Consider the following 57671-nt stretch of genomic DNA (forward strand, 5'->3'; position numbering starts at 1 on the left):
AAAAATGTCCATGTTAAAAAGTGGAATAACTTAAAAAAAAGTGGAATAACTTAGTCAAAAAGTGGAATAACTTAGTCAAAAAGTGGAATAACTTGGCAAAAAAGTGGAATAACTTGGTAAAAAAGTGGAATAACTTTTTGTGTAATTACGCAAAAAAGGTTAAAAACATAAAAAAACGCTAATTTTTGGTCGGTTTACTAATAACAATAACAATATAACTATATAACTAATATATAAAGAAGAAAAAAAATTTTTTTTTATTTTTTTGAAAAACGAAAAAAGAAAATGTTGAAGAAAAAATTCCTTCGTAGATAAAGCAAATCAAGTCTTCTCACATAGTAAAAAACTTAAGTGAGGGATTTCTATGAACTCACTTCATTTAAGTCATTATGAAGCTTTTCAAATTAAGAAAATAGGTAGCGGCCAAAAATTGTTTTCACGACTCACCAAAAGTGGAATAAGTAGTGAATTCAAAAAGTTATTCCACAAAAAATAAAAAAGTGGAATAACTTTCAAAAAAGTGGAATAACTTTGGAACAAAGTTTATAAATGAAGTTCTTTGGTTCTTATTTGAAGAAATTTTTTTATTCAAAAAAGTGGAATAACATGTGAATAACTTCTGTTTTTAGGAAGTTGTTCCACTTTTTTTTACTAAAAAAAAGAAAATTTTGTCTCTTTTTCTAAAAAAGCTAAAAAAAAAGAAAATTTTTACTCTTTTTTAACTAAATTTTAAAAAATGTCCATTTTAAAAAGTGGAATAACTTAAAAAAAAGTGGAATAACTTAGTCAAAAAGTGGAATAACTTAGTCAAAAAGTGGAATAACTTGGCAAAAAAGTGGAATAACTTGGTAAAAAAGTGGAATAACTTTTTGTGTAATTACGCAAAAAAGGTTAAAAACATAAAAAAACGCTAATTTTTGGTCGGTTTACTAATAACAATAACAATATAACTATATAACTAATATATAAAGAAGAAAAAAAAATTTTTTTTTATTTTTTTGAAAAACGAAAAAAGAAAATGTTGAAGAAAAAATTCCTTCGTAGATAAAGCAAATCAAGTCTTCTCACATAGTAAAAAACTTAAGTGAGGGATTTCTATGAACTCACTTCATTTAAGTCATTATGAAGCTTTTCAAATTAAGAAAATAGGTGGCGGCCAAAAATTGTTTTCACGACTCACCAAAAGTGGAATAAGTAGTGAATTCAAAAAGTTATTCCACAAAAAATAAAAAAGTGGAATAACTTTCAAAAAAGTGGAATAACTTTTTGTGTAATTACGTAAAAAAGGTTAAAAACACAAAAAAACGCTAATTTTTGGTCGGTTTACTAATAACAATAACAATATAACTATATAACTAATATATAAAGAAGAAAAAAAATTTTTTTTTTATTTTTTTGAAAAAAATTAAAAAATGTTTTTGTAAAGAATTAAATATCGTTAAAGATTATGATATATAAAATATATTAACAATAATTATATTTCTTATTATTGTCTTATAAATTTTTTTTAATAATAATTTATGTAAAAAATAAATAACCAATTTAGATTCTTTTTAAAAGAATTGAAAAATTTTTTAAAAACATTAATATTTTAGTTTTTTTAATAAATAAAAAAGTTGTAGACATTTGGATTAATAAGGTGTTTATGACTTTTTTATTTGATGGTGTATAATGTATATATAAAGTCATAGGCATTTTTCTGGAAGTGGGTGTCTGTGACTTTATATTTTTTTTACAAAAAAATAAATAAATAATATAAAAAAAATCTATATAACTTTTGCCGAAGTTATATAGACAATAATGATAAGAAAGTGAGAATAAATAAATGATTTTTATAGAATCATTTTTAAAAATTTTTAATATTGTTTTTTCTTTTTTAAAAGAACAATATTATATTTTATTACAGTTTAGAAATATTAATTTTTCTAATACTGAAAAAATTCTTCCTAATTTAGGAAATTTATTAAATTTTCTTTTTTCGTTTTTAAAAATATCTTTCATTATGATAATAATTTATTTTATCCAAGATATTTTTCAATTATTTTTTAATTTTATTTATTTGATTTTATTTTTAATTAAAAATATTTTTAAAATTTTTTGTTTTCCATTTCGATGGATAACAAATTTTTTGAAAATAAAATTTTGTAAAAATATTAAGGATATAAAAACATGAGAAATAAAAAATATTTTCTATTTATTATTTATGTTTTAATTTTCATAATTTTAATCATTTTATCTTTATTCAATTTTTTCTTTTCGCCTTTTTTTAAAATTCCTTTGAAAGAAGTTAATTTCAAGGAAAAAAAAATTTCTGAAAAAATTAAAGAAATAATTCCTGAAGTAACAAAAGAAATTACTTCTAAAAAAATTATACCTGAAAATAATTTCACTGAAAATATTAATAAAAATATTAATAAAGAAGAAAAAATTATAGAATCACAAATTATTGAAAATAAAATAATTTCTGAAGATAAAAATGAAGAAAATAATTTAAATACAAATTCAAAATCTGAAGAAGAACTTTTGGAAGAGTATTATTCTTTTGTTTCTAAACCTGTTATAGATGAAGAAGAAGAAGTTTTTTCAAATCAAAAAAAAAATTATTTAAGTAATATTGATGATATTGGAAAAACAATATTTCAAGAAATATTTCCTGAATTAACTCATTTTAGAGATATAGATATTAGAGGTAAAACTTTTGATGAAGTAGATGAAATAACAGAAAAATATATCCTTATGCAAAATAATATTTCTTCTGAAGAAAAAAATAAAATTGTAAATAATTATCATTATAAACCTTGGTTTGTTAAATTTTCAAAAAATAACGAAAAAAATTTATTAGAAAATATTGTTGGAGTTGATTCTTTGCTTTTGGCTACAACTAGAATTCCTGTTTTATTTTAATTTAAAGTTTTTACTTTTATTTAAAGTATAGGCGAAGTAAGTTCGCCTACAAATTTTTTAATAAAAGAAATCAAACAACTTAAAGTAATAAAGAAAAAAATTAATGAAAAAAATAAATATGAAAAACAAAAATTTGATATTAATAATATAAATTCAGCTATTCAAAAAATTAAAGAAAATCTTCAAATACCAGCATTATTAAAATCATTAATTTACCTTTTCAATATAACTTGTAATTTTAAATTTTTTTTCATGAGGATAATAAATCTTCTATGGTTTTTAATCTTTCTTTTACAAAAATAAATTACATTGTTATTATTGTTTAGAAATTTTTTATTTTTGTTTTTTGAAAAATTCAAAATTAACTTTTATTTAAATACTTATTTAATTTATATCAAAAATATAAAATTCCAATTTAATTACAATAAATGTAATTTTTTAAAAAAGTTATTACTTTGTTTAATATTTTTCCATATTATTATCATTTTCTTTTTAAGAAAAAAAGAAAAATACTAAAAATACTTATTTTATTAAATTTTTACTTTAACTTTATCTTAAAAGCATAAAAGAATAAATAAATCTTTTAAAAAAATTATAAATTTTTAGAAGGAAAATTATTGATATAAAAAATACATTATAATGAAAAATTTTTAAATTAATTTAAATTGTTCATAACAAAAATATTATTTTTTAATATAATTTTATTGACAATGTTTTTATTTTTTTAAAAAATTTTTAAATAAAACAAATAAAAAATAAAATTAATAATTACTAAATTTGTTTATAAGTAAGTAAATAAAATAAAGCGTTTTTAACTATTTACTAATAAAGTTTTTGTTTTATTTTTATAAGGTTTCTTAGGAAAAATGTTATTTAATCTTTAGAATTCTAGAATTCTAAAAAAGAAATATTTTTTAAAGTATTACTAAAAAATATAATAACTTTTTATTTCTAATTTCTATTTAAAAGAAATAAAAGATTTTTTTAAATCAAACAATTTCAGTATACATAAAAAATGTTATAGACATTTTAACTTAAATTAGGTGTCTTATATGGCTTTTTTATATTTATATAATTTTTATATAATTTTATATAATATTTTATTTACAAATTAAAGTAATAAAAATTAATATAAAAAATCATGTAAAAGTAAAATGTCTTGACTTTTATGTTTTTGTTTATAAAATTAAATTAAATAAAAAAAATATATACAATCAATTTTGCTATAATTATACAGATACACATTAAATGAAAGCAGGTTTAATCAATGACTATAATTGAACTATTTATTAACATTTTAAATCTTATTTTTTCTTTTTTAAAAGAGCAATGCCAAAGTCTTTTACAATTTAAAAATGTTTACTTTTCAAATAAAACAAACTTTCTTCCTAGTTTAGGCAGACTTGGAGTTTATATAATTGCTTTAACAAAGATAATATTTTTTATTATATTAATTTACTTTATTAAAGATATTTTGCATATTGCGTATTATTTTTACTTTTGCAAATTACTTTTTTTATATTATACAAAAATTAGTAAAAGTAAAATATTTTCTTCTTCGTTTTATAACACAATTTTTAAAAAAGCTAAAAAAAGAAAATTTTTACTCTTTTTTGACCAAATTTTAAAAAATATCAATTTCAAAAAGTGGAATAACTTTTTGTGTAATTACTTAAAAAAGGTTAAAAACACAAAAAAACGCTAATTTTTGGTCGGTTTACTAATAACAATAACAATATAACTATATAACTAATATATAAAGAAGAAAAAAAAATTTTTTTTATTTTTTTTGAAAAACGAAAAAAGAAAATGTTGAAGAAAAAATTCCTTCGTAGATAAAGCAAATCCAGTTTTCTAACGTGGGAAAAAATTTCTGTGAAGGTTTTTTCCTCCCCTCTATAAACTCTTTACTTTATACTTTATCTAAAGCATATTTAGGTTTTGGCATTATTGGACAAATGCGGCCAAAATATTTTTAGTACGATTTACTAAAAGTGGAATCTTATAAGAAAAAGATAAAAAAGAAATTTTTTTAAATTTAAAAAAATAAATATTAATAAAACTTAATATAAAGTATAAAAAATTTTTTCAAAAAATATAAAATAAAAAAGCGTAATAATCATTTTTTTAAAAAAGTTATTTAATAAAAAATAAAAAAGTTATTTTTTATTTAAAAAATAAAGTTAAAATATAATTATAAAAGAAATTATTTATTTTATTTATTATCAAAAAAAATTATTGTATTTATATTTTTTTATTAAAAAAAATTTATTTTTGTTTTATTTATGTTTATGTTATTGATAATTTATTTTTTTAATTATTTTTGAAAATTTTTTTATTTTAATTAAAATATTTTATGAAAAAAAGTTATTTTTGTTTTATTTATTTTAGAAATAATTTATTTTTGAATTTTGGGAAAAGGTGATTTATTTAATATGAAAATAGTTTACGATAGTTATCCTAATGGTAATGTATTTGAATTTGCAATGAGATTAGATTATAAATCCGAGAGAATTGAAGAATTCCAAAATTTAGATGATGAAGAAATTTTTTTAATAACTAAAACAGTTAAATTTGGAGAAATATCTAATGTTACTGAAGAATTCTTAAAAAAATATTCTTATTTAGTTGTAGGATTGGCTGTTTCAGGAAATAAAAATTATGGTATTAATTTTGGCAAAGCAGGAGAATTGATAGAAAAAAAATACAAAATTCCTTTGATACTAAAATTTGAAGGAAAGGGTTTTGATGAGGATTTACAATATATTAAAAAATGGTTAAAAGAGTATAAAAATATGGATATAGAATCGAAAAAAAATAAAAATAATAAAATAAAACCTTGGATTTATTTAAATAATCAAATAATTAATGATAAAGGAGAAATAAAAGATTTAAAAAAAGATAAAGAAGCATTAAAATCTTTTTTTTTGGAGGAAGTTATTCCAAAATTAAAAAAATTTAATTCTTTAAAAGAAAAAATATCTTTCTTGATAAAAGAAGAATATTATGAAGAAGAATTTTTTAAGAAATATTCTTATGAAGAAATAAAAGAAATTTATAAAATAGCTTATGATGCAAAATTTCGTTTTCCTTCTTTTATTGGAGCTTTTAAGTTTTATAAAGATTATTCATTAAAAACTTCAAATAAGGAACAATATTTAGAAACTTATGAAGATAGATTATCTGTTAATGCTTTATATCATGCTTCTGGAAATTTCGAATTAGCTAAAACTCTTATAAAGAATCTTATTAAACAAAATTTTACTCCTGCTACACCTATATTGTTAAATACAGGATTAAAAAATAGGGGAGAATTTGTTTCTTGTTTTTTGTTAGAAGCTGGAGATTCTTTGAATGATATTTCTAGAATTTTAGAATTTTCTATGCAACTTTCTAAAATAGGAGGAGGAGTTTCTATTAATTTATCTAATTTAAGAGCTAAAGGTGAATCAATTAAAAAAATTAAAAATGTTTGCAAAGGAGTTATAGGAGTTGCTAAATTATTAGATTATGCATTTCGTTATGCAGATCAAATGGGTCAAAGATTAGGAGCTGGAGCTGCTTATTTAAATGTTTTTCACGCAGATATTGAAGATTTTTTAAATTCTAAAAAACTTAATGCTGATGAAGATGTAAGATTAAAAACATTATCATTAGGTGTTGTAATCCCTAATAAAATGATAGAATTAGCGAAAAATAATCAAAAAATGGCTCTTTTTTTTCCTCATAATGTTTTTCAAGAATATAAATTAAATTTTTCTGATATTAGTGTTGAAATGGATAAATGGTATGATGTTTTAATAAAAAATCCTAAAATAAAGAAAAAATTTATTAATCCAAGAAATTTATTAGAAATAATAGCCCAAATCCAAGGAGAGTCTGGATATCCTTATATAATGTTTTGTGACAATGCTAATGAAAAAAATACTTCATTTCAAAAAATAAAATTTTCTAATTTGTGTACGGAAATTTTACAACCTTCTATAACTTCTCATTACGGTGATTATGATAATAGAGAAAAAGATAAAATAGGTATGGATATATCCTGTAATCTTTCTTCCGGACATATGGAAAATATGATAAAAAATAATTCTATAAAAGAAACTGTTTTTTCTGCTATGGAAATTATGAATTCTGTTTCTTTAAAAACTAAAATAAGTTATGTTCCTGCAGTTTTTAAAGCTAATAAATTAAATAGAAGTGTTGGTTTTGGTATTATGGGACATCATGGTTTTATAGCCAAAGAGATGATAGATTTTGGAAGTCCCGAAGATATAGAATTGATAGATGTATTTTTTAATATTGTTAATTTTTATTCTCTTTTGCATTCTAATAATAAAGCTAAAGAAACTGGCGAAAAGTTTTTTAAATTTGAAGAATCTACTTATGCTAATGGAAAATATTTTGAAGATAAAAAAGCTATTTTTCCTAGTTCAGAGAAAATAAAAAAAATTTTTCAAGGAATTGAAATTCCAACAGATGAAGATTGGAATAAATTGAAAAAAAATGTTATAAAATATGGGTTATATAATTCACATAGGTTAGCAATAGCTCCTAATGGTTCTATAGGGTATATTATGTCTGCAACTCCTTCGCTAACACCTATTAAACAATTAGTAGAAGAAAGAACTTATGGAAATTCAAAAACTTATTTTCCTGCTCCGCATTTAGAAGAATTTGCTTTTATGTATCAAACCGCTTATAAAATGGATAAATATAAAATAATAGATGTTGTTAGTACTGCACAAAAACATATAGATCAAGGAATTTCTTTTGAACTTTGTATTACTTCAGATATAAATACTAGAGAGTTGCAAAGATATTATTTGTATGCAAATTACAAAAAAATTAAAACTCTTTATTATACAAGAACTCAAAAATTAAAAATATTTGAATGTGAAAGTTGTGGAATTTAATTTTAAAAAAAAATTATTTTTTCATTTTTTATTATTATGATAAATATTTAATTTTCTAAATCTCAAGAAATAATAAAAATAATATTTTTTGATTTTCTATTTTTATTATTTTTTGTTTAAAATTTTTTTAATTAAATCTAAATTTTAAAATAATATAAATATAAAAAATATTTTTTTACTTAATAAATAATTTAATTATACTTTTATATGAAATTTTATTGTTGGAAAATAAAACTTAAAAGGTAAATAAAATGAAAGAAAAAGAGTTGTCTAATCAAAATCAAGTTATTTGGAATAATATTTTAAATGATTTATCTCTTATTTATAGTGATGAGGTTTTTCAAGAAAATTTCGCTTATATGAAAAAACCTTACAAAATAGAAAATGGAATTTTTTTTCTTTTGGTTGAGAATGATTTTATAAAAAGAAAAATTTCTAATTTTTATATAGATAAAATAGAAGAAATTTCAAAAAAATATTCTGAAGAAAAAATTTTTTTTGAGTTTATTTCTAAAAAAGAAATAAAAAATGATTTAGTACAGGAAAATAATGATTTTTTAGAAAATAAAAAAATTAATTTTAATAGTTTTCATCAAGGTAATTTAGATCCAGAATATACTTTTGAGAATTTTGTTTCTGGAGAAAGTAATAATTTTGCTTTTCAAATGGCTAAAAAAGTTGCTGAATCAAATAAATTTTTTGTAAACCCATTATATATTTTTGGTTCTGTTGGGTTAGGAAAAACTCATCTTATGCAGGCTATTGGAAATTATTTTTTAAAAAAAAATCCTAAAAAGAAAGTTTTGTATATAAAAGCTGATTCCTTTATTGAAGATTTTACTCATCAATTAAAAAAAGAGAAAATGGAAGATTTTAATAATAAATATAGAAATATAGATGTTTTATTAATAGATGATATTCAAATGATGTCAGAAGCAAAAAGAACTCAAATGGAATTTTTTAAACTTTTTGATTATCTTAATCTTAATAAAAAACAAATAGTTATAACAAGTGATAAACCTATTTCTGAATTAAATGATATTATGGAAAGGTTAACAAATAGATTTAAAGCAGGATTAGTAGTAGATGTTAAAAAACCAGATTCCAAGCATCGTTTAAATATTTTAAGAAAAAAATTTTTTGAAATACAAGGAAATAGTTTAATAAAAAAAGAAATTTTAGAATTTATTTCTTCTAATTTTTATGATAATATTAGAGAAATGGAAGGTGCTTTATTGAGGTTAATGAATTATACAAATTTTCATAATATGGAAATTAATTTAAAAAATACTATTAATTCTCTTGAACCTCTATTAAAAACTAAAAAAAAGCCTCTTAAGGAGGAATTGGATTTTGAAAAAATAAAAAGTGTTTTGAGTGAAGTTTATAATATTGAAATTCGAGATTTCGTCAGTAAAAAAAGATATTCTAATTTAACTTTGCCTAGATGTGTTGCTATTTATTTTATGAAAAATATTCAGAATATTTCTTATAAAAATATTAGTTTTCTTTTTAAGAGAAAATATTCTACAATTGTTAAATCTTTTAAAAAAATAGAAAAACAAATTGCTGTTGATAAACAACTAAGAAATATATTGCAATTAGTTTCTGACAAAATAAATTAATTTAAAAAAATTTTTAAGGAAAAAATAAAGAAATAATAAATATGAATTTTGAAATTAAAAAAGAAGTTTTTTTACATTATCTTAACCAGATGCAAAAAATACTTCCACAAAAAACTCTTTTTCCACCAAATTTATATATTAAAATTACAATGAAAGAAGATTATTTCTTTTTGGAAGTTAATAATGCTAATGTTTCTGTTAGAAAAAAAGTTAAAGATGATAGTTTAAAAGTTATTCAACAAGGTTCTATAACAGTTTTAGGAAAACATTTTACAGATATTATTAAAAAAATTGATCATGATTTTTTAAAAATGGCTACTATGGAGAAAAGATTTTTAATTATTCAAACTGAGACTTCTGAATATAAATTAAAAACTATGAATCCTGATTTATTTCCATTTTTAAGTGATTTTTCTTTTGATTTTGAAAATTGTTTTGAAATTGAAAGTGAATGTTTAATTAAATTGATTAAAGAAACTATTGTTGCTGCTTCTAAAGAAAAAACAAAAGTTATTTTAACTGGTTTAAATTTAATTTATAAAAAACCTTTTTTAACTGCTATTGCAACTGATTATTTTAGAGTTAGTCAAAAAAAAATTCCACTAAATATTGATTATTCTGATTTTAATGTAGTTGTTCCAGTGAAAAGTTTGGAAGAATTAAATAAGTTATTGGAACAACAAGAAGAAAAAGTTTTAAAAATTTCTATAAATGAACAAAAATTTTGTTTAAATACTGATTCTTTATCTTTTCAAACTATTCTTTTAGAAGGTGAATATCCTAAAATTCCTAAAATTAAAGAAGATAAATTTTGTCATTTTTTTACGTTAAATAGAGTTAATTTAATTAAAATTTTAGAAAGATTGTCTTTATTTCTTCCTAAAGAAGGAGATATTTCTGAAAATATAGTTGAATTTAAAATTAACGAAAAAAGCAAAGTAGAAATTTCTTCTTGTAGTGAAATTATAGGAAAAGCTATTGAAGAGATTGAAATTTTAGAAGAATTTTTGCAGAATAATTATAAAACTGCTTTTAATCTAAAGTCTTTAGAAGAAATTTTAAAAGTTTTTCCTACAAAGTATATTGATTTTCGGTTTGAAATTCCAACAAAACCTTTTATAATTTCTAATTCGGAAAATCCTAGTCTTTTGTATTTGATTTTCCCTTTTTTTAATAAATAAAATAATTATAAAAATTTTTTATTATTTTCTAATTAATAAAAATTAATAAAAATTAAACAAAGGTATATTGAGTAAAATGAATATTGTAAAAAATAAAAATGATTCTTTATTTTCTTTATTAAGTTTTTCTGGAAAAATTTTTTTTTGTTTTGTTTTATTTATAACTATTTTTACATTTGTAATTGATATACAATCTTCTTATTATGTGAAAAAATTAAATTTTTTACAAATTATTAGATCTTTAATGTTTTTTTTTACAAAACAAACTATTTTTTTTATTTTAATTGTTTTATTACTTTTTTTGTTTAATATTAAAAATAAAAAATTATATTATTATATCTTTTTTATGTCTATTGTAGATGCGTTAATAATTGGTGTTGTTTATAATACTATTCTTTCTGCTCTTTGGACTACTAAAAGTGATATTTATAAATTTTCAATATTTTTTCAAAAAAATAATTTTGATTTTAGTCAAAATTTTTTATATCAAATTTATGAATCACATGTTATTAGTATATTTCAACATTTATTAGTTCCTTTTTTTTATTTTTTGTTTTTTTTGTTTTTTGTTCCTTTAGAATTTAAAATTAATAAAAAAATTTTTTATACTTTTTTTCATTGTTTAGGTTATTTATTTTTTTGGTTTTTGTGTCTTTTTATTGTAGAAGGATGTCATAATATTTCTTCTAGCGATGATTGTTGGTTACCTTATTTTACTATTCAATGTCCAATTCATGGAGAGTTATTTGGAAAACAAATATTTGGTTTTAGTCATGAATTAGCAGTTTTGATTAGGATTTTTTTCTTAACTATTTTATTTACCTTTATTTTTGCTATGGTTTTTTCTTTAAAAAATAATTTAAATAAAAAATTTTTATTTAGAAAAAAAAATGTAATTTAAATATTTTTAAAAATTTTTCAAATATTAATATTTAAATTTATTTTTCAATAAAAAATCGTTCCTAACATAAAAATAAATAAATAAATAAATTAAATGGAATTGAAATTGAGAATATAATTTTATGTCAATGTTTATTAAAAAAAAAAAGAGATTAGTTACTGGAATTAAACCTACGGGTGATTTAACATTAGGAAATTATTTAGGAATAATTAAACCTTTGCTGTTTTTTCAAAAAAAATTTTGTCATGAATATGAAATTTATTTTTTTATTGCTGATTTGCATGCTTTGACTACTGTTCAAGATGCTAATTTATTAAAAAAAAATATTTATAATATAATTTTTATTTGTTTAGCTTCTGGTTTAGATTTGGAAAAAATTAATTTATTTGTTCAATCTGATGTTCCTCAACATTCTTATTTGCATTATATTATGGAAAGTGTATCTTATTATGGCGAAATGAATCGTATGATTCAATTTAAAAAAAATAAAAATATTGAAAATAAAAATTTAAGAATTTCTTTATTTACTTATCCTATTTTAATGGCTTCTGATATTTTAATTTATGAACCTGATATTGTACCTGTAGGAGAAGATCAAAAACAACACTTAGAACTTACTCGTACTTTGGCTAGACGTTTTAATTCTTTGTATGGAAAAATATTTAAAGTTCCTAATTTTTTTAAGTCAGGAGAAATTATAAAATCTTTAAAAAATCCAATTAATAAGATGAGTAAAAGTTCACAAAACAATAATTTTGATGATAAAGGATGTATTTTTATTTTAGATGAATTGGAAATAATTAGGGAAAAAATTCTTAAATCAGTAACTGATTCTGATAATAAAATAAAATATAATGTTTCACAAAAACCTGGTATTTCTAATCTTTTGAATATTTATTCTTCTTTTAAAGGTTGTAGTATATCTCAGTCTGAAGATTTTTTTAAAAATTATTCTTATATGCAGTTTAAAAAAATAGTTTCTGATTTAGTTGTGGAAAAAATCGGAATTATTCAGAAAAAATTTTATTTTTTAAGAAATCAACCTTTTTCTTTTGAAAATATTTTAAAAAAAAATACTATTAAAATGCAAACAATGGCTGATAAAAAGATCAAATTGTTAAAAGAAAAATTAGGAATAGGAATTTTAAAATAAAATTTTTAAAATTTTATTTATTTTTTAAAATATTGACATTAATTTTTTTATTTGATAGAATTACGCTAGATATGAAAAAAAATAAGTGATTTTGAAAGAAATTTTTTTAAAAATTATTGAATTTATTTTTTTATAAAATTATTGAAAATTAAATTATAAATGAAATAAAAATAAGTATAAATTAATGTTTTTTAAAAACTCCTTATCTTATTTATATTAATAAATTAAGATCAAAAGACCATAAGGAAAGGTTATTAATAATTTAGATGAAAAAATATGAGATAATGTATATTTTAAATCCTACATTAGACGATAAAAGTATAAAAAATATTACTAATAATATTAATAATATTTTTAAAGAAGGAAAAATTTTAGATTTTAAAGGTCCAGAATTAAAGACTTTAGCTTATTCTATCAAAAAATTTTCTCAAGGATTTTATGTTAATTTTTTTGTTTATGCTAATAATGAAATGATTAAAGAATTTCATCGTATATCTAATATCCAAGAAGATATAATTCGTTTTGTTGTTGTTAAAATTAGTGAAGAAAAGGAAGAAAATATTAATGATTAATTTTGTTTGTTTAACTGGTAGAATCACAAAAGATCCTGAATTGGTTCTTGTTAATGGGAATATTCCTTTAGTAAATTTTACTTTAGCTGTTAATAGAAATTTTAAAAATTCTTCAGGAATATATGAAACTGATTTTATTCGTTGTGTTGCTTGGCGTCAACAAGCTGAAACTTTATGTAAATATATCACAAAAGGTTCTTTAATAGGTATCGAAGGCAATATTAGAGTTAGTAATTATGATAATATTGAAAATAATCAAAAACAATTTGTTACGAAAATTAATTGTAATTCAATCCATTTTTTAGAGTTTAAAAAAGATAATTTTAAAATGAATGGTAAAAATGAAGATCATTTAATGAAACATAATTTAAATAATGATGAGTTGGAAATTAATGAAAAAGAAAAAGACCAAAATTATGAAGAAATCAAAATAGAAGAAGATGATGGATTAGCTTTTTAATTTTTCAAAATAAAAAATTTTAAATAAATCAGGTGTTAAAATAAAATGCAAAAACCAAAAAAATATTTAAAAAGACGTCGTAAAGTTTGTTTTTTTACTCAAAATAAGTTTACTTATATTGATTTTAAAAATGTGGAATTATTGAGTAAATTTATTACTAGTAAAGGAAAAATTTTACCTAGTAGAACTACTGGAACTTCGGCCAAATGGCAAAGAAGATTAGCTAAAGCTATTAAATTAGCTCGTATTATGGCTTTGATACCTTTTGTGGCATAGTTAAAATTAAATAAACAAGCAAATAGCTCGTTTATTTTTTTTATATACTTATTATTTTTTTTTATGTTCTAAAAAGAAAAATAAATAATAAAATATAAAAAAATAATATTTAATATTTATGATAAAATGTTTTTTTATAAATTTAATATAATTTAAATAGAAAATGTAAAATTTATAAAAAAAAAGAAAAGAGATTTTTTTGAAAATTATGTTTAGAAAATTTCGTGAAAAAATTGTTAATTATAATAAATTTATATTTTTTTTAATTTTTATTGTTTTTTCTTTGCATACTATATTTTATGATTTTAATAATGTGAAAATTATTTTTCAACAACCTGAAAAAGCTTTAAAAGATTTGAAAGAAATTAAAACTATTATTTTAACATTGTTTTTTAGTCTTTTTGGTAAAATTATTATTTTTTGCCTTCTTTTTTGCATTTATTTTAATTTAAAAAATCATTTTCGAATTAAAAGATTAAAAAATAGATTATCTTTGTGGTCTAAATTATCATATTATGTTCATCAAATAGGAGAAGATGTATTTAATGAATTACCTATAGGAATTATTGTTATTGATTCTGTTTCTAAGGAAATACAATGGGTTAATAATTATGCTAATATTATTTTTAATAATCCTGAAATTAATACTCTTTTATATGATTTAAATGTTAAAATGTTAGAATTATTGAATTGTGTTGAAAAACAAATTGTTCTAAATATAGGTAAAGAAAGTTTTGATTGTATATATAATGAAGAATTCAATGTTTTTTACTTATTTAATGTTACTGAAAGAGAAAGGATTAAAAAACTTTATTATCAAAAAACTCCTGCTTTAATTTTTTTATCTTTTGATAATTTAGATAATTCTTTGAGGAATTGTGATTTATCTGAACAATCTCAAATAAAAGTAGAGTATCTTAGTGCGTTATCAGATTTTTTTGAAATATATGAAAGTTATTTAAAGCAATTATCAGAAGATAAATTTTTGCTTTTATCTAATCGTCAACAATTAGAAAAAATGATGGAAAATAAATTTTTTATTTTAAAAAATATTAGAGATATTTCTAATAAATATAAATTAAAAATAACTCTTTCTATGGGAATTGCTTGTTATAATTTGCCTTATAATAAACTTGCTTTTCATTCTCAAAATGCTATTGAATTAGCTCAAAAAAGAGGCGGAGATCAAGTTGTAGTAAATATCGAAAATCAAAAAATTCAATATTTTGGTGCTACCATTTCTTCTTTAAGTACTAATTCAAAAGTTTCTACTAGGGTAAATTCTGAAATTATTAAAGATCTTTTAGAGAAGCATGATAATTGTTTTATTATGGGTCATATCTTAGCAGATTTAGATTCTTTAGGTTCAATGATTGCTTTTTATAAAATAGCTTCAAATATAAAAAATAATTCTAATCATTATTTAATCATTGATGAAGAAAAAATAGATCAAAATTTTAAATCTATTTATAAAAATTTAATTCAAGAAGAAAAAAAATTATCTAAAAAAATTATTAATACTAAAAAAGCTTTAAAATTAGTTAATAATAATTCTTTATTAGTTATTTTAGATACTTATAACAAAGATATAGTTAATAGTCCAGAATTATTAAATTTAACTTCAAATATTTTAATAATAGATCATCACAGAACAACTGAAGAAGTTATACCTAATACTTTTGCTTATTTAGATTCTTCAGCTTCTTCTACTGTAGAAATATTGATTGAATTAATAGTTTTTTTTAATTCTAAAATCGAAATTACTCCTTTTGAAGCTAGTATTATGTATGGAGGAATGATAATTGATACTAATTATTTTACTTATCGTACTAGCCCTAGAACTTTAGAAGCAGCTGCCCAATTGATTTCTATGGGAGCTGAAAGTTTTAAAGTAAAATTTTGGTTAAGACCAGAATTTTCTAAAATTATAAAAATGAATGAATTAATTTCTAATATGGAAATTTATTTAGATAGATATGCTATTGCAAAAAGTAATGTTATTTGTAATAATAGGTCTTTTTTAGCTCAAGTTTCTGAAAATATTCTGAATATTCAAAATATAGAAGCTGCTTTTACTATTTGTAAATTGCAAAAAAATAAAATTGGAATTAGCGCAAGATCTTATAATCAAATTAATGTTCAATTAATTATGGAGCAAATGGGCGGAGGAGGACATATAAATAGCGCAGCTGCTCAAATTGACAGCAATAACATTGAAGAAATTATTGAAAAATTAAAGAATATATTATTTTTGTATTATAAAGAAGGTTTGAAAAATATGAAAGTTATTTTATTAGAAGATTTAAAAAATAAAAGTAAAAAAAATGAAATCATTGAAGTTAATTCGGGTTATGGTAATTTTTTGATTAAAGAAAAAAAAGCTATTTTGGCTAATGAAAAAAATATACAAAAATTAGAAAAAGAAAAAAAAATACAAGAAGAACAAAAAATTAAACATAATATTTTAATGAAACAAATTAAAAATGATATAGACAACAAACAAATTGATATTTTTGTAAACGTAGGGCCTCAGGGTAAAATTTATGGAAAAATAACTTTAAAAAATATTTTAGATGAATTTTATAAGCAACATAATATTGCAATAGCAATACATAAAAAAAAGATTTCATTAGAAAATGAAATTAATTGTTTAGGACAATTTAAAGTTAATGTTAATTTGACTGCAGATATTTGTGCTTCTTTTTTTATTAATGTTAAATCTTTGAAAAATAATTGAAAAAGATAGGTTTAAAAATGAATGAAAAAAACGAAAAAAATATAAAATTACCTTATTTTTTAGAAGCTGAACAATCTATTTTAGGAATTATTTTTTTAGATCCTAAACAAATAATGAATATAGAAGGTAAATTAGAAACAGAAGATTTTTTTAGTTTAGAACACCAGTTTATTTACAATTCTATGAAAGAATTATTTAAAAACAATAAAGAAATTGATTATTATTCTGTTTCGGTTTTTTTAAAAAAAAAGAAACAAAAAATTGAAGGTGGAATACAATATTTAATTGATTTATGTAATATAGTTCCTTCTTTTTATCATTTAGATACTTATATTTCTTTTGTTCGTGAAGCTTCTCTTAAGAGAGAAGTTATTAAAGTGGCTTCTGATATAGTTTATGACGGTATTAATAATCAAGATTTAGATTCGCAAAATTTTTTAAATAATGCTGAAGAAAAAATTTTTCAAATTGCTCAAAAGAAAAAAACTAGTAAATTTATTTCTATTCCTAATTTATTAAAAAGCGTTAGAGAAAAAACTATTTCTAATATAAGGGATCATAAATTAATTGGTTTAAGTACTGGTTATCAAAATCTAGATGATATTACTTTAGGTTTTAAACCAGAAGAATTGATTATCTTAGCAGCTAGACCTTCAATGGGTAAAAGTAGTTTTATGATGAATTTAGCTGTAAATATTGCTAGAAGAAATAAAAATAATCAAGCTTATGTGGCTATTTTTAGTTTAGAAATGTCAAATGAACAATTAGGAACTAGGATTTTAAGTTCTCATAGTCTTATACCTCATAAAAATATTCAATTAGGTTTTTTAAATGAAAATCAAATATCTTTGTTAAACGCTTCTTCAAAAGAATTAGAAAATTTAAATATTTATTTTGATGATTCTTCTAGTGTTAATATAATAGATATTAGAACTCAATGTAGATTACTTAAGAATCAAAATAAATTAGATATTGTAATTATTGATTATTTACAATTGATTCGTAAATCTAATAAAATGAGTAATCAAAGTTTCTACAATCGTCAAGAAGAAGTTTCTGATATTTCTAAAAGTTTAAAACAAATGGCTAGAGAATTAAAAGTTCCTGTTTTAGCTTTGTCTCAATTATCTAGGGAAGTTGAAAAAAGAGAAGAAAAAAGGCCTATTTTATCTGATTTAAGAGAATCAGGAAGTATTGAACAAGATGCGGATATTGTTATGTTTTTATATCGTAAAGAATATTATAATAATAATAAAAATATCAATACAACGACAAACACTGATTTAAGTGGAAATACTGAATTGATTATTTCAAAAAATCGTCAAGGTGTTACTGGAATTAAAAAATTTAATTTCGATTCAAATTGTCTTATTTTTCGTGAAATAGATAATTTTTTAGAATAATAAAAAACTTTTAATTTTTAAAAAAAGGATAATATTTTTATAATGATTGAAAAATTAGAATTAATAAAAAAAAGATATTTTCTTTTAGAAAAAAAAATATTAGAAAATTATGATAATTTAAAAAATATTTCTTTTTTAAAAGAATTTAATGAAATAAAAAAAAATGTTTTAGTTTATGATGAATATTTAGCATTGAATAAAGAATATCAAAAATTAGAACAAATTATAAATGAAAACAATTCTATTTCTAAAGAAGAAGAATTGGTTTTTTTAGCTCAAAAAGAAAAAAAAATATTAGAAAAAAAAATAATTTTAATTAAAGATAAATTAAAAAAATTATTATCTTCTGAACCAAAAGAAGATAATAGAAAAGTTATTATGGAAATTAAAGGAGCTGCCGGAGGAGATGAATCTAATCTTTTTGTTGCAGATCTTTTTAGAGCTTATATGAAATTTGCAGAAAATAAAAAATGGAAAACTGAAATAATTAATTTAATTACTAGTTCAAAAAATGGAATTTTTTCTGTTACAGTAATTTTTAGTGGTGATAATGTTTATTCATTATTAAAATATGAATCAGGTGTGCATAGAGTCCAAAGAGTACCTATTACAGAAAAACAAGGTAGAATTCATACTTCTACTGTAAAAGTATTGGTTATTCCTTATTCGAGTGAAGAAAAATTTGATTTAAAATGGAAAGATATTAGGGTAGATACTTTTAATGCAAGTGGTCCAGGAGGACAATCTGTTAATACTACTAAATCAGCTGTAAGGTTAACTCATTTACCTACTGGATTGAGCGTTGCTAGCCAAACAGCCAAAAGTCAACATCAAAATAAAGAAAAAGCATTTATTTTGTTAAAAAATAGAATTTTTTATAAAAAATTATCTTTAAAACATCAAGAACAAAACGATATTAAAAAAAGAATAATAGGTAGAGGCGAAAGAAGTGAAAAAATAAGAACTTATAATTATTCTCAAAATAGAATAACTGATCACAGGGTTAATTTAACTTTAAAAAAATTAGATTTTTTTATGGAAGGAAAAATAAATTTATTAATAGAACCTTTAATCGAACAATTTAATAATAATAAAAATTAATAGTAAAATAATTTTTATTAAATATTAAAATTAAGAGTTTTAAATTAAAAAAATTATGTTAAAAAAAAAAATTATTATATTTCCTACTGATACAGTTTATGGCATAGGAACTAAAATTGATGATTCTGAAAGTTTAAAAAAAATTTATCAAATTAAAAAAAGAGATTATAATAAACCTATTGGTATTTTATTTTATTCTTTAGAACAACTTAAAGATATAGTTTTGATAAATGAAAATATTATTAAAATTTCTAAATTTTTTTGGCCAGGAGCTTTAACTTTGGTCGTGAATACTTGTCCTTCTTATTATAAGAAAACAAATTTAAAAAAAATAGGAATTAGAATTCCTAATAATAAAATAGCTTTAAAATTGATTAAAAAAGAAGGACCTTTGTTTGCTACTTCTGTTAATCAAAGTGGTTATCCTCCTTTAAATGAATTTGAAAAAATTAAATTCAAATATCAAAATAAAGTAGATCATATTTATAAAAATGATCAAAATTTATCTTCAATACCTTCTACTGTTATAGATATTACTAAAAAGAATTTTAGATTAATAAGGGAGGGCAGTATTTCTTTAAAAATGATAAAAAAAATTATCACTTAGAGTAATTATAATAATTTTTTTTTAATTTATAGTATATTTCTGAAAAATTTAAAAACAAAGATACCATTTTATCATAATTTAAAATTTGTGCTTCTTTAATTAACAAATAAGTTTTATTTAATTTACAATTTAAAATAAAAGATATATCTCCTTCAGAAGTTTTTTCGTTTAATAAAATTTTGATAATTATCAATTCTTTTAACTTATTTATTATTTTATAAAAAAAAACAAAATCTTTTTTTTTATTTTTTATAAATTTGTTGAAAAATAGAATAAAATTTATTTTTTCTTGATTTTGAATAATTTCTTTTATATAAGAAAAAGTTTTTTCTTCTTCATTATAAATTATTTGATTTATTATTTCTTCGTCATAAATTTTTTTATTTGATAAATGAAATAATTTAATTTTTTTAATTTCTGAATTTAATAAGAAAAAGTTACCATAAGTTTTTTCTATTATTTGATTTATTATTTTATCTTTTATAATAAAATTATCTTTTTTAAAAATATTTGATATATATTGGAAAAGATTATTTGAATATATTTTTGGTTGTATTTTTATATTAAATTTTTGGTTTATTATTTTTTGAAAGTATGATGGTATATTATTTTTTTCTTCTGTTAAAAAAATAATTATATCTCCTCTATTATTTTCAAAATAATTTAATAAAAAAGATAATTTTATTTTTTTGATTGAATAAATAAATAATAAATTTTCTATAAAAAGTATTTTTTTTTCATAAAAAAAAGAACTTGTAAATAATTCTTTTTTAATTTCTTGAATAATTTTTGTAAAATTGTCTTTGTTAATTTTATAATTTAAAAAATGATAATTTTTTTTTTTACAAAAATTTTTTAAAATATTTTTTTTTTGTTCTAAAAAAAAAATTTGATTACAAAAAAATAAATTTAGTGGATATATTTTCAAATCAAATCTCCTATTTTTTAATTTTTTAGAAATTTTAATTGTAGTTTTTTATATTTTTATTTATTTAATTTAGCTCTAGGATGGCATTTTTGGTATATTTTTTTTATATGTTTTTGGCTTATATGAGTATAAATTTGTGTATTAGAAATATCTTCGTGTCCTAAAATTTTTTGTAAAATTCTTAAATCTAATCCATTTTCTAATAAGTGAGTCGCGAAAGAATGTCTTAAAGTATGAGGAAAACAATTTATTTTTAAATTTGCCAATTTAGTAATCTTTTTAAAAATTTTATAACATCCTTGTCTTGATAAACGATTTCCTTTAGAATTTATAAATAAAAAATTAATTATTTTTTCTTTATGAAAAATTTTTTTTCTTATTTCTAAATATTTATTAATTATTTTTTCAGAATTTTTCGTCAAAGGTACTATTCTTTCTTTGCTGCCTTTTCCTAGAATTTTTATATAATTTTGATTAAAGTCTAAATTTGATAATTTTAAATTTAAAAGTTCAGAAATTCTTAATCCCGAATCGTACATTAATTCAAAAATACATCTATTTCTTAAATTAATCCAATTATTATTTTTAGGAATTTTTTTAAAAAATAATAAAACTTCTTCTAAAGATAATACAGAAGGTAAATTTTTATTATATTTTGGTGTTTTAAAAAATAAAGCTATGTTTGATTTTACTTCTTTTTCTAAAAATAAAAAGGAATGAAATTTTTTTATTGCAATAATTTTTCTAGCTAAACTTCTGCTACTGATTAAATTTTTTTGAGAAATATTTTTTAGAAATTCAGAAATATTTTTTTTTGTAATTTTTTGAATTTCTTTTATATTTAATGAATTTGATAAAAAATTTAAATATTGTTTTATATCTATTAAATATGAATTAACTGTATTTTTTGATAAAGATAATTCTTTTGAAATATAAAATTCAAATTTTTTTAATATTAGATTCATTTTATTTTAAAACTTTCTTGTTTATTTTTTTCATATTTATTTTAATTTTTTATTTTTTTAGGTTTTAGATTTAATACTAAAAATATAAATAAAGAAGTCAAAGGAATTTTAATGATAGTGAAAAAAAGAGAAATCCAATTAATTTGTCTTGACCAAAAGCTTACAAAAGTAACCGAAAATATACCTATACAAAAATTTAATATAGTTAATAATAAAGAAATATCTTTTTTTTTATAAATTGATAAATATTTCGCTATAATATCTACTCCTCCTGTAGAACTTCCTATTTTTATACAATAACCACATATTAAACCATTTAATATTGCGCCTATTAGAACTCTCATTAAAGAAGGAAAAAAACTTGCATCATTTGATTTAAATAATCCAAAAAAATTATGCATATTGTATAAATAACCATTTGGATTATTTATTGTAAACGTTAATCCACTTAAAAAGAATATTAATAAAATACTATTTATTAAAGAATTTATACTAAATTTAAAATCTAATTTTGGAAAAGAAATAAAAATAAATAATAATAAATTTACAAATCCAAAAAATGAAGCCGCAAAAATACCATTAAATGATTTATTTTTAGTAAAATCAAATAAATCAATATAAATCAAAATTTTAGCTATAGCATCTCCCATTCCATGAATTCCTGTGCTGTATAACTGAATTTTATAATCTCCACTCATAAACATTACATCTGTTAATGTGTATAAAAAACATAAGAATGCTGATAAAAAAATTGTTTTAATGTTTTTTTTATCAAAAAGAGTAATTTTTAAAAGTTTTAAGTATGATTTTTTTTTGTCTTTTTTTGTTTTCATATTTTTTTTACCTTTTTTGCATTTTTTTATTTATTCATTTTTAAAATTGAATAACAATTAAAACATAAATCTTTTTCTTTTGATTTATTTTCTATCAAAAACCAACACCTAGGGCAAGCAGTTCCTGAGGCAGAATTTATTTCTATATTTAGTTTATCATTAAATAATATTTCTATTTGTGATACATTTATTAATTTGTTAAAAATATTTTGGATTTCTAGTTCTTCTAGCATATTTATATATTTTTGTGGTAGATTTAAAATTATTTTAGTCTTTAAAGTTTGAGTAATTATTTTTTCTTTACAAGCTTTTTCTAGTTTTTTTAGAATAATTTCTCTTAATTCAAATAGTAAATCATAATATTCTTTTTTTTGAATTAATTTATTTTCTTTTTCTTTTGTGATAATAAAATTTTCTATTTCTTTAGAATTTGGTATAGATTCTAAATAAATATCTTTTTTATTTTTCAGTTTAAAAGAATTATATGCTTCAGAAGTTGTATGAGGAATAATAGGAGTTAATATTTTTAATAAATCAATTAAAATATCGTATATATTTGATTGTATTATTCTTCTATTTATATTATTTTTGTTTTCTATATATAATATATTTTTCGCAAAATTTAAATAAAAAGCGCTTAATTTGTTAGTTAAAAAAGGATAAATTAAATTTATTATCTTTTCAAAATTATAATTTTCATAATATTTTATTATTTTTAATAAAATATTTTTAAATTCTAATAAAAAAAATTGATGAATAGTTTTTCTTTTTTCAAAAATAATATAATCTTTTTTATTGTCAAAATCATTTAAATTACCCAACATAAAACGTAAAGTATTTCTTATTTTTCTATATTTATCTTCTATTTGTTTTATTATTTCTGCATTAATTTTAACATCCGCATTATAGTTTACATTTGCAACCCAAAGTCTTAAAATATCAGCTCCTTTGTTTTTTATAATATCTATAGGATCTATTATATTATTCAAAGATTTACTCATTTTTTGTCCATCGCCATCTAAAACAAAACCATGAGTAATTATTTCTTTATAAGGAGATTTATTAAAAGTTGCAACAGATGTTATTAAAGAAGAATTAAACCAACCTCTGTATTGATCTGAACCTTCTAGATAAATATCTGAAGGAAAAAAATTTTTTGATAATTTTTGTATAACGCTATAAGATGTTCCAGAGTCAAACCAAACATCCATTATATCTTTTTCTTTTTTAAATATGTTATTAGGACTTTTAGGATTTTTGTAATTTTTTGGTAATAAATCAATAGCATCCCATTCAAACCATATTTCAGGTCCTTTTTTTTCAAATAAATCTGCTATATGATTTATAACTTTTAAATCTAAAATAGGTTCATTATTTTCTGTAATAATTATTGGTAAAGGGACGCCCCAACTTCTTTGTCGACTGATAACCCAATAATCTCTATTTTTTATCATGTTGTGCATTTTAATTTGTCCCCATTTAGGTATCCAATTTATTTTTTCAATTTCTTCAAGTATCTTATTTTTAATTTTATTTATATTTAAAAACCATTGTGGTATTGCTAGAAGAATAACTGGATTTTTTGTTCTTTCGTCGTGTGGATAAGAATGTTTTATAAATTCTGACTTAATTATTGTATTTTTTTTAATTAAATCTTTTACAATTATTTCATTTGCTTCTTTATAAAAAATACCTTTATAATTTCCTGATATTTCAGTCATCAAACCTTTTTGATCTATGCTGCATAAAACTTCTAAATTGTATTTTTCTGCTAATAAAAAATCATCTGTTCCATGTCCTGGAGCAATATGAACTAATCCAGTTCCTTCATTTTTTGATACAAATTTATCTGTAATTATTTTCCCTTCTCTTAAGAAAATATTGTTTCGATAGTTTATATTTTTTAATTGCTCTCCTTTAAATTTTTCTATAATTTCTATTTTATTCCAATTGAATTTTTGTTTTAAAAAATTTAAATTTATTTCTCCAATAATATATTTTTCATTATTATTTTTTACTAAAATATAATTGTTATCTGGATGTACACAAATTGCTACGTTAGCTGGCAAAGTCCAAGGAGTGGTTGTCCAAACTAAAAGTTTTGCATCTTTCAAAATATTTAATTTTTCTCTTATAATAGGAAAAGTTAAAAAAACAGAAAACGAATTATGTTCTTTATATTCTATTTCTGAGTCTGCAAAAACAGATTGTAAAGAAGTAGACCAATAAACAGGTTTTAATTTTTTAAAAATTAATTTTTTTTCAACCATTTTACCAAATATACGTATTTGTTCAGCTATAAAATCGTTATCTGTTGTAAGATAAGGATTATCCCAATTTCCTAAAATTCCTAATCTTTTAAAACTTTTTTTTTGTTTTTCTACAAAATTTAAACTTAAGTTTTTACATGTTTGTAAAAAAATTTTTTTAGAAGAAAATTTATCTTTTGAAAATTTTTTTAATACAGCTGTTTCTGTAGGAAGACCGTGTAAATCAAAACCCGGTATAAAAGGAGTATAAAAACCCTGCATAGATTTAAATCTTAAGATAAAATCTTTTAAAATTTTATTCAAAGCATGTCCTATGTGTATATTACCGTTCGCATAAGGAGGTCCGTCATGCAAAATAAATTGCTTATTATTTTTATTTTTTTCTAAAATATTTTGATAAAGATTAATATCTTCCCAATATTTTTCTATTTCTATTTCTTTTTGACTTAAGTTGCCTTTCATAGGAAAATCAGTGTAAGGCATTAATAAAGTATCTTTATAATTTTTATTCATTTAAATTTTTTTCTCCTAAAAATTTTTTATTAAAAAAAATTATACATTAAAATGGAAAATTATTATATCTCCGTCTTGCACTAAATAATCTTTACCTTCGATTCTTATTTTTCCTTTTTCTTTTATTTTTGATAAATTTGGAAATTTTTTTAAATCTTCATAATTAAATACAGAAGCTTTAATAAAGCCTCTTTGTAAATCAGTATGTATTAATTTAGCACATTCAGGCGCTTTCGTTCCTTTTTTAAAAGACCAAGCTTTTACTTCTTTTTTTCCCGCAGTAAAATAAGTTTGTAAATCTAAAAGTTGATAACTTTGTTGAATAATTTCTTCTAAAGCGCTTTTTTTTATATTATAGGTTTTTAAAAAATTTATTTTTTCTTCTTTTTCTGAAAATGAAGATAATTCTTTTTCTAATAAAATACAAATAGGAATAAATTTTTTATTATTTATTTTACTATAATTTTTCATTTGTTGAAAAAATAAGTTTTTTGATAATTTTTTTAAATCTTTTTCTTCAAAATTTCCTATATATAACATAGGTTTTAAACATAAAAGATTAAAGTTTTTTATTATGTTTAATTCATCTTTATTAATTTTTAAATTATTTATAGATGATTCTTTTTCTAATGTTTTTTTTATTTTGTTTAAAATTTCTATTTCTTTAGAAATATTTTTATTTAAATTAAATTTATTTTTTGTTTTATTAATTTTGTTTAAATATTTTTCGATTTGTTCTAAATCAGACAAAATTAATTCTGTTTCTATAATATTAATTTCTTCTATAGGATTTATTTTATTTCTTATATGTATAATATTTTTGTTTTCAAAACATTTTACTACATGACAAATAACGTCTACATTTCTTATTTGACCTAAAAATTGGTTTCCTAAACCTTCTCCTTTGTAAGCGTTTTGAACTAAACCTGCAATATCTATAAATTCTATTTGTGTTTTTATTATTTTTTCAGATTTAAAAATTTCTGATAAAAAATTTAATCTATAATCTGGAACTTCTACGATTCCTATATTAGGCTTTATTGTTGCGAATGGATAATTTGCTTCTAAAACTTTCATATTTGTTAATGCATTAAATAAAGTAGATTTGCCTATATTTGGTAATCCTATTATTCCTACCTTCATTATTTTAAAATTTTTCCTTTCCGAAATAGATAAAATTATTATTATGAATTATTTTTTCAATTTTTTTTATTTTTTTAATGTTATTATTATCTAATATAATAACATTAATTTGATGTTTTATATAAAATAAATTTTAATTTAATAATTTTTTAATAATTTTAATTTATTAAAATTTTTTTTAAAATAGTAAAATAAATATATAAATGGTTATTTAAATTTATTTATATTTTTAATCATTTATTAATATTAATATTTTAATTATATTTTTTTTAAATTGTTTGAGGAGTTTAATTAACGAAAAAATGAAAAAAATGATACCAGTTGGAATTTCAGGAAGACATTTACATGTAACTCAAAAAACATTAGATATTTTATTTGGATGCGAAAATTATAAATTAACTGTATTTAAAGAGTTAAAACAAAAAGGACAATTTGCTGCTGAAGAAAAAATTGATGTTATGAGTAAATCAGGAAGCATTATCAAAGGAGTAAGACTAATGATCCCTGTTAGAAATGTAGATCAATTGGAATTAAGTAAAAGCGATTGTTTAAGGCATAAATTTAATGCTCCAGTTAGATCTTCAGGTGATATTAAAAATTCTGATGGTGCTATTTTAATAGGTCCCAAAGGCCAATTAGAAATTAACGAAGGAGTTATTATTTCAGATAGGGCGCGAAATGATGCCTAATTATTAGTGATTTAACGTATCACGAACATAATGATAATGTGTTCCTTCATATTCTTGGCTTTTGAAACGAAAGAATCAAAAGTTACAGCAAAGAATAAAAGCGGGTTGAGGAGAAATTCATATCCAATAAGATTACGCAAGAAGAATGACTCACAAGGACAACCTTTATGAAAAAAGGCTAAATGCAATAAACGGAGTATTTATAATTCTGAACAGAAATGAATTGCAACTGTTTATCAAAGTTATTTGAAAAATATAATATTTGGTTTGAAAAAATTATCAATGTTTTTAAAAAACATCATAGGTTTATTATTAACCTAACTTTGAACCTACCTTTATATAAAATAAATTTATTCTTTAATGTTATATAGATTGAAGATGAAATTATAAAGGTCTGCATACCTAAATGAGACGCGTAGATAATTAGAGTAACTTCGATCTTCCTAAACTTCTCTTAGAAAAAAAATTCTCTGAAAAAAAACACAGAAAAGCCTGTGGAAGCAAGGAAAAAGCAGAATCATAGTAGTCGTGAGAAATTCAAAGTTTCTTTTGGAAGAAAGAAGTGGACTGACTCACCAAGGAAAAGGGTAATAACCTTTACAAGGCGAAAGAGGAAAAAGAAGTTTTAACAAAAAAACTTTTTTAACCGCCGAATGCTTGGAAACTTGCTTGTTCGGTGGTGTGAGGGGCTTAGATTAATATCTAGTAAATAGAAAAACGGTCTAATTCTATCTCGATTTTTCAAAGAAAAAGAAAAATATTAAACAAAACAACTATAGAAGAAATGATAAAATTAATTAAACAAAAAGATCCTGAATTATTTTTTGATGAAAAAAATAATCGTCGTATTTTTAATTATTATAAAATCATAAAAGATAAAAAATTAAGATCGCAAAAAAAAGGTAAAAATATTCCTCTTTTTGATATTTTGTTTATTTATTTAGATATTGAAAGAAATATTTTGAAAAAAAGAGTTGAACAAAGACTTAACAATATGTTATTAAATGGCTTTATTCAAGAAGTTATTTCTCTTATTAGAAATTATCCCAAAGCTAATTTTAATGTTATTGGTTATAAAGAAATAAAACTTTTTTTAGAAAAAAAAATTAGTTTATTAGATGCTAAAAATTTAATTATAAAAAATACTATGAATTATGCTAAAAGACAAAAAACATGGTTTAAAAATCAAATACTTAATTTAGTGGTTTTGAATGCATTAGATAAAGAATTATTATCTAATTCTGTGGAATTAATAAAAAAATTTTTAAAAAAGGAAAAATAAATAAAAAATGATTAATACTAATGATTTTAAAATTGGACAAACTATTAAATTAAATAAAAATTTATATAAAATCATTGATTTTTTACATGTTAAGCCAGGAAAAGGATCTGCTTTTGTTCGTAGTAAAATCAAAAATTTAAAAACAGGAGAAATTATTGAATATACTTTTAATGCAGGTATAAAAATAGAAACTGCTTTAATAACAAAAAAGAAGTTATTGTTTTCTTATAATTTAAACGACTTTTATGTTTTTATAGAGCAACAAAATTATGAAGAAATAGAAATATTTAAAAAAAAATTAATTTCTATTTTACCTTATTTAACTGTAAATACTGTTGTTGAAGTGATGATTGATGAAAAAGGTGAAATTTTAGATGTTTCTGTTCCTGATAAAGTTTCTTTAAAAGTTATAAATACTAATCCTGCATCTATAAATAATTGTAAAAAAAATAATTCTTTAAAAGATGCTTTATTAGAAACAAATTTAACTGTTAAAGTCCCTCTTTTTATAGAATCAGGAGAAAAAATAATTATAAGTACAGTTACTGGCAATTATTTATCTCGTGATACTTCTAAATAAAAATAAAAAATATTTTAATTATTTAAAAATTTAAATAAATTTAAATTAAAAAAAATTTATTTTATAATTCATTTTTAATAACTGATTATTAAATATAGAAAAGGAATTTTTATTTATTAATAAATAAAATTTACAATTAAAAATTAATTTTAATAAATAAAAATAAAAAAATATGAATTTTAAAGTAGCTATTGTAGGAAGGCCTAATGTAGGAAAATCTAGTTTATTTAATAGAATGTTAAACCAAAGATTAGCTATTACTGATAAAAATGCTGGAACAACAAAAGATAGAATTTATGCAAAAGTTTTATGGTTAAATAGGTTTTTTTTTATTATTGATACTGGAGGTTTTACAAAGGTTAATTCTTCTTTGAATAAACAAATTAAATATCAAACACAAATTGCTATTGAAGAGAGTGAATTAATTCTTTTTGTTACGGATGGACAAACAAGATTAGTTAAAGAAGATTTTTTTATATCTAAAATCTTACATAAGAGTAAAAAAAATATTATTTTAGTTGTTAATAAGATAGATAATATTCAATTGTTAGAAAATATATATGAATTTTATTCTTTGGGGTTTTCTGATGTAATTGGCGTTAGTTCGCAGCATGGAATAAATATAGGTAAACTTTTAGATAAAATTATTTCTTATAAAACTAATTCAAAAGAAGAAATTATAAATGAAAACAATTTAAAATTTTGCTTAGTAGGAAAAACTAATGTTGGAAAGTCTACTTTTGCTAATGCTTTATTATCTAAAAATAGAATGATTGTATCTGATATTCCAGGAACTACTACAGATTCTGTTGATACTATTTTCAAAAGAAATAATAAAATATATCATGTAATAGATACAGCAGGATTAAAAAAAAGATCAAAAACAGAATTTAATTTAGAAAAATATATGTTTTTAAGAACTTTTAACTCAATTGTTAGAAGTGATATTGTTTGTTTTGTTTTAGATATAAGCCAACCCATTACAGAGCAAGACAGAAATATAGCTTCTATTATTTTTAATAATTTTAAAAGTTGTATTATTATAGGAAACAAATGGGATTTATTGCCTAATAATGATAAAAATATAAATATAATTCAAGAAAAAATAAAAACAGAATTTAAATTTTTTCATCATGTTCCTATTATTTTTTTATCTTCTAAAGAAAAAAAAAGAATTCATTTTTTTTATGATGTTTTAGATAAAACTTTTGAAAAATTTCAAAAAGAATTTTCTAATAATATTTTGAATGATATTTTATATGAATCTATTCAAATTAATCCTCCTTCCTTTTTTAATAATGGTAAAGCTAAATTTTATTTTATAAAACAAATTGCTACTAAACCCCCAGAATTTATGTGTTTAATTAATGATATTAAGTTTATTCATTTTTCTTATGAAAGATTTTTGAAAAATCAGTTAAGAAAGCATTTAGAACTTGAAGGTATATATTTTAAGATAATTTTTAAGAAGAAAGAAGATTAATTTATGTATAAAATTACTATAATTGGTGGAGGCGCTTGGGGAACTGCTTTAGGTCAAGTTTTAGCTGATAATAATAATAAAGTTTTGATATATGATATTAATAAAGAATATATCAAAAGAATTAATTTACAAAAACATCCTTTTTTAAATATTAGTTTAAAAAATATTTGTGGAACTAATAGTTTAAAAGAATCTATAAATTTTTCTAAAAATATAATTTTATGTTTACCTACTAAAAATATTAGAAAAGTTTGTAATCAAATTAATGAAATTTTGACAGAAAAAAAGAATTTCATTAATGTTTCTAAAGGAACAGAAGTTAAAAGTAATAAATTTATTTATCAAATTTTAAAAGAAGAAATAGATGAAAATAAAATTCAAAATTATGCTTGTTTAATGGGTCCTTCTCACGCTGAAGAAGTTATTTTAAGAAAGATTACTTTTTTATTATCTGCTTCACAAAATAATATTTTTGCTTATCAAGTTGCTAAAATGTTTTCTAATGACGATTATTTTAAAGTTTTTGTTAGTGATGATGTTATTGGGTGTGAAATTTGCAGTTCCTTTAAAAATGCATTATCATTGATTAGCGGAATTATAGATAATGAAAATTTTGAACAAAATGCTAAAGCTGCTTTTATTTTTTTTGGCATTGAAGAAATGAAGAAGATTTTAAAATTTTTTACAAAAAAAGAAAAAACTTGTTTTGGTTTAGCGGGAATTGGAGATTTAATAGTTACTTCTTTTAATAAAAATTCTCGTAATTATAAAGCTGGTCAAAAAATAGCTTTAGGTTATAAATTAGATGATATAAATAGATGTTCTAAACAAACTATTGAAGGAATTAATAATTTAAAAGTTTTTTATGATATTTCTGTTAAAAATAACATTAATTTATGTTTAATAAATTCAGCTTATAAAGTAGTATTTGAGAATAAACCTGTTTCAATAATATTACAAAATATATTTCAAAAAAATGATTTCAATAGTAAATGAACAAAATATAAAATTATTAATTTTTGTTGTAAAAAAGATTTTTTTGTTGATAAAATTGTTTTTTATGATAAAATCTTACTAGATTTAAATGGAATGATTTAAATTAAAAACTTATTTATTTTTGAAATAAATTTTAATCAAAAAAAAGGAAGTAATCAAATGACTAAGTCAAAATTAATTAAATCTATGGCTAAGAGATTAGGCGTTACTGAACGCAAAGTTTCAAGTTTTTTTAATTGTTTAGAACAACATGTTGTAGATTCTTTGCATGAAAAGAAAAGAGTTATTATTGCTGGTTTGGGAAGTGTTAAATTAAGATTACAAAAAGCAAGAATTTGCAAAGTACCAAAAAGTAATAAAATTTTAAATATTCCAACAAAGAATGTCCCTGTTTTTAGAGTAAACAGAAAATTAAAAGAATTCTTTAAAGGCAAAAGAATTATTTTTTAAAAATATAATTTTATAAATAAGAAAGAGTTAATGGGTTAGTAATATATATGGCTTGGCATGATTATACTTATCTTATAGGTGAAAGAGTAAAGGTAGCCAATGAAAAAGAAATAGGCGTTGTTACGCGTATTGATGTTCAAAATGGTATTATTTGTGTTTTATTCAAAAGAATGAGAGAAGTTATTTATAGTTATCCCGAAAGTATAAAGAACGAAACTATTAAACCTTTTGTAAATCAAAATTAATAATTGTTTTAATTTTTTCTTTGTTGTTATTTAGAAATAATATTTTATAAATAACAACTTTTTTTTATAAAATTAAATAAGTATTTTAATAGTTTTTTATTATTTAAAATTATTTAAAAATAAAAAATGATTTTATTCTATAAATTATCAAATTTTATTTAGAGGTTTTTAAAATGAGTGAATTAGTAAAATTGGTTTGCACTGAATGTAAAAGAGAAAATTATCATACTTTTAAAAATAAAAAGAAAATTCCTAAGCGTTTAGAATTTAATAAATATTGTCCTTTTTTACGCAAACATACTTTACATAGAGAAAAAAAATAAATTTATATTTTCTATATTTTTTTTATTTTACGGCCCTGTAGCCAAGTGGTAAGGCATGGCTCTGCAAAAGCTTGATCATCGGTTCAAATCCGTTCAGGGCCTCCAAAAATAATTTTTAAAATTTTTAATAAGTTAAAAAAAAATTAAAAAAATAAAAATTTTATTTTTTTAATTTTTTTATTTTAATTGAATTAATTTATTTTTTATTTATTTTATTTTTTGCAATATTTTTTTATAAAATTAAATTAAATTTTTAAAATAAATTATTTTTTTATGTTATTTTTTTCATTAAATACAATAATTACGATAATATAATTATTTGAAATTATTGTATAATATATATCGGATTTGTTTATATGTTTGAATTTATTTTTTCAAATAAATTAAACTTTAAAAAATAAGTAAAAAAATATTCAAATTATAATTTTGTTTATGAAAGGACAAGTGATTGATTTGTTAAAACCATTAAATGATTTTGTTGTGATAAAAACTAAAGAAGAAAAAAATGTAACTAAAAGTGGAATTATTTTAACTTTAGAAAAACAAACACAAGATTTTATAGGTATTGTTTTAAGTTGCGGACCTAAGGTTCAAGAAATTAAACCTAATGATGAAGTAGTTTATAAAAAATATTCTGGAAAAGTTAAAATAAATGAAAAAGAGTTTTTAATAGTTAAATTAGAAGATATATTAGCTTTAGTAAATTAAAGTAGTAACTAATTTAAAATATTTTTAAAATTGTATTTTTTTATTTTTTAAAAACAATATAATGAATAAATAATTTTATATTAAGGAGATAATAATACAATGGCTAAGGAAATTCTTTTTGGAAAAGATGCTAGAAGAGAAATTTTAAAAGGTGTAAATATTTTAGCAAATACTGTTAAATCAACTTTAGGTCCTAAAGGAACTAATGTTGTTTTGCAAAAAAATGATTCTATTATCGCTTGTAATGATGGAGTGACGATAGCTAAAGAAATAGAATTAAAAAATCTTTATCAAAATATGGGTGCAAAATTGGTATGTGAAGCTGCTAGCAAAACTAATGATAATGCTGGAGATGGTACTACTACTGCAACTGTTTTAGCTCAATATATGATTAATAAAGGTTTTAAATTTGTTGAATCTGGTTCTAAAGCAGTTCTACTTAGAGAAGGTATTTTAAAAGCTGCTGATTTAGTTTCTAAAAAACTTTTAGAAAAATCAAAATCTGTCGTAACACAAGAAGATATTGAAAATATTGCTTCTATTTCTTCAGGACAAAAATCAATAGGTAAAATTATAGCTTCTGCTATGGAAAAAGTTACTAAAAAAGGTGTTATTAGCGTTGATGAATCTAAAGGTTTTGAAACAGAATTAGAAGTTGTTCAGGGTATGAAATATGATAAAGGTTATGTTTCTCCTCATTTTATTACTAATAAAGAGAATATGTCTATTGACTTAGAAAAAGTATCTATTTTAGTTACTGATCATAAAATAAATAATATACACGAAATTCGTTTTTTGTTAGAAGAAATAGTTAAATCTTCTGTTCCTTTGTTAATTATTGCTGATTCTTTTGAAACAGATGTTATTAATTCTTTAGTTTTTAATAAAATAAGTGGAGTTTTTAATGTTGTTGCTACTGAAGCTCCAGGATTCGGAGATAATCAAAAAGAATTACTTAAGGATATATGTGCTTTATCTAAAGCTACTTTCATATCTAAAGATTTAAATATGAAATTACAAGATGTTAATATGAAACAATTAGGACAAATTAATAAAGCTATTATTAAAAAAGATAATACAGTTTTAGTTGGCGACAATAAAACAGAATTTTTAACAGAAAGAATTAAAGAAATTGAATCACATATTAATAACACAACAAATGATTATGATTTGCAAAATTTAAAATCTCGTTTAGCTAATTTATCTGGAGGTGTTGCAGTTATTAAAGTTGGTTCTATGACTGAAGTTGAGTTAAAAGAACAGAAATTAAGAATTGAAGATGCTTTAAACGCTACTCAAGCTGCTTTAGATGAAGGCATATCTGTTGGTGGTGGAAAATCTTTGATTAATGTTTATAAAAATTTAAAAGATATTTTAAAAGATGATAATAGTGATATTCAAAAAGGAATGAATATTGTTTTAGAAAGTTTATTAGCTCCTTCTTATCAAATTTCTGAAAATTCAGGTTTTGATGGAGATACTATTGTAAAAGAACAATTAAAACAAGAAGAAGAAAGTTTTGGTTTTGATGCTAAAGAAGGCAAATATGTTGATTTGATTGAACAAGGCATTATTGATCCTACAAAAGTAACTAGACAAGCTATTTTAAATTCTGCTTCTATTGCTTCTGTTATCATTACAACAGGTGCTGCTATAGTTCCAGTTAAAGAAAATTCTAATGATAGTGGATGCTGTTCTTCTTCTCCTATGATGGATTCTTTTTTATAAATAAATTAAAATAAAGTTAATTTTTTCCAATAACTTAAATTATTTTCTTTTTTATAAAAAATATAAAAAAAATTATAAAAAAGTAAAAAAAGTTTTTTGGCTTAAAGTTAACTTTTTTTTTATAATTTTTGTTTTTTTTTATTAAACTAAAATATAGTATACAAGAATGTAATTTTTAAAAATTATATTAATATTTTTTATAGAATAATTATAGAAAGAAAGTATTTTGGTTTGTTAAATTTATATGAAAATTATTTTTAAATATATCTTAAGATATAAAAAATTTATTTTATGGAATATTGTTTCTGTTTTATTTATAACTTTAGGTGAAATTTTTATTCCCTTTATTATAGGACAATATATTATTAATGGCATAGGTAATTCTATTTCTTTTAATAAATTAATAATAATTATTGTTGTATTTGTTTTTTTTACTATTATAGGAAATTTAATTATGAATTTTTGTAATTCTAAAGTTTCTTCTTTAATTTTTAGAGATTTAAGTACTGATTTATTTAAAAAAATACAAACTTTTTCGATTGAAGATATGCAAAATTTAGGAATTGTAACTGTTTTAAATCGTAGTACTTTTAATATTTATCAAATTATGAGTTTTGTTTCTACTTGTTATAGGACTATTATTGTTTCTCCTGTTATGTTGTTAATAAGTACAATTATTATTTGTTATATTTCTGTTCCTTTATCTTATGGTGTTTTAATAGTTATACCTTTTTTTATTTTGATATTAATTTTATTGATGAAAAAAAATTATAAATTATCTATTCAACAACCAAAATTAGCAGAAGAAATTAATTTTAATATTAGATTAAATTTAAAAGGAACAAAAGTTATTAGAATGTTGAATCAAGAAAAATATGAAGAAGAAAAATTTGATAAAATTAATTCTAAATATAGAGATCTTATAATTAAATTATTTTTGGCTTTGCTTTCTATTGAACCTTTGTTTTATTTATTATTAAATTTATCTATTATTCTAACTATTGGAACAGGAGCTTATATTATTAAAAAAGGAATTTTACCGTTAGATATAGGTAGTTTATATACTTGTGTTAATTTATATTATCATATTTTGTTTTCTATTTTAAATTTTTTGTTATTATTTATGATGTTTCCAAAAACTTTTATAGCTTGTAAAAAAATTGAGTCTTTATTTAGAAAAGAACCTTCTATTAAAAATTTACCATCTTCATTTATTAAAAAATTAGATAAAATAAAAACTTTAGAGTTTAAAAATGTTAGTTTAAAAAGACCTAATTCTTCTGTTTTTTCTTTAGAAAATATTAGTTTTAAAGTTCATAATTTTGAAGTTATAGCTTTTGTTGGATATACTGGTTCTGGAAAAACAACTTAAATTATGATTTAAAGGCATTAAGAAATAAAATTGGTTTTGTTTCTCAAAAAAATGTTTTATTTAAAGGAACTATTTTTAGTAATTTATTATTAGGGAAAGAAGATGCTAATGAAGAAGAAATGTTTCGAGAATTAAAAAATTCTCAATTATATGATTTTATTCAAAATAAAGAGAATAAATTAAATGAATTTGTTAGTGAACTAGGATTTAATTTATCAGGAGGCCAAAAACAAAGGATGTCTATAACGAGAGTTTTGTTAAAAAAACCTGATATTTATATTTTTGATGATTCTTTTTCAGCTTTAGATTATGTAACAGATTTATCTATTAGAAAATCTTTTTTCGAATCATCAAAGGATTCTATTTGTATTATTGTAGCTCAAAGATTAAATTCTATTTTAAATGCTGATAAAATAATAGTTTTAGATAAAGGAAAGATTATTGATATAGGAAAACATAATGAATTATTAAAAAGATGTAAAATTTATAAAAAACTTGCTATTTCGCAGAATATAAAAGAGGTTTGTTTATGAATAAAATTTTTTATTATTTAAAACCATTTAAAAAAAAATTAATTATTAGTATTATTTTTCTTTTGATTTGGTCTATAGTAATTTCTTTTATTCCTTTGTTTGAAGGTAAGTATGTTATAGATTTTATTAAAAAAAATTCATCTGTTTTATCAAATTTAGAATTTCATGATTATTTAAAACATATTATATTATTTTTATTTATTAATTTTATTTTGTATTTATGTTGTACTTTATGTAAATTTACTTATAATAGTTTATTAATTAGTTCTGTGCATAAAGCGATTAAAAATATTCGAAACGATCTTTTTAAAAAAATTCATAAACTTCCTATAGAATATTTTGATAAAAATACTATTGGCGGAGTTATTAGTAATTTAACTGATGATGTAGAAGTTTTTTCTAATGGTATGCAACAGACTTGCGCTTCTTTGATTTCGTCTTTTTTAAGTCTTTTTGTTTTAGTTTGTTTAATGTTTTGGGTAAATTTTCGTTTAGGAATAGTTGTTTTTTTAATTATTCCTTTATCTTTGATGACTATTTTTTTTATTAATAAAAAATCTAGTAATATTTTTATTGAAAGATTCAATACTACAGGCGAATATAATGGTTTTTTACAAGAAAAATATACTGGTCATAGAGAAATTCTTTTATTTAATCAACAAGAAAAAGTTATTGAAGAATTTGAATTAGTTAATAAAAAATTATCTAAGTTAATTTTTAAATCTAATTTTTTATCTGGTTTATCAGTTCCTATTGTAAATTCTTTTACATATATAATTTTAACTTTTATGATTATTTTGGGTTATTATTTAATCAATCCTGATTTGTTACAAAAATCTAAGATACTTGTGAAGTTAGGATTTATTCCTATCCAGTTAGGTATTTTTCAAGCTTTTATTCAATATGTTTGGAGAGTTGGAAATCCTATTAATGATTTAAGTCAAATTTTTGTAATTTTACAATCTACTAAAGCTGCTTTTAGAAAAATTTGTATTTTTTTGAATGAAAAAGAAGAGGAATTAGAAAAAGAATTTTTAAATTTACAAAAAATAGAAGGTTCAGTTGTTTTTTCTAATGTTTTTTTTGGTTATCAAAAAAACAAACCTATTATAAAAAATATGAATTTAGTTGTTCAAAATAATCAAATGGTTGCTATTGTTGGTCCTACAGGTTCTGGAAAAACTACTTTAATTAATTTATTAACTAGGTTTTATGATGTACAATCAGGTTCTATAACTATTGATGGAATTGATATTAGAGCATTAAAAAAAAGCCAATTAAGACAAATTTTAGGAATAGTTTTTCAAGATTTTTGGCTTTTTAAAGGAACTATTTTAGATAATATTAGATATGGGGATTTTAATAAAACAGAACAACAAGTAATAGAAGTAGCCAAAAAATTACAAATACATGAATTTATAATGTCTAAAGAAAACGGTTATTATACTGTTGTAGAAGAAGAGTCTGATATTCTTTCTCAAGGCGAAAAACAGTTAATTACTATTGCTAGAACTCTTTTACGAAATCCCAATATTTTAATTTTGGATGAAGCTACTTCTACTATAGATACCACTATGGAATCTTTGATACAAAAATCTATAAAAAAATTATTGCAAAAAAGAACATCTTTTGTAATTGCTCATCGTTTGTCTACTATTGTTAATGCAGATATTATTTTAGTGTTTAATGATGGAGTTATAGTTGAAAAAGGAAATCATTATGAATTAATAGAAAAAAAAGGTTTTTATTATAATCTTTATCAAAGTCAATTTTCTAAATAAATTTAACTATTTTTTATTTTTTTTTAATAATTCAATTGCTAATTGTGTAACTGTTCTTCCTCTAGAAGTTCTTTTAATATATCCTTTTTTAATTAAATAGGGTTCATATACTTCTTCAATTGTTGTTTTTTCTTCTCCAATTGTTGCTGAAATGTTTTTTATTCCTACTGGCCCTCCATTAAATTTATTTATTATATTTTTTAAATAGTTATAGTCTGTTTCTTCTAAACCATTTTCATCTATTTTTAATTGTTCTAAAGTTTTTAATGTAATTTTGTGATTTATAATTTTATTAGAATAAATTTCTGCAAAATCTCTTACTCTTCTGAATAAACGGTTAGCAATTCTCGGAGTTCCTCTGCTTCTTTTGGCTAATTCTATTAGAGCTTTTTCTTCTATTTGGTTATTATAAATATCAGATGTTCTTTTGATTATGGATTTGATTTCTTTTTCATTATAATAATTTAATTTTAATATTAAACCAAATCTATCTCTTAATGGAAAAGAAATATTACCAAATTTTGTTGTTGCTCCAATTAGTGAAAATGGTGGCAAATCTATTCTAATTGTTTTTTTTTCTTCATTTTTTCCTATAATTATGTTAAAAACATAATCTTCCATTGCTGTATATAAAATTTCTTCTATATTTTTAGGCAAACTATGAATTTCATCAATAAAAAGAATATCTCCAGAATTAAGATTATTTAAAATAATAGCTAAATCACTAATTTTTTCTATATGAGCACCGCTTGTTGTTTGGAAATTAACTTTTAATTCATTAGCTATAATTTTGGCTAATGTAGTTTTTCCTAATCCTGGCGGTCCATAAAATAAAACATGGTCTAATGATTCTTTTCTTTTTTGAGCAGCTTTTAGATAAACATGCAATATTTTTTTAATATTTTCTTGACCTATATAATTTTTTAGTTTTTGTGGTCTTAAAAAAAAATCTTTTTTCGTATTTTTTTTTATTTTATTTTTTTTAACAGGAATATCTTTAATTTTTTGTTGCATTTTTTTTAATCCTTATTTTTTTAAAAGTGATAATGCTTCTCTGATCATGTTTTCTATATTTTGATTTGAATTTATTTTTGTAATTATGTTATCTATTTGATTTTTATAAATTCCTAATTTGATTAAAGCTTCTTTTACGTTTTTTTGCTTTAATGTTAAATTTTTTTTATTATGGTGATTTGACATTTTTTTTTGTAAATAAAAAAGAATTTGTTGAGCTGTTTTTTTACCTATTCCTGGAAATTTTATAAGATAATTTAATTCATTTTCTTCAATAGCTTTTTGTGTTTCTTTTAAAAATTCTGAATTCGATAAAATAATTGCGTTTTTAGGTCCTATGCCAGGAATCATTAATAATTCCTTAAAAAAGGAAAGCATTTCGTTATTCAAAAAACCATATAATTCTGTTTTATTATCTTTTTGATAAAAATATGTTAATAGTTTAATTTTTTGTCCTTCTTTAAAAATATCAGCAGTATTAGGAAATATAATAAAATATCCAATATTATTATTTTCAATAACAATACCCTCTTTTTTTATTATTGTAATTTTGCCTATAATGTAATAATACATTTATTTAATACCTCATAAACTTGTGTTTTTATTATAACATTTTAAATGTTATTTATACTGATGTTTTATTATTTATATAATATAATATAATTGTAAAAATTTATTATAAAAAAATTTGCAAATGTTTTATCTATGGAGGCTATAAAAAAATCAGTAGTATGAATGAGAAAAATTATATTTCAGAAATTAAAAAAAATACAAAATTTTTTTTAGAAAACGATTTTTTTGAAGATATAAAAAAAAAGAAATTTTTTCTTTTATTTGATATCATTGATAAAACAAAACAAAAAGATCCTTTAAAGAAGCAGTTTATTTCTGATTTAAATCAATTAAATTCTGAATATAATAATAACATATTAAACAATAAAAAGAAGTTTAAGTTTTTTTTAGAAAATAATAAAATTATTTTAGATCAAGAAGAAAATTTATTAATTAGTAAATTATATAAAAAACAAAAAATTAATTTTTTAAAAAAAAAAAAAATATTTTTAGAATTTCAAAATAATATAAATAAAATAAAAAAAGAAAAAAGAAAATATTTTTTCAAAATTATAAATTTAGAAAAAAAAGTATTTTTATATTTTAATATATTTCAAATGATAATTGAAAAAAAAAATAAATTTTTATTGGATAAAATATTATTTATTAAGAATCAAATTAATAATGATTTTTATAATAAAAACATTGTTCTAAATAAAGAAATTAATAATTTAAAATTTATTACTAATGAATTAGTTCAAAAATTAAAAGATTTTTATAAAAATGATTTAGTTAATATAAATAATAATCACGAAAAAGAAGCAAAAATATTGTTTTTAAAAAATAAGGAAATTAATAATTTATTTCAAAAACAATTAGATAATCATAATAAAATATTCGAAGAAGAGAGAGTTTCTTTTCTTAATAACAAAGATGTTTTAAAAAATCAAAGAAAAATTTTATTTCAAAAATGTAAAATAGTTATGTTTTTTTTTATTGAAAAAGTTTTTTTAAATAATTATAAAAATTTTATTTTTTTCTTGAAAAAAGTTCAAAAAAATGAATTACTTTATTTGACTAATTTGCATATTTGGCGTAGAAAATATATTTTTTTAAAGCTTATTTATAATAAGAAATTAAATTGGATTTTTATGCAAAATAAATTATTATCAAATATAAAAGAAATAAAAATAAAAAGTAATTATAAATTATATGAACAAGAAAAAGAAATCATTCATAATAAAAAAATACAAAAAATTAATTATTTTGAAACTGATTTAAGAATTTTAGAAATTATCAGAAAATATAAAATAATGTTTTCTGAGTTTCAAGAAGAATATAAAAAGAATGAATTAAATTTTTTAAATCAAAACAATAATTTTCAAATTTTTTTAAAATTGCATAATTTAGAATATAAAAAAAATATTTTAAATTATTCTATTGATAAAAAAGAAAAAAAAGTCTTATTAAAAACACAATTACAAAAAGAAAAAGTTAATTTAATAACTAAAAGTTGTGAATACATAATTGAACAATTAATTTTAATAAGAAATTTAAAAAAAAAAACAACTAATTTAAAAAATATTCAACAACAACACATTAATAATCAACATGAATTATTTGAACAACAAAAACAAGATTTCTTTAAACGAACTCAAATGACTAAAATAAAAACAGAATATTTTATAAAACAATATTTTATAAGAGAAAAAGAATATTCTATTAATTTAATATCTTATATTAAGTTTATTATTCAAAAAGATTATCAAAGAAAAAAAATCTTTTCACAAATAAAAAAACAATTAGATTTTGAAGTTTTAAATTGTCAAAATTTTGAAGATTTTTTTAATTTAGAAAAATTTGAATTAATTAATAATTTAATTAAATTATTTTTTGATAATGTATTGGATCAGCAATTTTATTATAGTTATGTTTTGCAAAAAAGAATTTCTTATTTTCAAGATTTTATAATTAAGCAAAAAAATCAATATAATAATATTTTTTGTCGTTATTTTGAACAAAATATTTTTTTAATGCGTAATTTGTTTAATAAATCTAAATTAAAATTTGGAACAAAAATGAGGCAAAAATTTACTTTTATTGAAAATAAAATTAAAATTTATGAACAATTTTATTTTTCTTTGAAAAAGAAAATATTTTTTTTGCATAAAGAAAAAATTTATAAAAATAAATTTAATGATTTGAAAAAAAAACAAAATATTATTAGAAGAAAATATATTTTTTTCCAAACTAAGATATTTAAATTATTTAATAAAATTATTTTTTTAAAAGAAAAAAATTTTTTCTTTAACAAAATTTTTTTAAATTTTTATAAAAAAAGAATTATTTCTTGTTTATTTTCTTTTTTTAGATATATGGAATCTATTAGTTTTTTTGAAAAAGAATATAATAATTTTATGAATTATATGAATGAATTAAAGAATAATTTTGATGAATCTCAAAAAGAAATTATTGAACAAAATGAAAAAAATATTTTTTCTTTATATAATTTTTTGATAGATATCTTAAAAGATATTCATTTAATTCAATTACAAAATATTAAAGAACTTAAAAAAAAAGAAGAAGATAATTTAAAAAATCAAATTTTTATTTATAAAAAAATTATTAAAAATAATTTTTTTGAAATGAATAATAAAATAAAATTGATGAATTTAAATTTTAGAGAAGCTTTGATTGAGAAAAATAAAGTTTTTTTTAAAAATTTACATCAACTTCAAATAGAATATTCTAAAAAAAAAATTTATTCTATTTTACAATTTAATAATAAAATTGCTTTTTTTTATAAAATATCTAATTTAAAATTGAACCAAATGAAAGCAATACAAAGAAATCAAAATTTAGAAGAAAGAAAAATATTTTTATCTTTTGCTAAAATACATAAAAAATATTTAAAAACACATCAATCTTTATTGAAAAAAATTGAAAATATTAAAAAGAAAACAAAATTTAATATTTCTAAATCTTATTTTAAAAACAAGATTCAATGGTTATTATTTATAATTTGGTTTCGATTAAAAAACATTAAGGATAGAAAAGAAATTAAAAGAAGTTATAAGGATAATATAAAAAAATTGAAAAATAAAATTAAAATTCAAATTTTTTTTTATAACATATTTAATTATTTTTTTGGAATTTAGAGAATTATTTTTTTATTGTTTGAATAATAAAGAAAATTTTATTTTTTTGATAATATTCAAATTAAATTTTTTATTTATTTTTTATAAAAATATTTTTATTAGATATTTTTTAAGCAAGGAATGATATGAATATAGGTTTTAATATTAGACATTTAAGATTAAAAAAAAAAATAACTCAAAAACAATTAGCTCAGAAGTTAAATGTAACTAGTGGATATATTTCTCAAATTGAAAATAATTTGATTTCTCCTTCTATTAAAGTTTTATTTTCTTTATTGGAAATTTTGAAAATTTCTCCATCTGATTTTTTTAAAAAACAAGAAAAAAATATAGAATTAATTCATAAAAGTGATGATTTTTTTGGTGTTTTAGATGAAAATTTAAAAAATAAAATTTATTATTTATTTCCTAAAATGAATAATTCTCGTATGAAACCTTTAATTATAGAAATTCAATCTCAAGGACAAACTAATATTAAAAGTATTAAAAACGATGAAGATGTATTTGTTTTTGTTTTGGAAGGAGAAGTTATTTTAGTTTTAAATAAATGTAGATATTTTTTAAAAAAAAATGAAACTTTTTATTTATCTACAGATAAAGAATATTATTTATTTAATTATCGTTCAGAAAAAGCACGTATATTACAAATAAATTCTTTATCTTCTTCATTAGAATAATAATATTTTTTATTTATGTGATAATTTTTTTAGGTGAGGTAATATGAAAAAGATTTTTATAGCTGGAAATTGGAAAATGTATAAATGTAAAGATGAAGCTTTAGAATTTATTTTTAAAATAAATAATAAAGTGCCTGATAAAAATAAAGTAGAAAGTGTTATTTTTCCCCAAAATACTTTGTTAGATTCTTTGGTTCAAATAGAAGGAAAAAATTTAAGAATAGGCGCACAAAATATTTTTTATAAAGATGAAGGTCCTTATACAGGAGAAATTTCTCCTAAAAATATATTTTCTTTAGGCGTCAAATATGTTTTATTAGGGCATTATGAAAGACGTAAATTATTTAATGAAACAGATGAGATGATTAATTTAAAACTTTTATCTGTTATACCATACAACATATATCCTGTTATTTGTATAGGAGAAAATTTAAAAATTAAAGAGAAAAATGAAACCGAATTGTTTTTAAATAATCAGTTAGAAATTATTTTAAAAAATATTGACATTGTTTTTTTGGAAAAAATTATTTTTGCTTATGAGCCTGTTTGGTCTATTGGCACAGGTAATATTTTATCTTGTGAAAAAGCAAACAAAATTATTAAAAAAATTCGTGATAAAATATCTTTATTATTTAACGAAAAAGTAGCTCAAAAAGTTAGAATTATTTATGGAGGTTCTATTGACATTGCAAATGTTTCGTCTTTTTTGAAACAAAAAGAAATTGATGGTATTTTATCAGGAAAAAGTTCTTTACAAGTAGAGGAATTTTTATTTTTTACAGAATTGGCTGAAAAAATATTTGATAAAAAAAATATTTTTTAATTTTGATTCAATTTTTATTTAAATTTTTTTATAAAGAGAGATTAAAAATTCATTTATGAATAAACAAGAATGGTTAAATAATTTAAATGAAGAACAATTTAAATCTGTTACTGTGAAAAACAAATCAGTTTATGTTATTGCTGGACCAGGTACTGGAAAAACTAGAACTTTAATCAGTAGAATAGCTTATTTAATTGAAAGCGAAAAAACAAAAATTAAAGGAATTTTGGTTATTGCTTTTACTAATAATGCAGTTCAAGAAGTTAAAGAACGTTTAGAAAAAATTTTACATATTGATGATTTTTCTATTTTAACTATTACTACTTTTCATTCTTTATGTAATAAAATTTTAAGAAAATATATTGTTAATTTAGGATTACAATTTACTTCTTATTTTTCTATTATTGATGAAAAAGATAGGAAAAAGATTATTAGGAACATTTTATCTCAATTATGTTTAGATAAAAATATATATAATATTTCTAATGTCGGAAAATATATTTCTTATATTAAAAATAAAGTAATTAAAAAAGAAATTTTAGAATCTTATTCTGGTTTGGATAAAAAAAGAATAAATAATTATGACACTGAATCAAGTTTCTTTTCTAAAGAAATTGAAATTATTTATATTTCATATAATAATTATTTAATGAAAAATAATATGTTAGATTTTGATGATTTAATTATTTATACTTATAAATTATTAACAACAAATTATAATATAGCTTTACTTTATCAAAATCAATTTAGTTATGTTTTGGTTGATGAATTCCAAGATATTGATCTTATTCAATATCAAATTATGAAAATTTTATCAAAAAATAGTTATTTTTTCACAGTAGGCGATTTAAATCAAAATATATATAGTTTTAGAGGTGCTGATCGTTTATGTAGTTATTTGTTATTGAAAGATTTTAAATTTTCTAAGATGAATTTAAAGAAAAATTATCGTTCTACTGAAAATATTTTAAACAAAGCTAATCTTTTGATTCAAAATAATTATATTAATTTATTGGATGATTATTTTAAGAATTTTTTGATAAGTGTTTCTGGTTCAGGAGAAGAAGTTGTTTATCAAAATTTTTTTAATTCACAACAAGAATCAGAATTTATTGTTAAAAAAATTAAAGAATTAGTTTATTTTCGAAAATATAAATTTAAAGATATTGCTATTTTATATAGAATGAATGAGTTGAGTCAAGAAATTGAGAATAGTTTTATAAATTCTAAAATTCCTTATTTTGTAAATGGATATGTTTCTTTATATCAAAAAAAAGAAATTAAAGATTTTATTGCTTATCTTAAGTTTATTATTTCGCCTGAACAAAATTTCTTTTTAAAAAGAATTATAAATGTTCCTTCCCGCAATATAGGAACTAAAACTATTGATATTTTAGAAAAAATATCTTCTGAAAAAAATATTTCTTTATTTGAAGTTATTAAAAATATTTCTAATTTTAATTTGAGTAAAGTTGTTGAAAAGAAAATTGATAAATTTAAAAAAATTTTTTTTAACTTATTAAGTCTTATTAATGATAAAAAAACCAATTTATCTAATTTAATTTTTTCAATAGATGAAATTATTGGTTATTCAATAATGTTAGATGAAAAAGAAACTCAAGATAATAATTTAGAAAAAAAAAATAATCTTAAAAGATTACAATTTATTTTTGCTAAATATGATTCTGAAATGAAAGGTAATTTTTTGGATAAATTAATTTCTTTGTTAGATCAAATTGTTTTATTTAGTGATAATGATATTTCTTTTAATAAAAATGATCAAGTTATTTTATCTTCTATTCATAAATCCAAAGGTTTAGAATTTAAAGTTGTTTTTGTTATTGGATGGGAAGAAAATATTTTTTTAAATATTTCTAATTTAGAAAATTTTGGAAATGATTTTTTTGTAAATAATAGTAATGAAGAATGTAAAGAAAAAAATATTCAAGAAGAAAGACGCCTAGCTTATGTAGCTATAACTAGAGCTAAAGAACTTTTATATATCAGTAGTTCTAATTATAGATTTATCTTTGGAAAAAAAATTTTTTCTAAACCTATTTCTTTTATTCAAGAAATGAAATTAATTGACTCTAATAAAAAAACAAAAAATAATTTTCTTTTTTATAAAAATAGAAATTATAAAAAATACTCATTATATAATATTGGTGAAAAAGTTCAACATGATTTTTTTGGTTTAGGAACTATTATTTCTCTTAATAATGAAATAGCTACTATATTATTTTCTAAACCTTATGGTATGAAACAAATTTTAATTAATCATTTTTCTTTGAAAAAAATTGATTAGTTTATTTAATTTATTTTTTTATTTTTTTTATTATTATAATTAATTAAAGTTTTTTTCTTTTGATTTTTAGTTAGCAACCCTCTTTTTGAATGAAAATCAGAAGGATGTTTTTTTAAGTGTTTATTTAAAATATCCATTTCTTTGCATAATAATGCAATTTGAAATTCAGTACAACCTGTATTTTTTTCATTTATTTTATGTTTTTTAAAAATTTCTTTTTTTTGATTTTTATTTAAAGCCATATTTTACGCTCTTTCTTTTATTTTTTAAATTAATTTTGTTATGAAAAAATAAATTTTTTTATAATATTAAAATATTTTTTATTTTAAATATTTAAATTAAATTTTGAAAAAATTTTCAATATTTAAAATAAAAACAGTTGCTCCGCCAACAATAATTTTTGTTTGTGTGTCGAAATGATCTCCAAATTTATTTAAAATATTGTTATTAATTAATTGTGTTTTGGTTTGAGAATATTTTTTAATTATATTTAAAACTTGTTCTACTTTATCTTCATTTAAACCTATTATAAAAGTAGCGTTTTTTTCACTTAAAAAACCTCCCTTAGTTGCTAATCTTGTATTAGACAAATTTTCTTTATTTAAATTTGTTTGAACTTTATTGGCGTCTGAACTAGAAATAATTGCTATAATTAATTTCATTTTATCTTTATTCATAACTATATTATATAATATTTTAATGACAATTATTAGATAATTAAATTTTTATCGATATAAATAATTTTTATTAAAAAAAAAGATATCTTTTTAATTAAAAAGATATCTTTTTGGAAAAAAATTTTATATTTTTTGAAGAATAAATAAAATCTCATTTATTATTTATAATAATTTTTCTAATTATTATTATTTTTTATTATTATTTAGAGTTTTTTATTATAAAATTTTCATTTATTTTTTTATTTATTGCTTTCAGTAGTTTTTGATTCTTCTTTAGCATTATTATTTACGCTATTGTTGTTAGAAGTTGATGTATTTGCTGTTGATGGTTTATTACTTTCAGCAGTTTTTGGTTTTTCATCAGCTTTTGGTTTTTCATCAGCTTTTGGTTTTTCATCAGCTTTTGGTTTTTCATCAGCTTTTGGTTTTTCTGTGTTTGTAGTAGTATTAGTAGTATTAGTAGTAGCAGTATTATTTACGCTATTGTTATTAGAAGTTGTTGTATTTGCTGTTGTTGTATTTGCTGTTGTTGTATTATTACTTTCAGCAGTTTTTGGTTTTTCATCAGCTTTTGATTGTTCTGTATTACTATTGTTTACACTATTGTTGTTAGATGTTGATGTATTCGCTGTTGATGGTTTATTACTTTCATCAGCTTTTGGTTTTTCATCAGCTTTTGATTGTTCTTTATTACTATTATTTATATTTTTTGATTCTTCATTATTATCATTGGATGTTGATGGTTTGTTATTTGAATTTTCTTTTTCTTCTTTTTTTTCTTTATTTGATTTTCCGGAAAATAATTTTTTTAATGTTTTTTTAATACCCTTAGATTTTTTTACTTTTTTATCATTTGATGTAGAATTTTCTGCATCTTCGACTTCTTCTTCTTCTTCTTCTTCGATTTCTTCTTCTTCATTGTCGATTTCATCATTTTTTATATCTGATTTTTGTTCTGATATTTGTTGTTCTACATTTTCTTTTATATCCGATTTTTGTTGTTCTATATTTTCTTTTATAGAAACATTTGAATGATTTTTGTTTTTAAAGTAGAAAAAACAAACTAATGAAGTTAATAAGACAAAAAATAAAAATATAGTAATAAAAAATTTATATTTTTTAATTTTATTGTAATTTTTCTGATCCTCTTGAATAATATTCAACCTCTTTTTTATTTTATTTTTTTATTTTTTATTTCAATTTTTATTTTTATTTTTATTATTTAATAATTTATTAATAAATTAATATCTAATTAATTTATTTCATTTTTTTAATTTAGTGATTATTGTTCAAAATCAATCACCACACTAATTATATTTAATTTGTTTATAATTTCAACTAAAAATTATTTTTTATTTTTTTAATATCAAATTAAACCGAAATCTTTATTTTTTTTATATAGGAATTTTTTTCCTAAATTAGTTAACATTAACTCTTTATTTTTGTTTTTTATAAGATTTTCTTTTTGTGCTTTTTTAATACATTTTTTAAAACAAGAATAAGACCAATTTAAATCATATTTTATTTCTTGAATAATATTTTTTTTATTTTTTGCATTATTATTTTCTATATGCATTAATAAAGTAATAATCATAAAATTCTTTTTTTGTATGTTTTGTTGGATGAATTTAGCTATAATTCCTCTTTTAGGTTCTAAAAAAAGAACTAATAAAAAAAGTATTAAAATTATTACCGAAATTAAACCTGAAACTGGTAAATCCCAGATTATTCCTAAAAAATAACCTAAACTAGAGCTTACAAATGAAATCCATAATGATAAACACCAACAATTAAATAAATTTTTAGTTAATAAAATAGATATTGCTGCAGGGCCTATCATGCAAATTATAGTCATTACAGAACCTACCAAATCAAAAGCAATAACCGTTGTTATGGAAGATAAAGTCATTAATATGTAATTAATTATACATGAAGAAAAACCTAAAATATTTGTTAGAGAAGGGTCAAAAATAAAAATTTTTAATTCTTTGTAAAAAATAATAACAAATATAATATTTGTTATTAATATTGGAATTATTTTATATAATTGTCTTATATGTGTTAATTCTATATTTCCTAAAAAAACTGCATCAGTATCTATATGAACATCTCTTGTCCATAAACTTATAATAATTATTGCAATAGAAAAGAAAAATGTAAAAGTTATTCCTATAGCAGAATCTTTAGAAATTTTAGTGTTTTTAAAGATTAAATCTACTAAATAAACAGTCAATACTCCTACAGAAGCAGCTCCTATAATTAAAAAAGGAGAATTTAAATCTTGAAAAATTAAAAAAGCTAGAACTATTCCTAATAAAACACTGTGACTTATTGCATCTATTACCATAGAAACTTTTTTTAATACTAAAAAAACTCCTAAACTAGATAAAGCCAAAGAACAAAAAATTAAAACTAAAAAAACATCTATTTCAAAATTATCAATAATTTTGTTTAAAAACATTATTCAACACTTCCATTAATTAAATTTTCTATTAATTTTATTCCTTTTTTATTGATAATAATTTTTTTGTTTTTTTTATTTAAATATAAATATTTTTTTTCAAATAAAAAAGGCTCTATATCTTTAATATTAGTATTTTCGTTATTATTGTATAAATGTATTAATTGTCTAAATTTTTTAATTTTATTTTTATATTTTTTATTTTTAAAATATTTTTGTAATATTCCGTATTTATTAGAAAATAAACATGTAATAAGTATAAAAATAGTTGTAATTATTATAATTATAGGACCTGTAGGCATATTTTCTATTTTTAGGCTAATTAAAATACCTATAAAACTTGAAAAAAATGTAACACAAGAAGCAATACAAGCATTTATGAATAATTTATCGCTTATTTGTCTTGAAATAACTCCAGGCATAATTAAAAAAGCACTTGTTAAAATAATTCCAGTCATTTTTAAACTAATTACAATTACTGCTATTAGTAAAGTATTTAAAATCAATGATATTAATACAATATTAAAGCCAAGACTTTTTGCAAAAAATTCATCAAAAATAAAAATTTTAATTTCTTTCCATAGGAAAGTTATTAATATAAAAGTTACAAAGGCTACTATAATTACAGAAAAAACATGTTCTGCTGAGATTAAAGCTGTTTGACCAAGTATAAATTTTTCTAAAATAGCTATAGAACTGTCTTGATTTTCTTTTTGTATTAAAGCTAATAAAATATTACCTAATCCAAAAAAAGAAGCTAATATTAATGATAATATTGTGTCTGATTTAATTTTAGAATATTTTTTTATTATTTCTATTAAAAATAATGAAATTATTGAAGCTCCAAATGCTCCTATCCAAATAACCCATTCGCTTGTATTTTGAAAATAAATATAAGATAATGCTATTCCTGGCAAAATTGAATGCGAAAGAGTATCTCCTAGTAAATCTTTTTTTTTTAAAATTATAAATACTCCTAAAATACCTGATGTAAAACCTAATAAAGAAGTTCCTAAAAATATTTTTAAAACCGTATAGTTTGTAAAATAATTTATAATTAAACTTAAATTCATTTTTTTAATGCCTTTAATCAATTTTAATTTTTTATTTTTTTAATAAAAGGATTGTTTTGAAAAGTTTTTTTTATGTTTTCTGTAGTAAAACTTTTCTCAATAGGACCGCTAGCAATTTTTTTTATATTTAATAAAATCACATGATCAAAGTAATTTTTTACTGTTTCTAAATCATGATGGACTACTAAAATAGTTTTATTTTGTTTTTGCAAATTTTTTAAAACTGTAATTATTTTTTTTTCTGTTTGAATATCTACTCCTTGAAAAGGTTCATCCATTAAATAAATTTCTCCTTGCTGCGCTAAAGCTCTTGCTAAAAATATTCTTTGTTGTTGTCCTCCTGATAGTTCTGCAATTTGACGATTTTTTAAATTAACCATTCCTACTTTATCTAAAGATTGCATAGCTATTTCATAATCTTTATTTGTTGGTTTTTTAAACCAACCTAAATGACCATACCTTCCCATTAAAACAACATCAAAAACAGTTGTAGGGAAATCCCAATCTACTGAATTTCTTTGCGGTACATAAGATATTTTTTTACGAAATTGTTTATATTTTTGATTATAAAATAAAATTTCTCCTGAAATTTTAGGTACTAATTCTATTAAAGTTTTAATTAAAGTTGATTTTCCAGCTCCGTTAGGACCAATAATTCCTGTTAGAGAGCCTTCGAAAATATTAATATCTATGTCCCATAATGCAGGTTTTAAATAATAAGAAACTGTTAAATCTTTAATTTGAATAGATGTTTTTGATTTTTTCATAATAAATTTTCTTTTATTACCTTAATATTATTTAAAAAAGCTCCTATATAAGTAGAATGTTTGTATTTAAAATTATTTAAAATTTCTATTTTTCTATCCGTTCCTAAAGAATCTGAATATAATTCAACATTATCAGGTATTTTAATTGGGTTTGAATTTTTTTTTAACTTGTTTACTTCTTCTTTAAGGCTTTTCAGAGAATCTTTTGGTATAGAATTTTCTGTAAAAATAGATTTTACATTGTTTTCTGATAGTATTTTTGATAATTGAATTATTCTATTTAAGCTAGATTCTGTTTGCGTTGATATACCTTGTATTGATTCTAATCTAAAAGAACATAAATTTTCTTCTGAAAATTTTTGCCAATAAGAAAAAGCATCATGAGCTGTAACTACAATAAATTCATTATTTTGTTTTGTTAATTCTTTTTTCAAGTTTTTCATTTCAGAAATAATTTTTTTTTTTAATTCTTCTAATTGAATATCAAAAATTTTATAATTATTTTCTAATTTTATTATATCTTCTTTTGTATTTAATGTTTGTTCTAATCTCGTTTTTAAGTTTTTATTTATATTTCTCCATAAATCTATTTCAAACCATACATGAGGATCATAATGTTCCGAATCATCTTCGCTTTTTATTAATTTGCTTTTATCTAAAAAATCACCAGCTATCCATAATTGATCTTTTTCTTTTAAAAGATAAAAAGAGTCTATCATTTTTGTTTCTAAATTTAAACCATTAATAATAATTAAATCAGCTTCTTTAATTTTTTTTCTGTCTGATAGAGTTGTTTTATAATTATGAGGATCTATTCCTGTATTCATCAAACTTTCACATTTAAAATTATCAATTTTTTTATATTTTAAATTATATTCTTTCGGTACTTCGTTAGAGTCTACAAAACCTAGAAGATGTTGCACAGAATCTTTTAAAATAGTAGTTGTTGTTAATATTTTTTTTATTTTTAATTGGTTTGGATTAATTTTTTCTTTTTCTTTTAAAAATGATATTAATGGAACTAATAAAATTAAGAATGTAACTGATATCATTATATATATATACCAGAAATTATAAATTTTTTCTTTTATTTTTAACATAATACAACAATATATAAATTTTTCCTCCTTAAAAATTTTATTAATATAAATTAGAAATTTTTGAAAAATAATATATTTTAAAAAATTTATTAAAATTACTTTTGTAATTAACAAAAAAAAATATTAATTTCAATAATTTAATAGATATTAATAATTAATTATATGTATTTCCTGTTATTTATTTTATATATATTTTTTTGTATCAGTCTTATTATTTAATTTATATATTTTTGCTTAATTTTTAATTATTTTAAATTAAAATTTTATTTTTTTGTTTATTTTTTTTTTTTTTTAGTTTATTTCTTTATTATTTTCAATAAATCTTTTCAATAACAACATTAGAAATTAATGTTTTATTTAACATTAAATTTATTTATTTATATATTTTTTTCGATTTTCAAAATGCATAGTATTAAAATTAATATTATATTATATTAAACTTTAATTAAATTTTTCTTTCTTTCGATGCATTCTTATACATATAAATTATATACTAAAATATTTTGAAATACAAATTAAAAAAATTAATTTTTTTAAATAAAAAAAGTAAATGAAGTTGACAAAACATTATTTAAATTATACAATAAAACTAATATTTAAATTTATTTTGTTTTTTTTGTATTTTGTTTTGAAAGAATTTCCTTAATTTATGAAAAATAATTTTAATGAACTTTTTAAACAATTATAAATTTAACAATAAAATATTAAAAATAAATTTTTTAATAAAAAAATAAATTAAATAAAAAAAAATAAAAATAAATATTATTAAATAATTAAAATAAATAATTTAAAATATTAAATTTTAATTTTAAGTTGTTTTTTAATTAAAAAATAATCTTTATGTTTTGTTTAAGAAGAGGTAAATTAATGAATCATTGTCTTATTGAAATAAAAAATTTAAACAAGTCTTTTATTAATCATGCTGTTTTAAAAAATATTAATTTACGAATTAAATCTAAAGAAATAATAACTATTATTGGACATTCTGGTTCAGGGAAATCTACTTTATTAAGATGTTTAAATTTACTAGAAAGACCGGATTCAGGAGAAATTTTAATAAATGGAAGAAATATTTTAACTAAAGATTTTCCTTTGTCTTATTTAAGAAGTAAAGTGGGTATGGTTTTCCAAAATTTTAATTTATTTGATAAAAGAACAGTTTTAGAAAATTGTTGTTTAGCTCCTATGAAAGTTTTGAATTTAACAAAAGAAAAGGCAAAGAAAAATGCTTTTTTGAAATTAGAAGAAGTAGGTATGGAAAAATTTGCTCACAAAAGTGTTGAAAAACTTTCCGGAGGGCAAAAACAAAAAGTTGCTATTGCTAGGGCTTTATGCATGTATCCTAGAGTTCTTCTTTTAGATGAACCTACTTCCGCTTTGGATCCTGAATCTTCTCAAGAAATTCTTAGGATATTACAGAAATTATCGAAACATAAAGATATGACTTTAATAATTGTAACTCATGAAATGAAATTTGCTAAAAAAGTATCTCATCAAATTTGTTTCATGGAAAAAGGTAGAATTGTAGAAAAAGGAAAATCTAGAGATATTTTTGAAACTAATGATTATCCAAAAGCTAAGTCTTTTTTTGAAGATTTTTGATTTTTTTAATAATTTTTTTAAAATATTAATAATTTAATAATATTTTTTTAATTAAAAAATTATTATTCTTTTTGCTTTATTTCTTAAAAAGATGGAAATTTATTTTCATTTATGTTTTAAAATTTAATTAAAAAATGAATGCAATTATCTAATTTTAAAAAAAACAAAAAACCATAAAGAAAGGTATTAATTAAAAATTAAATTGTTATGTCGAATAAAATAAATAAAATAAAAAATTGTTATTTTTATATTAAAAAAAAATGGAATAAAATAATTAAAATATTTCTATTATGTACTTGTGTTTTTATTTTAATTTGGATGCATTATTTTGTTTTATTTTCTTTTAATAAGAAAAATAATCAAAATTTTTTTCAAGATAAAAAAAATGTAATTACGTTAGGTGTTCATAATAACATCCCTCCTTTTATTTTTGATGGTTATGATGCTAAATATAGTGTGCCTACTGAAAATGGAGAAACTATTAGTGGTATTGATATTCTTTTATGTAAAGAATTAGCAGATCAAATGGGAAAAAAATTATCTATTAAAATTTATGATTTTGCTGGTCTTTTGTCTGCTTTAGAAACTGGAAAAGTTGATTTTGCTCTTGGTTTGATGAATGCTACTGACAAACGTAAAGAAAAAATGTTGGTTGTTGAATATTGTGAACCAGAAGTAGGAATTATGGTAAGAAAAGAACACCAACCATTTTTCGAACAACATTTAGATAAAAAAGATAATATTATTTCTTTATCAAATTTAAGAAAATCATTTGATGAAAATTCTAAAATAAAATTATCTACAATGACTGGTTGTGTTTTTGATGAAAAAGTTAGAAATTATTTGGATAAAGATGAGCATAATGTTTTTGATAAAGATTCTATTTACTTAACTAGAGAAGATATAGTTAAGTGTGTTAATTTATTAGATAAAAAAGTTACTGATGTTTTGATATTGGATAAAATTTTGTTGGATAATTATATCGAAAATGATGAAGAGCAAAAGTTTGTTTCTTTTACTTTAAAAAATGATTTTGTAGTTAGTAATTTAGGTATGTTTATTAAAAAAAATAACCCAAATTTAAAATCAGAATTAGAAGAAGCTTTAACAAAAATAAAAAATAAAATGCCAAATTATATGGATGTTTTTAAAGAAAAAGCTTTAGAAGATTTAAGATATGTTCAAAAAAAAATAAATTCTAATAAAAATGAAAGTTTTGTGAAAAAAATATTAATTTCTTTTCCTTCATATATAAAAAGTTTTTTTATGTCTTTTATATTGGCTCTTGATGGACTTATTTTAGGTTTTTTTGCAGCTTTATTTTTAGTTAAAATTAAAATATTTTCTGAAGATATAGAGAAAAACAGTTTTCTTTTCTATATTAGAAAATGGTTTTTTATTGCAATTGAATTTTTTATTAATTTTTTAAAATCTGTTCCTATATCAGTTCAAGCTTTGTTATTTTTTAATTTATTTATAAGTAGTTTTGATGTTTTTAAAGGTTTTTTAGGTACTTTTTATATATCTTTAATTGTTATTGTTTTAAACACAGCAGCAAATCTTATGCATATTATGATTGAAAATATTAGGTTTTTAGACCAGGGTCAAATAGAAGCAGCTTATGCTTTGGGAATGGAAAAAAAGCAAGTTTTTCGTTATATTATTTTTGATCAAAGTATAAAAAGAACCTATCCTTCTATTTTTTCACAATTTTTAAATAATATTAAAGATACTGCTTTATTTTCTATTATTGGATTAATGAGTCTTTTGTGGACTGCTCAAAGAAATATCTCTATTACTTATGATTCTGTTATTCCTTATTTTATTGTTAGTTTAATTTATTTTGTTTTAGTTTCTTTTACTAATTTATTAGTTTTTTTTACTCAAAAAGATAAATAATTAATTAGAAAATAATTTATAAAAAAACATAAAACATAAAAATATTTATTTAAAAGTAAAAATTTTTTATGTTTTTATGTTTTTTCTTGTAAAGAAAAGTAAAAAATATTATAATGTGGATATTATATTGTTAATTATTTTAATTTTATCATTAATAAAATTAACTTTATATTTGTAATTTATTATAATTATTATTATCATTTAATATATATTAAAATTTTTTATATTTTTATATTTTTTTATTAATTAATTTGTTTTTTTTAATTTGTTTTTTTAAATTTTTTTTTAATTTGTTTTTTTTTTTTTACATATGAATATAATTTTAAGTTTAAGTTAAATTTTAAAAATATTTTTACTTAATAATCTTTAAAAAAAACAATTAATTTAAAGATTATTATTTTTTATAATTTTTTTGGATTTTTTGAATTTAATTTAATTTTTTATGTTAATTAAGTATATTTTTTATAATTATTTTTAAATTAATAAAAATAAAAAAGAAAAGATTAAAAATCATTGTAAGAAAACAAAGAGGATTATTGCTCTGTTATGTTAGAGAGAAAAAATATTTTTATCAATAAAAAAATAGTTTATTGTTTTTATTTTTTAATAATTATATTATCTTTTTTTTTCACTGTTGCTTTTTCTTTAATGAATTTTTTTCATAAAGAAAAGCAATTTAGTAAAAATTTTAAAATAGGAAAATCTACTGGAGAACTTCTTATAGTAGATTGCAAAGCAGATTCTACAACTAAGAAAAATGAATTATTATCTTTGAATGATCCTTTTATTAATGATGAACAACAAACTTACACTATAGAAGAAACACATATAGTTAAATTAGATAGCAATCAAACTAAAAATAAAGCTGTAGATTTATTAAATAAATATAAATGGTTAAGTATTAA

General features: G+C 19.6%; 47 protein-coding genes, 1 tRNA gene and 1 pseudogene (1 of these 49 running past the window's edge). 35 read left to right on the forward strand and 14 right to left on the reverse strand.

Going from position 1 to position 57671, the window contains the following annotated elements:
* The first annotated feature begins 1825 nt into the window (after positions 1-1825).
* The 14 genes from FEF22_RS00285 to FEF22_RS00350 all read left to right on the forward strand — a co-directional run bounded on the left by FEF22_RS00285 (position 1826) and on the right by FEF22_RS00350 (position 19836).
* Entirely contained in the window at positions 1826-2173 is a 348-nt protein-coding gene (locus FEF22_RS00285) for a hypothetical protein (protein ID WP_138107862.1), read from the forward strand.
* Complete coding sequence (locus FEF22_RS00290) at positions 2170-2904, forward strand: hypothetical protein (RefSeq protein WP_138107861.1); 735 nt, start codon at positions 2170-2172, stop codon at positions 2902-2904. The genes FEF22_RS00285 and FEF22_RS00290 overlap by 4 nt, the downstream gene beginning before the upstream one ends.
* A gap of 2435 nt (positions 2905-5339) precedes the next feature.
* On the forward strand, positions 5340-7820 hold the full coding sequence (gene nrdE / locus FEF22_RS00295) for a class 1b ribonucleoside-diphosphate reductase subunit alpha (protein WP_138107860.1): 2481 nt from the start codon (positions 5340-5342) through the stop codon (positions 7818-7820).
* Between the two features lie 251 nt (positions 7821-8071).
* On the forward strand, positions 8072-9445 hold the full coding sequence (dnaA, locus tag FEF22_RS00300) for a chromosomal replication initiator protein DnaA (protein ID WP_138107859.1): 1374 nt from the start codon (positions 8072-8074) through the stop codon (positions 9443-9445).
* A 41-nt stretch (positions 9446-9486) separates the two neighbouring features.
* Complete coding sequence (gene dnaN / locus FEF22_RS00305) at positions 9487-10626, forward strand: DNA polymerase III subunit beta (protein WP_138107858.1); 1140 nt, start codon at positions 9487-9489, stop codon at positions 10624-10626.
* Positions 10627-10702: 76 nt separating this feature from the next.
* Complete coding sequence (locus tag FEF22_RS00310) at positions 10703-11527, forward strand: hypothetical protein (protein WP_138107857.1); 825 nt, start codon at positions 10703-10705, stop codon at positions 11525-11527.
* 127 nt (positions 11528-11654) lie between these two features.
* Complete coding sequence (gene trpS / locus FEF22_RS00315; RefSeq protein ID WP_308699397.1) at positions 11655-12680, forward strand: tryptophan--tRNA ligase; 1026 nt, start codon at positions 11655-11657, stop codon at positions 12678-12680.
* Between the two features lie 266 nt (positions 12681-12946).
* Positions 12947-13252 carry a 30S ribosomal protein S6 gene (gene rpsF, locus FEF22_RS00320; protein WP_138107855.1) on the forward strand — a complete coding sequence of 102 codons (306 nt, stop codon included), beginning with the start codon at positions 12947-12949 and terminating at the stop codon, positions 13250-13252.
* A complete protein-coding gene (locus FEF22_RS00325) occupies positions 13245-13712 on the forward strand; it encodes a single-stranded DNA-binding protein (protein WP_138107854.1) in 468 nt (155 codons plus the stop codon). The genes rpsF and FEF22_RS00325 overlap by 8 nt, the downstream gene beginning before the upstream one ends.
* 45 nt (positions 13713-13757) lie before the next feature.
* Positions 13758-13988: a 30S ribosomal protein S18 gene (gene rpsR, locus FEF22_RS00330; RefSeq protein WP_138107853.1), complete on the forward strand. Its 231-nt coding sequence runs from the start codon at positions 13758-13760 to the stop codon at positions 13986-13988.
* A gap of 208 nt (positions 13989-14196) precedes the next feature.
* Positions 14197-16725, forward strand: coding sequence for a 50S ribosomal protein L9 (gene rplI / locus FEF22_RS00335; RefSeq protein WP_138107852.1), 2529 nt, complete (start codon positions 14197-14199; stop codon positions 16723-16725).
* Positions 16726-16742: 17 nt separating this feature from the next.
* Complete coding sequence (dnaB, locus tag FEF22_RS00340; protein WP_210352263.1) at positions 16743-18128, forward strand: replicative DNA helicase; 1386 nt, start codon at positions 16743-16745, stop codon at positions 18126-18128.
* Positions 18129-18170: 42 nt separating this feature from the next.
* Positions 18171-19229, forward strand: a complete 1059-nt coding sequence (locus tag FEF22_RS00345) for a PCRF domain-containing protein (RefSeq protein ID WP_138107851.1) — start codon at positions 18171-18173, stop codon at positions 19227-19229.
* A gap of 55 nt (positions 19230-19284) precedes the next feature.
* Entirely contained in the window at positions 19285-19836 is a 552-nt protein-coding gene (locus FEF22_RS00350; RefSeq protein WP_246833680.1) for an L-threonylcarbamoyladenylate synthase, read from the forward strand.
* Here FEF22_RS00350 and holA read toward each other — a convergent pair.
* From holA to ychF, 5 genes are read right to left on the reverse strand one after another with little or no spacing between them, the layout of a single operon-like run.
* Entirely contained in the window at positions 19829-20764 is a 936-nt protein-coding gene (holA, locus tag FEF22_RS00355; RefSeq protein ID WP_210352259.1) for a DNA polymerase III subunit delta, read from the reverse strand. The two genes, FEF22_RS00350 and holA, sit on opposite strands and share 8 nt — an antisense overlap.
* Before the next feature lie 56 nt (positions 20765-20820).
* A complete protein-coding gene (locus FEF22_RS00360; RefSeq protein WP_138107848.1) occupies positions 20821-21729 on the reverse strand; it encodes a tyrosine recombinase in 909 nt (302 codons plus the stop codon).
* Positions 21730-21770: 41 nt separating this feature from the next.
* Positions 21771-22562, reverse strand: a complete 792-nt coding sequence (locus FEF22_RS00365; RefSeq protein WP_138107847.1) for a YitT family protein — start codon at positions 22560-22562, stop codon at positions 21771-21773.
* 26 nt (positions 22563-22588) lie between these two features.
* Positions 22589-25345, reverse strand: a complete 2757-nt coding sequence (gene ileS / locus FEF22_RS00370; RefSeq protein WP_138107846.1) for an isoleucine--tRNA ligase — start codon at positions 25343-25345, stop codon at positions 22589-22591.
* Positions 25346-25384: 39 nt separating this feature from the next.
* On the reverse strand, positions 25385-26488 hold the full coding sequence (ychF, locus tag FEF22_RS00375) for a redox-regulated ATPase YchF (RefSeq protein WP_210352260.1): 1104 nt from the start codon (positions 26486-26488) through the stop codon (positions 25385-25387).
* Between the two features lie 302 nt (positions 26489-26790).
* Here ychF and FEF22_RS00380 point away from each other — a divergent pair.
* The 14 genes and pseudogenes from FEF22_RS00380 to FEF22_RS00440 all read left to right on the forward strand — a co-directional run.
* Positions 26791-27159: pseudogene (locus tag FEF22_RS00380) on the forward strand (PduL/EutD family phosphate acyltransferase); the annotation flags it as partial.
* A gap of 775 nt (positions 27160-27934) precedes the next feature.
* Positions 27935-28459, forward strand: coding sequence for a tRNA dimethylallyltransferase (locus FEF22_RS00385; protein WP_308699398.1), 525 nt, complete (start codon positions 27935-27937; stop codon positions 28457-28459).
* Positions 28460-28466: 7 nt separating this feature from the next.
* Positions 28467-29039 carry an elongation factor P gene (gene efp / locus FEF22_RS00390; protein ID WP_138107843.1) on the forward strand — a complete coding sequence of 191 codons (573 nt, stop codon included), beginning with the start codon at positions 28467-28469 and terminating at the stop codon, positions 29037-29039.
* 172 nt (positions 29040-29211) lie between these two features.
* Complete coding sequence (gene der / locus FEF22_RS00395) at positions 29212-30522, forward strand: ribosome biogenesis GTPase Der (RefSeq protein ID WP_138107842.1); 1311 nt, start codon at positions 29212-29214, stop codon at positions 30520-30522.
* 3 nt (positions 30523-30525) lie between these two features.
* Positions 30526-31518 carry an NAD(P)H-dependent glycerol-3-phosphate dehydrogenase gene (locus tag FEF22_RS00400; protein WP_138107841.1) on the forward strand — a complete coding sequence of 331 codons (993 nt, stop codon included), beginning with the start codon at positions 30526-30528 and terminating at the stop codon, positions 31516-31518.
* A 159-nt stretch (positions 31519-31677) separates the two neighbouring features.
* Entirely contained in the window at positions 31678-31968 is a 291-nt protein-coding gene (locus FEF22_RS00405) for an HU family DNA-binding protein (protein ID WP_138107840.1), read from the forward strand.
* A 47-nt stretch (positions 31969-32015) separates the two neighbouring features.
* A complete protein-coding gene (locus FEF22_RS00410; protein ID WP_138107839.1) occupies positions 32016-32213 on the forward strand; it encodes a hypothetical protein in 198 nt (65 codons plus the stop codon).
* A gap of 173 nt (positions 32214-32386) precedes the next feature.
* The gene (gene rpmG / locus FEF22_RS00415) at positions 32387-32536 is read left to right on the forward strand and encodes a 50S ribosomal protein L33 (RefSeq protein WP_138107838.1); all 150 of its coding nucleotides are present in this window, start codon (positions 32387-32389) and stop codon (positions 32534-32536) included.
* Positions 32537-32567: 31 nt separating this feature from the next.
* Positions 32568-32641: transfer RNA gene (locus tag FEF22_RS00420), tRNA-Cys, on the forward strand.
* 327 nt (positions 32642-32968) lie between these two features.
* Positions 32969-33244, forward strand: coding sequence for a co-chaperone GroES (locus FEF22_RS00425; RefSeq protein ID WP_246833681.1), 276 nt, complete (start codon positions 32969-32971; stop codon positions 33242-33244).
* Between the two features lie 99 nt (positions 33245-33343).
* Complete coding sequence (gene groL / locus FEF22_RS00430) at positions 33344-34972, forward strand: chaperonin GroEL (RefSeq protein WP_138107837.1); 1629 nt, start codon at positions 33344-33346, stop codon at positions 34970-34972.
* A 244-nt stretch (positions 34973-35216) separates the two neighbouring features.
* Positions 35217-36344 carry an ABC transporter transmembrane domain-containing protein gene (locus FEF22_RS00435; protein ID WP_246833682.1) on the forward strand — a complete coding sequence of 376 codons (1128 nt, stop codon included), beginning with the start codon at positions 35217-35219 and terminating at the stop codon, positions 36342-36344.
* A gap of 29 nt (positions 36345-36373) precedes the next feature.
* On the forward strand, positions 36374-36877 hold the full coding sequence (locus FEF22_RS02170; RefSeq protein ID WP_308699399.1) for an ABC transporter ATP-binding protein: 504 nt from the start codon (positions 36374-36376) through the stop codon (positions 36875-36877).
* Positions 36874-38658 carry an ABC transporter ATP-binding protein gene (locus FEF22_RS00440; RefSeq protein ID WP_138107836.1) on the forward strand — a complete coding sequence of 595 codons (1785 nt, stop codon included), beginning with the start codon at positions 36874-36876 and terminating at the stop codon, positions 38656-38658. Before FEF22_RS02170 ends, FEF22_RS00440 begins: the two co-directional genes overlap by 4 nt.
* Before the next feature lie 6 nt (positions 38659-38664).
* On the opposite strand, the gene ruvB is transcribed toward FEF22_RS00440, so the two are convergent.
* Together ruvB and ruvA are read right to left on the reverse strand one after the other, a co-directional pair.
* Positions 38665-39672 carry a Holliday junction branch migration DNA helicase RuvB gene (gene ruvB, locus FEF22_RS00445; protein WP_138107835.1) on the reverse strand — a complete coding sequence of 336 codons (1008 nt, stop codon included), beginning with the start codon at positions 39670-39672 and terminating at the stop codon, positions 38665-38667.
* Between the two features lie 12 nt (positions 39673-39684).
* Positions 39685-40245: a Holliday junction branch migration protein RuvA gene (gene ruvA / locus FEF22_RS00450; protein WP_138107834.1), complete on the reverse strand. Its 561-nt coding sequence runs from the start codon at positions 40243-40245 to the stop codon at positions 39685-39687.
* A 158-nt stretch (positions 40246-40403) separates the two neighbouring features.
* Between ruvA and FEF22_RS00455 the strand changes: the two genes are divergently transcribed.
* From FEF22_RS00455 to FEF22_RS00470, 4 genes are all read left to right on the forward strand, one after another.
* Positions 40404-43382, forward strand: coding sequence for a hypothetical protein (locus FEF22_RS00455; protein WP_138107833.1), 2979 nt, complete (start codon positions 40404-40406; stop codon positions 43380-43382).
* A gap of 125 nt (positions 43383-43507) precedes the next feature.
* Entirely contained in the window at positions 43508-44059 is a 552-nt protein-coding gene (locus FEF22_RS00460) for a helix-turn-helix domain-containing protein (protein ID WP_138107832.1), read from the forward strand.
* Positions 44060-44102: 43 nt separating this feature from the next.
* On the forward strand, positions 44103-44882 hold the full coding sequence (tpiA, locus tag FEF22_RS00465) for a triose-phosphate isomerase (protein WP_138107831.1): 780 nt from the start codon (positions 44103-44105) through the stop codon (positions 44880-44882).
* A 55-nt stretch (positions 44883-44937) separates the two neighbouring features.
* A complete protein-coding gene (locus tag FEF22_RS00470) occupies positions 44938-47187 on the forward strand; it encodes an ATP-dependent helicase (RefSeq protein ID WP_138107830.1) in 2250 nt (749 codons plus the stop codon).
* 5 nt (positions 47188-47192) lie between these two features.
* On the opposite strand, the gene rpsO is transcribed toward FEF22_RS00470, so the two are convergent.
* From rpsO to FEF22_RS00505, 7 genes are all read right to left on the reverse strand, one after another.
* Positions 47193-47429: a 30S ribosomal protein S15 gene (gene rpsO / locus FEF22_RS00475; RefSeq protein WP_138107829.1), complete on the reverse strand. Its 237-nt coding sequence runs from the start codon at positions 47427-47429 to the stop codon at positions 47193-47195.
* A gap of 96 nt (positions 47430-47525) precedes the next feature.
* Positions 47526-47864 carry a cyclic-di-AMP receptor gene (locus FEF22_RS00480; RefSeq protein WP_246833683.1) on the reverse strand — a complete coding sequence of 113 codons (339 nt, stop codon included), beginning with the start codon at positions 47862-47864 and terminating at the stop codon, positions 47526-47528.
* 239 nt (positions 47865-48103) lie between these two features.
* Positions 48104-49027 carry a hypothetical protein gene (locus FEF22_RS00485; RefSeq protein WP_138107828.1) on the reverse strand — a complete coding sequence of 308 codons (924 nt, stop codon included), beginning with the start codon at positions 49025-49027 and terminating at the stop codon, positions 48104-48106.
* 203 nt (positions 49028-49230) lie between these two features.
* Positions 49231-50325 (reverse strand): iron chelate uptake ABC transporter family permease subunit, encoded by a 1095-nt coding sequence (locus FEF22_RS00490; RefSeq protein ID WP_138107827.1) that lies wholly within the window; start codon positions 50323-50325, stop codon positions 49231-49233.
* Positions 50325-51398 carry a metal ABC transporter permease gene (locus tag FEF22_RS00495; protein ID WP_138107826.1) on the reverse strand — a complete coding sequence of 358 codons (1074 nt, stop codon included), beginning with the start codon at positions 51396-51398 and terminating at the stop codon, positions 50325-50327. Before FEF22_RS00495 ends, FEF22_RS00490 begins: the two co-directional genes overlap by 1 nt.
* A gap of 23 nt (positions 51399-51421) precedes the next feature.
* Entirely contained in the window at positions 51422-52165 is a 744-nt protein-coding gene (locus FEF22_RS00500; protein ID WP_138107825.1) for a metal ABC transporter ATP-binding protein, read from the reverse strand.
* Positions 52162-53217, reverse strand: a complete 1056-nt coding sequence (locus FEF22_RS00505) for a metal ABC transporter solute-binding protein, Zn/Mn family (protein ID WP_246833684.1) — start codon at positions 53215-53217, stop codon at positions 52162-52164. Before FEF22_RS00505 ends, FEF22_RS00500 begins: the two co-directional genes overlap by 4 nt.
* Positions 53218-54132: 915 nt before the next feature.
* On the opposite strand from FEF22_RS00505, the gene FEF22_RS00510 reads away from it, so the two are divergent.
* From FEF22_RS00510 to FEF22_RS00520, 3 genes are all read left to right on the forward strand, one after another.
* Entirely contained in the window at positions 54133-54867 is a 735-nt protein-coding gene (locus tag FEF22_RS00510; RefSeq protein ID WP_138107864.1) for an amino acid ABC transporter ATP-binding protein, read from the forward strand.
* A 207-nt stretch (positions 54868-55074) separates the two neighbouring features.
* Positions 55075-56766 carry a transporter substrate-binding domain-containing protein gene (locus tag FEF22_RS00515; protein WP_138107823.1) on the forward strand — a complete coding sequence of 564 codons (1692 nt, stop codon included), beginning with the start codon at positions 55075-55077 and terminating at the stop codon, positions 56764-56766.
* 546 nt (positions 56767-57312) lie between these two features.
* On the forward strand, positions 57313-57671 hold the 5' end (the start) of the coding sequence (locus tag FEF22_RS00520) for a hypothetical protein (RefSeq protein ID WP_138107822.1). The gene runs 613 nt beyond the window's last position; only the first 359 of its 972 coding nucleotides appear in the window; the start codon lies at positions 57313-57315; the stop codon falls past the right edge of the window.

The organism is Texas Phoenix palm phytoplasma, assembly GCF_005774685.2.
Classification (GTDB): Bacteria; Bacillota_I; Bacilli_A; order Acholeplasmatales; family Acholeplasmataceae; genus Phytoplasma.

Bases quoted from the DNA above. Each gene is read 5' to 3' on its own strand.
- FEF22_RS00310 (WP_138107857.1), top strand. From the start codon at position 10,703: ATGAATATTGTAAAAAATAAAAATGATTCTTTATTTTCTTTATTAAGT.
- tpiA (WP_138107831.1), top strand. From the start codon at position 44,103: ATGAAAAAGATTTTTATAGCTGGAAATTGGAAAATGTATAAATGTAAA.
- FEF22_RS00470 (WP_138107830.1), top strand. From the start codon at position 44,938: ATGAATAAACAAGAATGGTTAAATAATTTAAATGAAGAACAATTTAAA.
- trpS (WP_308699397.1), top strand. From the start codon at position 11,655: ATGTTTATTAAAAAAAAAAAGAGATTAGTTACTGGAATTAAACCTACG.
- dnaN (WP_138107858.1), top strand. From the start codon at position 9,487: ATGAATTTTGAAATTAAAAAAGAAGTTTTTTTACATTATCTTAACCAG.
- ileS (WP_138107846.1), bottom strand. From the start codon at position 25,345: ATGAATAAAAATTATAAAGATACTTTATTAATGCCTTACACTGATTTT.
- FEF22_RS00290 (WP_138107861.1), top strand. From the start codon at position 2,170: ATGAGAAATAAAAAATATTTTCTATTTATTATTTATGTTTTAATTTTC.
- der (WP_138107842.1), top strand. From the start codon at position 29,212: ATGAATTTTAAAGTAGCTATTGTAGGAAGGCCTAATGTAGGAAAATCT.
- FEF22_RS00490 (WP_138107827.1), bottom strand. From the start codon at position 50,325: ATGTTTTTAAACAAAATTATTGATAATTTTGAAATAGATGTTTTTTTA.
- FEF22_RS00365 (WP_138107847.1), bottom strand. From the start codon at position 22,562: ATGAAAACAAAAAAAGACAAAAAAAAATCATACTTAAAACTTTTAAAA.
- FEF22_RS00515 (WP_138107823.1), top strand. From the start codon at position 55,075: ATGTCGAATAAAATAAATAAAATAAAAAATTGTTATTTTTATATTAAA.
- FEF22_RS00500 (WP_138107825.1), bottom strand. From the start codon at position 52,165: ATGAAAAAATCAAAAACATCTATTCAAATTAAAGATTTAACAGTTTCT.
- FEF22_RS00480 (WP_246833683.1), bottom strand. From the start codon at position 47,864: ATGAATAAAGATAAAATGAAATTAATTATAGCAATTATTTCTAGTTCA.
- rpsR (WP_138107853.1), top strand. From the start codon at position 13,758: ATGCAAAAACCAAAAAAATATTTAAAAAGACGTCGTAAAGTTTGTTTT.
- FEF22_RS00495 (WP_138107826.1), bottom strand. From the start codon at position 51,398: ATGAATTTAAGTTTAATTATAAATTATTTTACAAACTATACGGTTTTA.
- FEF22_RS00505 (WP_246833684.1), bottom strand. From the start codon at position 53,217: ATGATATCAGTTACATTCTTAATTTTATTAGTTCCATTAATATCATTT.
- FEF22_RS00285 (WP_138107862.1), top strand. From the start codon at position 1,826: ATGATTTTTATAGAATCATTTTTAAAAATTTTTAATATTGTTTTTTCT.
- dnaB (WP_210352263.1), top strand. From the start codon at position 16,743: ATGAATGAAAAAAACGAAAAAAATATAAAATTACCTTATTTTTTAGAA.
- FEF22_RS00350 (WP_246833680.1), top strand. From the start codon at position 19,285: ATGTTAAAAAAAAAAATTATTATATTTCCTACTGATACAGTTTATGGC.
- rplI (WP_138107852.1), top strand. From the start codon at position 14,197: ATGTTTAGAAAATTTCGTGAAAAAATTGTTAATTATAATAAATTTATA.
- FEF22_RS00325 (WP_138107854.1), top strand. From the start codon at position 13,245: ATGATTAATTTTGTTTGTTTAACTGGTAGAATCACAAAAGATCCTGAA.
- ruvB (WP_138107835.1), bottom strand. From the start codon at position 39,672: ATGCAACAAAAAATTAAAGATATTCCTGTTAAAAAAAATAAAATAAAA.
- FEF22_RS00400 (WP_138107841.1), top strand. From the start codon at position 30,526: ATGTATAAAATTACTATAATTGGTGGAGGCGCTTGGGGAACTGCTTTA.
- rpsF (WP_138107855.1), top strand. From the start codon at position 12,947: ATGAAAAAATATGAGATAATGTATATTTTAAATCCTACATTAGACGAT.
- FEF22_RS00360 (WP_138107848.1), bottom strand. From the start codon at position 21,729: ATGAATCTAATATTAAAAAAATTTGAATTTTATATTTCAAAAGAATTA.
- groL (WP_138107837.1), top strand. From the start codon at position 33,344: ATGGCTAAGGAAATTCTTTTTGGAAAAGATGCTAGAAGAGAAATTTTA.
- nrdE (WP_138107860.1), top strand. From the start codon at position 5,340: ATGAAAATAGTTTACGATAGTTATCCTAATGGTAATGTATTTGAATTT.
- ychF (WP_210352260.1), bottom strand. From the start codon at position 26,488: ATGAAGGTAGGAATAATAGGATTACCAAATATAGGCAAATCTACTTTA.
- FEF22_RS00435 (WP_246833682.1), top strand. From the start codon at position 35,217: ATGAAAATTATTTTTAAATATATCTTAAGATATAAAAAATTTATTTTA.
- FEF22_RS00455 (WP_138107833.1), top strand. From the start codon at position 40,404: ATGAATGAGAAAAATTATATTTCAGAAATTAAAAAAAATACAAAATTT.
- FEF22_RS00510 (WP_138107864.1), top strand. From the start codon at position 54,133: ATGAATCATTGTCTTATTGAAATAAAAAATTTAAACAAGTCTTTTATT.
- FEF22_RS00425 (WP_246833681.1), top strand. From the start codon at position 32,969: ATGAAAGGACAAGTGATTGATTTGTTAAAACCATTAAATGATTTTGTT.
- FEF22_RS00410 (WP_138107839.1), top strand. From the start codon at position 32,016: ATGGCTTGGCATGATTATACTTATCTTATAGGTGAAAGAGTAAAGGTA.
- rpsO (WP_138107829.1), bottom strand. From the start codon at position 47,429: ATGGCTTTAAATAAAAATCAAAAAAAAGAAATTTTTAAAAAACATAAA.
- ruvA (WP_138107834.1), bottom strand. From the start codon at position 40,245: ATGTATTATTACATTATAGGCAAAATTACAATAATAAAAAAAGAGGGT.
- efp (WP_138107843.1), top strand. From the start codon at position 28,467: ATGATTAATACTAATGATTTTAAAATTGGACAAACTATTAAATTAAAT.
- rpmG (WP_138107838.1), top strand. From the start codon at position 32,387: ATGAGTGAATTAGTAAAATTGGTTTGCACTGAATGTAAAAGAGAAAAT.
- FEF22_RS00345 (WP_138107851.1), top strand. From the start codon at position 18,171: ATGATTGAAAAATTAGAATTAATAAAAAAAAGATATTTTCTTTTAGAA.
- FEF22_RS00460 (WP_138107832.1), top strand. From the start codon at position 43,508: ATGAATATAGGTTTTAATATTAGACATTTAAGATTAAAAAAAAAAATA.
- FEF22_RS00440 (WP_138107836.1), top strand. From the start codon at position 36,874: ATGAATAAAATTTTTTATTATTTAAAACCATTTAAAAAAAAATTAATT.
- dnaA (WP_138107859.1), top strand. From the start codon at position 8,072: ATGAAAGAAAAAGAGTTGTCTAATCAAAATCAAGTTATTTGGAATAAT.
- FEF22_RS00405 (WP_138107840.1), top strand. From the start codon at position 31,678: ATGACTAAGTCAAAATTAATTAAATCTATGGCTAAGAGATTAGGCGTT.